Source organism: Dyadobacter alkalitolerans DSM 23607 (genome assembly GCF_000428845.1).
Taxonomy (GTDB): Bacteria; Bacteroidota; Bacteroidia; order Cytophagales; family Spirosomataceae; genus Dyadobacter; species Dyadobacter alkalitolerans.
In genome coordinates this window covers 288,357-346,027 of sequence record NZ_AUAS01000005.1, presented here as the reverse complement: position 1 = coordinate 346,027, position 57,671 = coordinate 288,357, and the positions used below count along the sequence as shown (strand labels likewise).

At 45.6% G+C, this 57,671-nt stretch carries 49 protein-coding genes (2 of these 49 cut by a window edge); 23 read left to right on the top strand and 26 right to left on the bottom strand.

Going from position 1 to position 57,671, the window contains the following annotated elements; translation table 11 throughout:
- The 4 genes in view from G395_RS0112595 to G395_RS0112580 are tightly spaced (at most 30 nt apart) and all read right to left on the bottom strand, a layout consistent with a single transcriptional unit that may run on beyond the window.
- Positions 1-595, bottom strand: the 5' portion of a protein-coding gene (locus tag G395_RS0112595) for an SDR family NAD(P)-dependent oxidoreductase (RefSeq protein WP_026630367.1). 203 nt of this gene lie to the left of the window's left edge; the window shows 595 of its 798 coding nt (coding positions 1-595); its start codon is at positions 593-595; the stop codon falls past the left edge of the window.
- A 30-nt stretch (positions 596-625) separates the two neighbouring features.
- Complete coding sequence (gene glgB, locus G395_RS0112590; RefSeq protein WP_026630366.1) at positions 626-2,557, bottom strand: 1,4-alpha-glucan branching protein GlgB; 1,932 nt, start codon at positions 2,555-2,557, stop codon at positions 626-628.
- Positions 2,558-2,567: 10 nt separating this feature from the next.
- A complete protein-coding gene (treS, locus tag G395_RS0112585; RefSeq protein WP_374754381.1) occupies positions 2,568-5,921 on the bottom strand; it encodes a maltose alpha-D-glucosyltransferase in 3,354 nt (1,117 codons plus the stop codon).
- Positions 5,914-7,875, bottom strand: coding sequence for an alpha-1,4-glucan--maltose-1-phosphate maltosyltransferase (locus G395_RS0112580; RefSeq protein ID WP_026630364.1), 1,962 nt, complete (start codon positions 7,873-7,875; stop codon positions 5,914-5,916). Before G395_RS0112580 ends, treS begins: the two co-directional genes overlap by 8 nt.
- A gap of 321 nt (positions 7,876-8,196) precedes the next feature.
- Here G395_RS0112580 and G395_RS0112575 point away from each other — a divergent pair, with 321 nt between their 5' ends.
- The 4 genes from G395_RS0112575 (at position 8,197) to G395_RS0112560 (ending at position 14,016) form a co-directional block, all read left to right on the top strand.
- Positions 8,197-8,574 carry a response regulator gene (locus tag G395_RS0112575; RefSeq protein WP_026630363.1) on the top strand — a complete coding sequence of 126 codons (378 nt, stop codon included), beginning with the start codon at positions 8,197-8,199 and terminating at the stop codon, positions 8,572-8,574.
- Between the two features lie 74 nt (positions 8,575-8,648).
- The gene (gene treY / locus G395_RS0112570; RefSeq protein WP_026630362.1) at positions 8,649-12,860 is read left to right on the top strand and encodes a malto-oligosyltrehalose synthase; all 4,212 of its coding nucleotides are present in this window, start codon (positions 8,649-8,651) and stop codon (positions 12,858-12,860) included.
- Between the two features lie 70 nt (positions 12,861-12,930).
- On the top strand, positions 12,931-13,404 hold the full coding sequence (locus G395_RS0112565; protein WP_026630361.1) for a hypothetical protein: 474 nt from the start codon (positions 12,931-12,933) through the stop codon (positions 13,402-13,404).
- A gap of 27 nt (positions 13,405-13,431) precedes the next feature.
- Positions 13,432-14,016: a DUF4202 domain-containing protein gene (locus tag G395_RS0112560; protein ID WP_026630360.1), complete on the top strand. Its 585-nt coding sequence runs from the start codon at positions 13,432-13,434 to the stop codon at positions 14,014-14,016.
- Positions 14,017-14,029: 13 nt separating this feature from the next.
- Here G395_RS0112560 and G395_RS0112555 read toward each other — a convergent pair whose 3' ends face one another.
- Complete coding sequence (locus G395_RS0112555) at positions 14,030-15,883, bottom strand: YfbK domain-containing protein (protein WP_026630359.1); 1,854 nt, start codon at positions 15,881-15,883, stop codon at positions 14,030-14,032.
- Between the two features lie 138 nt (positions 15,884-16,021).
- On the opposite strand from G395_RS0112555, the gene G395_RS0112550 reads away from it, so the two are divergent.
- The 4 genes from G395_RS0112550 to G395_RS0112535 all read left to right on the top strand — a co-directional run bounded on the left by G395_RS0112550 (position 16,022) and on the right by G395_RS0112535 (position 19,660).
- Entirely contained in the window at positions 16,022-16,612 is a 591-nt protein-coding gene (locus tag G395_RS0112550) for an RNA polymerase sigma factor (RefSeq protein ID WP_026630358.1), read from the top strand.
- On the top strand, positions 16,599-17,621 hold the full coding sequence (locus G395_RS0112545) for an energy transducer TonB (RefSeq protein ID WP_026630357.1): 1,023 nt from the start codon (positions 16,599-16,601) through the stop codon (positions 17,619-17,621). Before G395_RS0112550 ends, G395_RS0112545 begins: the two co-directional genes overlap by 14 nt.
- 418 nt (positions 17,622-18,039) lie before the next feature.
- Complete coding sequence (locus tag G395_RS0112540) at positions 18,040-18,429, top strand: response regulator transcription factor (protein ID WP_026630356.1); 390 nt, start codon at positions 18,040-18,042, stop codon at positions 18,427-18,429.
- Between the two features lie 13 nt (positions 18,430-18,442).
- Positions 18,443-19,660 carry a sugar transferase gene (locus G395_RS0112535; RefSeq protein ID WP_035361175.1) on the top strand — a complete coding sequence of 406 codons (1,218 nt, stop codon included), beginning with the start codon at positions 18,443-18,445 and terminating at the stop codon, positions 19,658-19,660.
- 45 nt (positions 19,661-19,705) lie between these two features.
- Here G395_RS0112535 and G395_RS0112530 read toward each other — a convergent pair whose 3' ends face one another.
- Positions 19,706-20,323: an acyltransferase gene (locus tag G395_RS0112530; RefSeq protein WP_026630354.1), complete on the bottom strand. Its 618-nt coding sequence runs from the start codon at positions 20,321-20,323 to the stop codon at positions 19,706-19,708.
- 109 nt (positions 20,324-20,432) lie between these two features.
- Between G395_RS0112530 and G395_RS0112525 the strand changes: the two genes are divergently transcribed.
- The 5 genes from G395_RS0112525 (at position 20,433) to G395_RS0112500 (ending at position 27,307) form a co-directional block, all read left to right on the top strand.
- The gene (locus G395_RS0112525; protein ID WP_229204151.1) at positions 20,433-21,101 is read left to right on the top strand and encodes a TolC family protein; all 669 of its coding nucleotides are present in this window, start codon (positions 20,433-20,435) and stop codon (positions 21,099-21,101) included.
- Positions 21,098-23,278, top strand: coding sequence for an LPS biosynthesis protein (locus tag G395_RS0112520; protein ID WP_026630352.1), 2,181 nt, complete (start codon positions 21,098-21,100; stop codon positions 23,276-23,278). Before G395_RS0112525 ends, G395_RS0112520 begins: the two co-directional genes overlap by 4 nt.
- A complete protein-coding gene (locus G395_RS0112515; protein ID WP_026630351.1) occupies positions 23,275-24,456 on the top strand; it encodes a glycosyltransferase in 1,182 nt (393 codons plus the stop codon). The genes G395_RS0112520 and G395_RS0112515 overlap by 4 nt, the downstream gene beginning before the upstream one ends.
- Positions 24,457-24,598: 142 nt before the next feature.
- Complete coding sequence (locus tag G395_RS29325; protein WP_051350140.1) at positions 24,599-26,098, top strand: O-antigen ligase family protein; 1,500 nt, start codon at positions 24,599-24,601, stop codon at positions 26,096-26,098.
- Between the two features lie 33 nt (positions 26,099-26,131).
- Positions 26,132-27,307 (top strand): glycosyltransferase, encoded by a 1,176-nt coding sequence (locus G395_RS0112500; RefSeq protein WP_026630350.1) that lies wholly within the window; start codon positions 26,132-26,134, stop codon positions 27,305-27,307.
- On the opposite strand, the gene G395_RS0112495 is transcribed toward G395_RS0112500, so the two are convergent.
- Together G395_RS0112495 and G395_RS0112490 are read right to left on the bottom strand one after the other, a co-directional pair.
- On the bottom strand, positions 27,302-29,908 hold the full coding sequence (locus G395_RS0112495) for an ATP-binding protein (protein ID WP_026630349.1): 2,607 nt from the start codon (positions 29,906-29,908) through the stop codon (positions 27,302-27,304). The two genes, G395_RS0112500 and G395_RS0112495, sit on opposite strands and share 6 nt — an antisense overlap.
- A gap of 35 nt (positions 29,909-29,943) precedes the next feature.
- Positions 29,944-30,720, bottom strand: coding sequence for a glycosyltransferase (locus G395_RS0112490; protein WP_026630348.1), 777 nt, complete (start codon positions 30,718-30,720; stop codon positions 29,944-29,946).
- 160 nt (positions 30,721-30,880) lie between these two features.
- Here G395_RS0112490 and G395_RS0112485 point away from each other — a divergent pair, with 160 nt between their 5' ends.
- The gene (locus tag G395_RS0112485) at positions 30,881-32,221 is read left to right on the top strand and encodes a lipopolysaccharide biosynthesis protein (protein WP_026630347.1); all 1,341 of its coding nucleotides are present in this window, start codon (positions 30,881-30,883) and stop codon (positions 32,219-32,221) included.
- Between the two features lie 18 nt (positions 32,222-32,239).
- On the top strand, positions 32,240-33,103 hold the full coding sequence (locus G395_RS0112480; protein ID WP_026630346.1) for a glycosyltransferase family 2 protein: 864 nt from the start codon (positions 32,240-32,242) through the stop codon (positions 33,101-33,103).
- 5 nt (positions 33,104-33,108) lie between these two features.
- On the opposite strand, the gene G395_RS0112475 is transcribed toward G395_RS0112480, so the two are convergent.
- Complete coding sequence (locus G395_RS0112475; RefSeq protein WP_229204150.1) at positions 33,109-33,915, bottom strand: glycosyltransferase; 807 nt, start codon at positions 33,913-33,915, stop codon at positions 33,109-33,111.
- Positions 33,916-34,091: 176 nt separating this feature from the next.
- Here G395_RS0112475 and G395_RS0112470 point away from each other — a divergent pair, with 176 nt between their 5' ends.
- From G395_RS0112470 to G395_RS0112455, 4 genes are all read left to right on the top strand, one after another.
- Positions 34,092-35,048, top strand: coding sequence for a hypothetical protein (locus tag G395_RS0112470; protein WP_026630344.1), 957 nt, complete (start codon positions 34,092-34,094; stop codon positions 35,046-35,048).
- On the top strand, positions 35,048-36,400 hold the full coding sequence (locus G395_RS0112465) for a flippase (RefSeq protein ID WP_035361174.1): 1,353 nt from the start codon (positions 35,048-35,050) through the stop codon (positions 36,398-36,400). Before G395_RS0112470 ends, G395_RS0112465 begins: the two co-directional genes overlap by 1 nt.
- A 27-nt stretch (positions 36,401-36,427) precedes the next feature.
- Positions 36,428-37,243 carry an alpha-1,2-fucosyltransferase gene (locus G395_RS0112460; RefSeq protein WP_026630342.1) on the top strand — a complete coding sequence of 272 codons (816 nt, stop codon included), beginning with the start codon at positions 36,428-36,430 and terminating at the stop codon, positions 37,241-37,243.
- Positions 37,244-37,334: 91 nt separating this feature from the next.
- Complete coding sequence (locus G395_RS0112455) at positions 37,335-38,540, top strand: glycosyltransferase family protein (RefSeq protein ID WP_026630341.1); 1,206 nt, start codon at positions 37,335-37,337, stop codon at positions 38,538-38,540.
- Here G395_RS0112455 and G395_RS0112450 read toward each other — a convergent pair.
- Genes G395_RS0112450 through G395_RS0112435 form a run of 4 tightly spaced genes read right to left on the bottom strand, consistent with a single transcriptional unit; the run spans position 38,537 to position 41,157 of the window.
- On the bottom strand, positions 38,537-39,109 hold the full coding sequence (locus tag G395_RS0112450; protein WP_026630340.1) for a hypothetical protein: 573 nt from the start codon (positions 39,107-39,109) through the stop codon (positions 38,537-38,539). The two genes, G395_RS0112455 and G395_RS0112450, sit on opposite strands and share 4 nt — an antisense overlap.
- A gap of 3 nt (positions 39,110-39,112) precedes the next feature.
- A complete protein-coding gene (locus tag G395_RS0112445; RefSeq protein ID WP_026630339.1) occupies positions 39,113-39,451 on the bottom strand; it encodes an STAS domain-containing protein in 339 nt (112 codons plus the stop codon).
- Between the two features lie 6 nt (positions 39,452-39,457).
- A complete protein-coding gene (locus tag G395_RS0112440; protein WP_026630338.1) occupies positions 39,458-40,615 on the bottom strand; it encodes a SpoIIE family protein phosphatase in 1,158 nt (385 codons plus the stop codon).
- On the bottom strand, positions 40,612-41,157 hold the full coding sequence (locus G395_RS0112435; protein WP_026630337.1) for a hypothetical protein: 546 nt from the start codon (positions 41,155-41,157) through the stop codon (positions 40,612-40,614). Before G395_RS0112435 ends, G395_RS0112440 begins: the two co-directional genes overlap by 4 nt.
- A gap of 186 nt (positions 41,158-41,343) precedes the next feature.
- On the opposite strand from G395_RS0112435, the gene G395_RS0112430 reads away from it, so the two are divergent.
- Together G395_RS0112430 and G395_RS0112425 are read left to right on the top strand one after the other, a co-directional pair.
- Positions 41,344-42,252, top strand: coding sequence for a glycosyltransferase family 2 protein (locus tag G395_RS0112430; RefSeq protein WP_026630336.1), 909 nt, complete (start codon positions 41,344-41,346; stop codon positions 42,250-42,252).
- A gap of 11 nt (positions 42,253-42,263) precedes the next feature.
- Positions 42,264-43,436: a glycosyltransferase family 2 protein gene (locus G395_RS0112425; protein ID WP_026630335.1), complete on the top strand. Its 1,173-nt coding sequence runs from the start codon at positions 42,264-42,266 to the stop codon at positions 43,434-43,436.
- 41 nt (positions 43,437-43,477) lie between these two features.
- Here the strand turns inward: G395_RS0112425 and G395_RS0112420 are convergent, their stop codons facing one another.
- The 12 genes from G395_RS0112420 to apaG all read right to left on the bottom strand — a co-directional run bounded on the left by G395_RS0112420 (position 43,478) and on the right by apaG (position 55,187).
- Positions 43,478-43,849, bottom strand: a complete 372-nt coding sequence (locus tag G395_RS0112420; RefSeq protein ID WP_026630334.1) for an Hpt domain-containing protein — start codon at positions 43,847-43,849, stop codon at positions 43,478-43,480.
- Positions 43,850-43,919: 70 nt separating this feature from the next.
- Complete coding sequence (locus G395_RS0112415; RefSeq protein ID WP_229204149.1) at positions 43,920-44,837, bottom strand: MlaD family protein; 918 nt, start codon at positions 44,835-44,837, stop codon at positions 43,920-43,922.
- 95 nt (positions 44,838-44,932) lie between these two features.
- Positions 44,933-45,697 (bottom strand): ABC transporter ATP-binding protein, encoded by a 765-nt coding sequence (locus G395_RS0112410; RefSeq protein WP_026630332.1) that lies wholly within the window; start codon positions 45,695-45,697, stop codon positions 44,933-44,935.
- A gap of 1 nt (position 45,698) precedes the next feature.
- A complete protein-coding gene (locus G395_RS0112405; RefSeq protein ID WP_026630331.1) occupies positions 45,699-46,487 on the bottom strand; it encodes an MlaE family ABC transporter permease in 789 nt (262 codons plus the stop codon).
- A gap of 48 nt (positions 46,488-46,535) precedes the next feature.
- On the bottom strand, positions 46,536-47,318 hold the full coding sequence (locus G395_RS29320) for an EcsC family protein (RefSeq protein ID WP_035361173.1): 783 nt from the start codon (positions 47,316-47,318) through the stop codon (positions 46,536-46,538).
- Positions 47,319-47,446: 128 nt separating this feature from the next.
- Positions 47,447-48,508 carry an endonuclease/exonuclease/phosphatase family protein gene (locus G395_RS0112395; RefSeq protein ID WP_026630330.1) on the bottom strand — a complete coding sequence of 354 codons (1,062 nt, stop codon included), beginning with the start codon at positions 48,506-48,508 and terminating at the stop codon, positions 47,447-47,449.
- 87 nt (positions 48,509-48,595) lie between these two features.
- Positions 48,596-50,644, bottom strand: coding sequence for a T9SS type A sorting domain-containing protein (locus tag G395_RS0112390; RefSeq protein WP_169720033.1), 2,049 nt, complete (start codon positions 50,642-50,644; stop codon positions 48,596-48,598).
- Between the two features lie 86 nt (positions 50,645-50,730).
- Complete coding sequence (locus tag G395_RS0112385) at positions 50,731-51,708, bottom strand: glycoside hydrolase family 43 protein (RefSeq protein WP_026630328.1); 978 nt, start codon at positions 51,706-51,708, stop codon at positions 50,731-50,733.
- Positions 51,709-51,760: 52 nt separating this feature from the next.
- Positions 51,761-52,906: a hypothetical protein gene (locus tag G395_RS0112380; protein ID WP_026630327.1), complete on the bottom strand. Its 1,146-nt coding sequence runs from the start codon at positions 52,904-52,906 to the stop codon at positions 51,761-51,763.
- The gene (locus tag G395_RS0112375) at positions 52,903-53,874 is read right to left on the bottom strand and encodes a DUF2157 domain-containing protein (RefSeq protein WP_026630326.1); all 972 of its coding nucleotides are present in this window, start codon (positions 53,872-53,874) and stop codon (positions 52,903-52,905) included. Before G395_RS0112375 ends, G395_RS0112380 begins: the two co-directional genes overlap by 4 nt.
- A gap of 106 nt (positions 53,875-53,980) precedes the next feature.
- Positions 53,981-54,757 carry an O-methyltransferase gene (locus G395_RS0112370; RefSeq protein ID WP_026630325.1) on the bottom strand — a complete coding sequence of 259 codons (777 nt, stop codon included), beginning with the start codon at positions 54,755-54,757 and terminating at the stop codon, positions 53,981-53,983.
- 43 nt (positions 54,758-54,800) lie between these two features.
- Entirely contained in the window at positions 54,801-55,187 is a 387-nt protein-coding gene (gene apaG, locus G395_RS0112365) for a Co2+/Mg2+ efflux facilitator ApaG/CorD (RefSeq protein ID WP_026630324.1), read from the bottom strand.
- A 151-nt stretch (positions 55,188-55,338) separates the two neighbouring features.
- On the opposite strand from apaG, the gene ung reads away from it, so the two are divergent.
- Positions 55,339-56,004: a uracil-DNA glycosylase gene (ung, locus tag G395_RS0112360; protein WP_026630323.1), complete on the top strand. Its 666-nt coding sequence runs from the start codon at positions 55,339-55,341 to the stop codon at positions 56,002-56,004.
- Positions 56,005-56,069: 65 nt separating this feature from the next.
- Here the strand turns inward: ung and G395_RS0112355 are convergent, their stop codons facing one another.
- Positions 56,070-56,474, bottom strand: a complete 405-nt coding sequence (locus G395_RS0112355; RefSeq protein WP_026630322.1) for a Dabb family protein — start codon at positions 56,472-56,474, stop codon at positions 56,070-56,072.
- Positions 56,475-56,815: 341 nt separating this feature from the next.
- Here G395_RS0112355 and G395_RS29315 point away from each other — a divergent pair, with 341 nt between their 5' ends.
- Positions 56,816-57,671: the 5' portion of a zinc dependent phospholipase C family protein gene (locus G395_RS29315; protein ID WP_035361170.1), read on the top strand. Its footprint extends 176 nt past the window's final position; only the first 856 of its 1,032 coding nucleotides appear in the window; it begins with the start codon at positions 56,816-56,818; the stop codon falls past the right edge of the window.

Here is a 57,671-nt window from a genome sequence, read left to right as displayed (position 1 = left end):
TGTTCATGTCTGCCTTGTTGAAGAAATCGGTGTCGGTAACGCCTGGTAATAATGCAGTTACGATTATATCCGTTTCGCTCAATTCTTCACGCAGCCCCTGGCTGAATGACAACACAAATGCTTTCGTGCCGTGATAAACTGCTTGCCATGGGCCCGGGGTTTTACTGGCAATAGAGGCCAGGTTAAGTATTTTGCCGGAATTCACTGCAAGCATATCTTTCAGGAAAAGCTTGGTAAGGATCACCACAGCTGAAATGTTCAGCTCGATAATGTCCAGTTCGCGGTCCAGCTCATTGTCCTGGAATAATCCGTAAACTCCCTGACCGGCATCGTTAACCAGCACATCAATGGTAATTCCTTTGCTTTTCACTTCTTCGTAAACCGACAAGGTTTCCTCCCGGTTGAAAAAGTCCTTCGCAATTGTGATCACTTCCACACCATGCTGTCTGAATTCCTGCGCCTTCACTTCCAGCTGCTGCTCGTCCCGTGAAACGATCACCAGATTATACTGGTCTTTTGCAAACAGCAGGGCCAACTCGTAGCCTATGCCGCTTGTTGCGCCTGTGATCAGCGCATATTTTCCATTAGATGACATAATTATTTAGTTTATTGATGAAGATTAAAATTACAACCAGTCAAAACCCCGCACATATTTTAATACAATAATGCCCAGGGGAGGTAAAACAAGCGGTAGTGAGTGGATTTTTCCGTGTTTCGGAACAGGATAACTTTCCTGTTCTTCCCGGTTAACCACATCAGATCCGCCATATTTCAAGTCATCTGTATTAAAGATTTCCTGATAGTATCCAGGCTTCGAAACGCCGATCCGGTAGTTGCTCTTAACAATCGGCGTGAAGTTTCCGACAAAAATCAGATCGTCCTCTTCATTCTTTCCTTTCCGGATCCAGCTCATGATGCTGTTTACGCCATCCTGGTTATCGATCCATTCGAAACCCTCCTGTGAAAAATTATTTTCGTAAAGAGCCGGTTGCAATTTATAGAAACCATTGAGATCTTTTAACAAGAGCTGAATGCCTGTATGGGACGGATTGTTGTTTTCGTTCCAATCCAGGCTGAAATCGTGGCGCCATTCGTGCCGTTGCGCAAAATCCGCGCCCATGAAAAGCAGCTTCGCACCCGGATGTCCGAACATGTAGCCATAAAGCAAACGCAGGTTGGCAAACTGCTGCCAATGGTCGCCAGGCATTTTATTGATCATCGAATTTTTACCATAAACCACCTCATCGTGTGAAAGCGGCAAAGTAAATTTCTCAGAAAATGCATAATGCATGCTGAATGCAAGTTGCCCCTGATGATGGGAGCGGTAAATCGGGTCCAGTTGGAAGTAAGACAATGTATCGTGCATCCAGCCCATCATCCACTTCATGTCAAAGCCCAGGCCACCATTGTTTGTCGGGCTGGTAACGCCCGGCCAGGCGGTAGATTCTTCGGCAATGGTGAGAACATCGGGGAAATTGGTATGCAACGCATTGTTGAATTCTCTTAAAAAATCCAGCGCTTCCAGGTTCTCGCGTCCGCCATACTGGTTAGGGATCCATTCTCCTTCATTTCTGGAATAATCCAGGTAAAGCATAGATGCTACGGCATCAACCCGTAAACCATCGATATGGAATTTGTCCAGCCAGTAAATTGCATTTGAAATCAAGAATGCCTTCACTTCATTCCGTCCGTAGTTGAAGATAAAACTCTTCCAATCCGGATGAAAGCCCTTTTTAGGATCGGCATGCTCGTAAAGATGCGTTCCGTCGAAGTAGCCCAGCCCGTGCTCATCGGTTGGGAAGTGGGAAGGCACCCAGTCCAGGATCACACCGATGCCAGCCTGGTGCAGCGAGTCAACAAGGAACATGAAATCCTGAGGCGTTCCGAATCGGCTGCTGGGAGCGAAGTAACCAGTCAGCTGGTAACCCCACGATCCGTAGAACGGGTGTTCCATCACCGGCATAAATTCCACATGTGTGAAATTCATGTAATTGCAATATTCCGGTAACTCGGCTGCCAGCTCGCGGTAGGTCAGGAAACGGCCCTCTTCTTCATCCACTCTGCGCCATGAGCCAATATGCATTTCGTAAACTGAAATAGGTTGGCTGAGCGGAGGTGCGCCACGGCGTTTTTCCAGCCATTGTGCGTCATTCCATTGGTAATCAAGGTCCCATACCACGGTGGCAGTGTGGGGTGGTGTTTCCCAGTGAAATGCGTAAGGGTCTCCTTTTTCTACTTCGTAACCATTATTGGAGCGGATAAAATATTTGTAATATTCTCCGCGGCCAATTTCCGGCAAAAAGCCCTCCCAAATGCCGGAACCGTCCGTTCTGACATTTAAGGGATGTGATTCCCTGTTCCAGCCATTGAAATTTCCAACCACTGAAACCTGCTGCGCATTAGGTGCCCAAACGGCAAAATGCGTCCCTTTGACCCCGTCCCGTTCGATAATGTGGGAGCCAAGTTTATTATAAATATGATAATGTGTTCCGGACTTGAACAAGTCAATGTCAAATCCGGAAAGCATTGGCAATGCATCGCTGCGCTGATCTGTCATGGTCAAAATTTTAAGCTGTTACCTGAGGTTCGGATTTGTGCATGAGTGACTTTATGCCACTTAACGGCACCATCACCCATGTAGGCCTGTTATTGACCTCATAATTAAGTTCGTAAATGGCCTTCTGCAACAGGAATGTCTGCAACAGCACTTCCAGGTCCTCCTTTTTCTGCGGGATGATCGGGCTGTCCTTCACCGTTTCCAGATATGCTTTCATGAAAAACCCGCTCATGTAATGGTACCATTGTTCCACAAAAGGAAGCAGTTTCGTAATGTCTTCCTTACGCACCTGATTGTCCAGATGCAAACTGCCATAAGCCGCATAATGGAACGAACGCAACATGCCCGCAACGTCTCTCAATGCGGAGCGTTTCAGCCTTCTTTCACTGTAACTACGCGCAGGCTCACCCTCAAAATCGAGGATAATGAAGTCTTTTCCGGTGAACAAAACCTGGCCTAAGTGATAGTCGCCATGAATCCGGATTTTATCCGTGTCAATTTTGCGGCTATATACTTTTTTCAGTTCCGTCAGGATTTCGTCTTTCATTTGTAACACGTCCGCAGCTTCCTGCTGTGCTTCCGGAGTCAGTTTCTTGGTGTTGCGGTTCAGACTCTGGAATGCAACGCGGACAAGTGATTGCAGCGAAGAATAAACCGAGCGCTGATAATGCAGCGAAAATTCTTCTGGCTTGAAATCTGGATTATTTTTGCCTGATGCCAGCGCCAGGTGCATTTCTGCTGTTCTGGTTCCCAGGAGTGCAACCTGTTCTGCAACGGGAACATCCAGCAAGTCCTTTAATGCATCTGGAATGTCTTCGTAACCCACCGGGTTTGTCAATGTGCCCACAAGTTCTGTAGGCAGCTGTATTTCGCTGGTCGAAAGGATTTTTTCGTTGAAGCTATCCAGTCTGTCTAGCATGTTGGCCCAGGCGTCGGTGCTGTTGATAACCATTTCCTGCATCATACCCAGCACCATGCTGTCGTTCTTGTGTTTCCACTCCACTGCGCCTACAAATGCCGGGATATTTTTGAACTGCGCTTCATGCGTAAGGAAATGCGTGATTTCCATATCGGGATTGATCGCCCGGTCCACTTTTCTGTACAGTTTGAAGAAATACTTGCCGTCGAACGTGATGGAAGTATTGCTCTGCTCTCCTGAAAGCACACGCGGCTTAAATTTGTCGGTTTCCTTAATATGCGCAGCCAGATCTGCATTTCCTGTGAAATGTATCTCACTGTTTTTGGCTTTCAGCTTTACATTTTCCCCCATATTAACAAGCAGGGCCTGCTGCATTTCAAATCCGTAAATGGCGTCGAACAGCACGCCTTCCTCCTCACCACCGATCTTGATCCTGGCGATTACAGCTTGCGGACAGTCCTCCTTCACACGGTTCGAGAATTGTTCTTTGCCATATGCAACAGGAAGCTGATACATTTCAGGCAGATCGTTTTGATAAGCCATTTCGAGCAACAGAATGTAAGCAGGCGGATTTTGTCCCAGCGGGATTGTTGCCTGCGAAACAACCTTAATGCTGTCCAGACCTTTTCCTTTTCCACCAAACCACCTCATTTTCATCAGGTAAGAAGGCAGGAATTTGTTTTCCAGCTTTTCGAGAACCTCCGGTTTAAGCAAATCACTCCAGTCTTTCAATTCAAGCAGCGGAAGCTCCTCGTTCTGATCAATTTCCGGATGCGTTTTTTGCATTACAAAAGATTGGCAAGCATATGCCTCCAATGTGAAGAAATATGGGGTGTTATCCTTAACCGAAGGAAACTTGTTTTTACTATAAATCTCAACCGGCTGGAAACCTTTATATGCGTCCAGATCTAACTCCACGGGTTGCGGGAAGCGTGACAAGTTCGCAATCACCAGCATGGTTTCATCTTTGAAAGTCCTGGTAAAAGCCAGCACTTTTGAGTTCTCCGAGTTAAGAAACTTGATATCGCCGCGGCTGAATGCATCGTACTTCTTCCGGGTAGCGATGGCCCTTTTCATCCACCACAATAATGAGGATGAATTACGCTCCTGTAACTCCACATTCACCGATTCATAATGATATTGCGGATCCAGGATCAATGGTAAGTAAAGTCGTTGCGGATTGGCCTGTGAAAAGCCTGCATTACGGTCTGGGTTCCATTGCATAGGCGTTCTTACTCCATCGCGGTCGCCGAGATAGAAGTTATCACCCATACCAATTTCATCTCCATAGTAAATGATCGGTGTGCCCGGGAATGTGAAAAGCAGTGAGTTAAGCAGCTCGATCTTCTTCCGGCTGTTCTCCATCAAAGGAGCAAGTCTGTGCCTGATTCCCAGGTTGATTCTTGCCTTCGGATCTTTGACATATACTTTATACATATAGTCACGTTCCTCATCGGTCACCATTTCCAGCGTCAGCTCATCATGGTTCCGCAGGAATATTCCCCACTGGCAGTTTTCAGGAATTTCGGGTGTTTGGTCAAAAATGTCGGTGATAGGATAGCGGTCTTCCATTTGCAGCGACATGAACATGCGCGGCATGATTGGAAAGTGGTAGTTCATCTGACATTCATCACCGTCGCCAAAATACGCAGCAGAATCTTCCGGCCACATATTGGCTTCCGCCAACAGCAATGTGCCCGGATAGCGTTCGTCCACATATGCTCTCAGTTTTTTGAGATACTCATGCGTTTCCGGAAGGTTTTCACAGTTTGTTCCATCCCGTTCAAACAGGTAAGGAACAGCGTCCAGACGGAAACCGTCCACACCCATTTCACACCAGAATTCAAGTATTTTCAGGATTTCTTCCTGTACCAGGGGACTGTCGTAGTTCAAATCCGGTTGGTGATGGAAGAAGCGGTGCCAGTAATATTGTTCTGCTTCGCTATCCCAGGTCCAGTTTGATTTTTCGTAATCCTGGAAAATGATCCGGGCATCCTTGAATTGCTTCGGATCGTCTGTCCAAACATAGAACTCGCGTTCCGGCGAACCTTTCGGCGCTTTTCTTGCACGCTGAAACCAGGGATGCTGATCAGAAGTGTGGTTGATAACCAACTCAGTAATCACCTTCAAGCCACGCTGATGCGCTTCTTTCAGGAAATCCTGGAACTCTGTCAGATCGCCATAAGATGGGTTGATCGAGTAATAGTCAGCAATATCGTAACCATCGTCGCGGAGCGGTGATGGATAAAAAGGCAATAACCAGATGGCCGTTACGCCCAGGTCCTGCAAATAATCAAGTTGCTCCATAAGCCCCTTGAAATCTCCGATCCCGTCGCAGTTGCCGTCTTTAAATGCTTTAATGTGCAATTCATATATAATGGCATCTTTATACCAGTGCAGGTTCTTATCAAGTATTCCGTTTTTGTCTTCCATTATTTTATCCATTGAGCGTTTCAATTTTAAATATGTGTGCAGGCATTTCGTATGGGTTCAGTTGAACAAAGTTGTATTCACCCCGCCAGTAATATTTTTCACCGCTAAGCATATCGCTGACCAGGTAAGTCTGATCGGGATGAATGCCGAAGCGGTGTATAGGCACCTTGACGTGGGCGCCTTGCGTGTTGAAGACGTCCAGATTTACGGATATCAGCAATGCATTGTTCGATTCTTCATCCTGCTTAATATAGCTGATCACCATATCATTGGTGGTCTCCGCAAAGTCAATGTTCCAGGTGGATTGCAATGCCGGGTTTTCCTTGCGGATCCTGTTAACACGCGTTATGATCTCGCGCGTGCGGCTGTATTGTTTCCAGTCCCACTGTTTAATCTCGTATTTTTCATTGTCGGTATATTCTTCCTTTCCCGGATGCGGCTTGTTAACCCCATACTCATACACAGGTCCGTATAATCCGTAATTGGAGGATAATGTAGCAGCCAGAATCAGACGCATAATGTGTGCATTCTCGCCACCTTCCGCCAGATGATGCGGTAGAATGTCCGGTGTATTCGGCCAGAAATTTGGACGGAAATAATATTGTTGGTCGGTTTTGGTAAGTTCTTCCATATACTTTTCTATTTCCCATTTGCTATTGCGCCATGTGAAATAGGTGTATGACTGGTTAAAACCGATTTTTGCCAACCGTTCCATCACACGCGGCCTGGTGAATGCCTCAGCAAGGAAAATGATTTCGGGGTTTACTTTCCGCACTTCCCCGATCATCCATTCCCAGAATGCAAATGCTTTTGTATGTGGATTATCGATCCTGAAAACTTTAACGCCCTTACCGATCCAGAAGTCGATAACACTTTTCAACTCTTCCCAAAGGTTTTGCCAATCCTGTGTTTCGAAGTCGAAAGGCAGGATATCTTCATATCGTTTGGGCGGATTTTCGGCATACTGGACCGTTCCGTCCGGGCGCCATTTGAACCATTGGGGATGTTCTTTCACATAAGGATGATCAGGGGCACATTGATAAGCAATGTCCATAGCGACCTCGATGTCCAGGTTTTTTGCCTCCGAAACCAGCTCCACAAAATCTTCGATTGTGCCCAGCTCCGGATGGATCGCCTTGTGCCCGCCGAGCCGGTTACCGATTGCCCAGGGCGAACCCGGATCCGTTTCGGATGGTGTAAGTGAATTGTTTTTCCCTTTCCTTTTCATTTCACCTATGGGGTGAACCGGCGGGAAATAAAGCGTATCAAAACCCATCTTCGAAACCAGCGGCAACAAGTTGATTACGTCCTTGAATGTTCCATGGGTGTCCGGCAATGCAGAGGCGGATCTTGGGAAAAGCTCATACCAGCTGCTGAAAGCGGCTTTTTTGCGCTCCACTTCCAGTTTGTAAGTATGCTCATACACCGTAATCCGATCCGTATAACGGATCTTTTTCATGGCATTGGCCACTTCATCACTGACTGACAAATTTACCGCAGCTTCGGGGTTCTGGCCTGTTTTGAGCGCTTCGATCCAGTTTTTGAATGCAGGTTTGTCCTTTTCGTCAGCTAGTTGCATCGCTTCTTCAAGCAGTTCTGCGCCTATCAGTATTTCAACCGAAATGTCCTGGTTTGCATCGTATTTTTTGACCAGACCATTTTTCCATGTTGTAAAATGGTCAATCCAGCCAGTAAAACGATATTCGTAGAAACCCGTTTTCTCTGGTTTCCAGGTCGCTTCCCATTGATCGTTGATAATGTATTTCATGGGAACCTCGTCCCATACTGTTGCTGATTCGTGTTTGTAAATTACGCTTGCCGCTACCACGTCATGGCCATCCCCGATAATGTCAGCCGTCAGAACCACTTTTTCTCCTATGGCTCTTTTAGCAGGAAATCTGCCACTTTCAATCTGGGGAGTAACGTTGGAAATCACGACCCGCTTTCTGCCGTCCTGAATATGCATCGATCCGATTTTTAGTTTTCCGTTCCTGAATGCCTGTTGAATCAATCAAAACCATGCCTGGAGAAATGTCCAGAAGCTTATAATTGAGGTCAATAGCCGCTAATATTGTAGTTATTTTCTAGTTTCCGGTTTGGATTAATTTTTGTAATCGCGTAAATTTCAGCGACTTCTCAATTTATACCGCCACAAATTTATCAAATCAAGTTCCGGCCCGACGCAATCTGGCCGTCAATGCTGATTGTATTTGGTTATTTTTTTTTGAGTTTTACACGAATTAGTGTTTATAGCTTATTCAGATCCATAATTTTCTCAGCCGGACCGATGGAGTTTATTTTGATAGACGACAGTGCTTTTGACTTGTTTACGCAAGAAAAGCTGCTTTTAAAGAGTGGTCTTGCGCATGCCGTTAAAGCATTCAGTTCTGCCCAATCTGCCATGGATTTTCTCGAAAATCAAACAGAGCATTTTCCCGAAACCATCATTTTGCTCGACATTCAGATGCCGGGCCTGAACGGATTCGAGTTTACCAGGCAATATGCCCATCTTCCCGAAAACCTGAGACGCCGGATCAGGATCTACATGATTTCTTCAACCGTGGATACAGACGACATTGCCAGAGTCCGTTCCAATCCTTACGTGATGCATCTGCTTTCCAAACCGCTGGAAATTCCTGTTTTGAGGGCGCTGCTGGGGCAGTAAGTTGGGTTGATAGCCCGTAAGTAATTTGGGTGGCACAATATTTAATGCGGATGGAAAAATAACATTCAGCCATTATGAAGAATCCAACAGCTACTTATCGGTTACAATTTCATAAAGATTTTTCCTTTTCAGACTTCGAGAACCAGATATCTTATTTACAGAAACTGGGCGTCCGGACGATCTACGCTTCTCCTATTTTGGCTGCGACAAAAGGCAGCACGCACGGTTACGACGGCATCAGCCCCGAGATCGTTAACCCGGAAATAGGAACTATCGAGCAATTAAAAAAAATAAGCGAAACATTGAAGCAACTGGATATAGACTGGTTGCAGGACATTGTTCCCAATCACATGGCATTCCATTCGGAAAACGAATGGTTAATGGATGTGCTCGAAAAAGGGCAACAGTCGGAATTTGCTTCGTTTTTTGACATTGCCTGGAATAGCAAGTTATTTCAGGGTAAGTTAATGGTCCCTTTTCTGGGCGCTACGCTCGAAGAAGTGATTGAAAATGAGCAGCTAAAACTGGAATATGCCGGGAACAAGCTGGTTATCAATTACGAAGGGGCGACATTTCCTTTGAATATCCGTTCTTACATGAACCTGCTGGGCACAGATCAGGAGAATGCTCCTGAAACCATCCAGCAACTGGTCACCCAGCTGAACGAAATTCACGAGGCCGAAGATGCCAAAGTATTTTCGCAGCGTTGGAGCGAGTTTTTGCTTCAACTTTCTTCTCTGATGAAAAACGAAAAGATCAAAGGCTGGATCGATCAGGTCATAGCCTCGGTCAATGCGGATAAGGAAAAATTGACTGCGATGGCCAAAGGGCAGGAATACTTACTTTGCTTCTGGCAGGAAACCGATTCGAAAATTAATTTCCGGAGATTTTTTACTGTAAACGCCCTGATATGCCTTAATATGCAGCGGGATGACGTTTTTGAAAAATATCACCAATTTATCAAGCAACTTGTAGACGAAGGTATTTTCCAGGGCTTGCGTGTAGACCATATCGACGGACTTTACGACCCCGCGGGCTATATGGATAAGCTCCGGGAGCTGGCAGGTCAGGACACCTATCTTATTGTTGAAAAAATTCTTGAAAAAGATGAGTCCATGCCTGTGCAGTGGCCTATCCAGGGCACATCGGGCTATGAGTTTCTGGCCGATGTGAACAATGTTCTCACCAATGCCGGTGCGGAAGAGCTCTTCTCTGATTTTTACCACGAACTTACCGAAACGGATGACACCATCAGGGAGCAACTTTTAGAGAAAAAGTCAGGAATACTGAACAACCACATGGGCGGGGAGCTGGATAATCTTTACCAGCTGTTTACGGATCTTGAATTGGTTGATTTGCAGGAACTGGAAACTGTTGGTAAGGACAATGTTAAAGCAGCCATTGGCGAATTTCTGATCCAATGCCCTATTTACCGTTATTATGGTAAGGAAATGCCTTTGTCACAGACTGAAACCGAAGCAGTAAGGGCTGTTTTGACCGAGGTTAAGGAGCGTCATCCTGATCTGGCTGACGCGGCAGAAATGCTTGATGAGGCTATTTTGAAGAGAACGGTTGACAATGATGAAGCCTATAATGCCAAGGCGCTGGAATTTTATCAGCGCTGGATGCAGTTCACCGGGCCGCTGATGGCCAAAGGGGGAGAGGATACATTAATGTATACTTATAACCGCTTCATCGGACATAATGATGTGGGAGATTTTCCAGACCGCTTTGGAATGCCGGTAAAGGATTTCCATCACAAAATGCGGGTGCGCCGGAAGGAATGGCCATTATCAATGAACACCACTTCCACGCACGATACGAAGCGAGGTGAGGATGTAAGAGCAAGGCTTAATGTGCTCACCGACCTGCCCGAAGAGTGGATCGCAAAGGTCAATGAATGGCGGAAACTGAATGCGCCGTTGAGAAAGGCGGATGGACCAACGGATAATGACGAATATCTGATCTATCAGACATTGGTGGGGGCTTATCCAATGCCGGGTGAGGATGCAAGCGACTTTGCCGAACGGTTGGGTGATTATCTAAAAAAAGCACTTCGCGAAGCCAAAACAGATACAACCTGGGCTGAGCCAAACGAGGCCTATGAGAAAAGTACGGAGGAATTTGCGCTTGCACTGCTCGATCCGCAGTCACAGTTCTTTCAGGATTTCCAGGAGTATTTAAAAACGATTACCGATGCAGGAATCGTGAATTCCTTATCGCAGGTGCTGCTGAAATTTACATGTCCGGGTATTCCGGATGTTTACCAGGGAACCGAACTCTGGGATTTGAGTCTTGTGGATCCTGACAATCGCAGGCCGTTTGACTATGAAATCCGCAAAACCTGGTTGAAGGATTTTGAGGATTATGATACCGAAAGACTGCTGGAAAAGCTGTGGGAAACGAGGAATTCGGGGCAGATCAAACTATGGCTTACGCACCAGCTTTACAATCTTAGGAAAACCAATCCTGTCCTTTTTTCAGAAGGGGAATATGTGCCGCTGAAAATCCGCGGTGCCTATAAAGAGCATATTTTGGCTTTTGCCCGGAAACATAAAAAAGAATTCCTGGTCGTAGCCATTCCGCTGCACAGTGCAATGCTATGCAAAGAGCAGGGAAAGGCATTTTTTGACCTCGACTGGAAGGATACTTCCATTGTACTGCCGGATAATATGGAAGCCGCCTGGACCGAAATGCTAACCGGAAAGGAAGCCAACTATGAAGGGAAACTAACCCCAGCAGAAATATTCAATGGTCTGCCTATCGCGGTTTTGAAAGGAAAAAAACCTGATAATGAGCGCAAGGCAGGTGTTTTGCTACACATTACTTCCCTTGCTTCCCCATTCGGAATTGGAGACCTTGGTTCTGAGGCTTATGCATTCGCCGATTTTCTGGCGAAAAGCGGACAGAAGTTATGGCAGATTTTGCCTCTTAATCCGGTTGAAGCAGCGCAATCCAATTCGCCATACAGCGCACTTTCCAGCCGTGCGGGAAATCCTTTACTGGTCAGCCCGGAAATGCTTGCTAACGAAGGACTTCTGGAATTGGATAGTCTGACTGAATTCGTGCTTCCGCAGAATGGCAGAGCCGATTACGAACAGGCGGGAAAATTAAAACATGATTTCTTATCAAAAGCTTATGAGAAATTCCTGTCGCTGGATATTGCTGAGGCGAAGGAAGCATTTCATGCTTTTTGTGGAAAAAATGAAGAGTGGCTGGAAGATTTTGCCATTTATATTGCCCTCAAACAAAAACACGATGGCAAGCCCTGGTATACGTGGCCGGAAGAATTCAGAAAGCGTGACGTTAATGCGCTGGCTGGAATTGACCGGGAGGAAATTGAATTTATCAAATGGCAGCAATACATTTTTGACAAGCAGTGGAAAGAGCTGAAATCTTACTGTAACGAACAGGATATCAAACTCTTGGGTGACATTCCATTCTATGTAAGCTATGATTCGGCGGATGTTTGGGCCAACCCTGAGCTTTTTTGCGTGGACGAAGAGGGTAAGATCACCGGCATTGCAGGCGTGCCGCCGGACGCGTTCTCAGATGACGGTCAGCTGTGGGGAATGCCTGTATTCAACTGGGGTGCGGTGAAAAAACAGGATTATAAATGGTGGGTGGACCGCCTGGCCAAAAACATTGAAATGTTTGACATTGTACGACTGGATCATTTCCGGGCATTTGCCGACTATTGGGAAGTTCCGGGTGATGAAAAAACAGCCGTAAATGGAGAATGGAAGCTAGGTCCTGATGAGGAATTTTTCAAAAAAATAGAATCGGCACTTGGCGATTTGCCTTTTGTTGCGGAGGATCTGGGAGAAATTAGTCCGGAGGTTTATAAGCTGCGAGACAAATTCAAGCTGCCGGGGATGAAAGTGCTGCAATTTGCTTTTGGTGAAAACATGGCGCAGTCGGATCACATTCCGCACAATTTCAATGCTAACTTTTATGCATATACCGGCACGCATGATAACAACACCACATTAGGCTGGTTTAAGGCGGCGAAGGACGATGACATCAAAGAGTTGATCGGGCAATACGTTGGCTATGAGGTGACAGAAGAAAACATTTGTGATGTATTGGCGCGCCTTACCTATTCCTCAGTGGCAAAAGCGGCCATACTGCCTTTGCAGGACGTGCTGCGCCTGGATGAGACGGCAATTATGAACATTCCCGGCTCCAACGAGAATAACTGGTCGTGGCGGCTTACACCAGGCCAGATCACAGACGAGCACCAGCAGTATCTGCTGAACCTTACAACCATGTATAACCGCGACTAGGTCTCAGGAAAATGATTGTGAATGTTGTGTTGTGGCTATATTTGTGAAATACAGCAACCCGGGTGTTTCTATGTATTTAAAAAAAGCCGTTTTCTTAATCCTTGTTGGGTTTTGTTTAAACATTTTCAGCAGCTGCAACAGCGGAGCGGACAGTCCTGCGGATGCAGCTGCATTGCTCACGGAGGTGCAGCAGTGGCAAATCGATGAGATCGCCGTCAATGACGCGGTTACTTTCAAAGACGGAAAAATGACCAAGCAATTTGGCGGGATTGATTTCGAGCGCTATATGGAAACGGTTGAGCTTCGTAAGGACGGCACATTTTCGGGTGTATTTAAGGGTGATGCAAAACCATTTATCCTGAAATGGAGGCAAACCGATAAAAACCTAACAGTAGGAGCCCGTGATGGAGCTGCAAAGGGTGGCGAATGGACCATTGATCCGAAAGATGTAAGCAATGAATTCTTTACCATGAAAACGCAGAGCACCGCTTACGATTACCCAAGAATGACCCGGATCTCATTAAAATTCAAAGCTGTAAAGTAGACCCCCACTTTTGAAACACATTTCTAAATGACAAACCAGGAAAAAGCATTCGCGCTTTTTGACGATTATAACCGTAAGGCCCCCGAACATCTGACGTATGACGGAACTGATTATCCGTCAGAATATTTTTATGCGCTGAAATTGCATGATTGGGTTACGAAACTTGACCCCGAAGCGAGCGAAAGCCTGTTACTGGCATCTCGCGCACAGCATATCGGGCGCTGGGAAATCGCACGCAGCAGTTATCCGGAGGGTAGGGTAGGCTATCTCAAATGGCGCACTGATTTGTCTAAGTTTCACGCCACAAAGGCAGCAGAAATAATGGAATCTGTCGGTTATGAGGATGAAACCATCCAGCGCGTGCAGCAGATCATCCGCAAGCAGCGCATCAAAGACGATGAGGAAGTGCAAACCATAGAGAATGCACTTTGCCTTGTTTTCCTGCAATTCCAATACGACGACCTGATCGCCAAAACGAGCGAAGAGAAAATGGTTAATATTTTACAGAAAACCTGGGCAAAAATGAGTGATCAGGGAAGAAACGTGGCGCTTTCTCTCCAGTATAGCGATGAAGGAAAGCGCCTTATAGGCCTTGCATTAGGCGCCGCCTGATGCAAGGTCATAATTAATCCTGCCTGACAACCTCTTTCCCGGCGTCCAGTGCTTCCGCAGTTTTTACCAGTTGGATAAATTCCGCGCGATAGCCTTCCTCATCCTTTCCAAGGGCCGTTTTCGCACGGGTAATCACATCTTTATATGCAGCCTTCCCCTTAAATTCAGAGTTGCGCATTAACAAGCCAAACTCGGCGACTGCACTGGCAAACCGGAGATTTTCAGAACAGGAAGCAAAGGGTTTGGAACCACTTTTGACAGGCAGGTCGAACAGTGTGCTTACTTCCGAATCAGGCTTTTTGTAGCGGATCTTTAACGTTAGCATTTCATCCGTTTTGCCTATCTCCGAAGCATCCGTTTTCTGATATTTCAAAGGGTCATTTTTAGCCAGATATTGGCTTTCAGAGCCTTCTGGGACGATTTCATACAATGCTGTTACCGTGTGTCCCGAACCCATTTCGCCTGCGTCCTTTTTGTCGTCATGAAACTCCTCGTTTTTAAGCGCGCGATTTTCGTAGCCAATCAGCCGGTAAGCTTTTACATGCCTTGGATTAAATTCAATCTGGATTTTGACGTCCTTGGCAACGGTGAAAAGCGTCCCACCAAATTCCTGCACAAATTCTTTCCTGGCTTCCTGAATGTTATCAATGTAAGCGTAGTTTCCGTTGCCCTCATCAGCCAGTGTTTCAATGTGGCTGTCTTTATAATTTCCCATTCCAAATCCCATAATGCTTAGAAAAATGCCCTCTTTGCGTTTCTCTTCAATGAGGCGTTGCAATGCTGCTTCACTGGAAATGCCCACATTAAAATCGCCATCCGTTGCCAGGATAACCCGGTTATTGCCATTTTTCAAGAAGTTGTCTTTTGCAAGTTTGTAGGCGAGTTCAATGCCTTCGCCGCCAGCCGTTGATCCTCCCGCTTCAAGTCCGTCGAGCGCTTCCTTGATGGTCTTTTTCTCGCTTCCGGATGTAGGTTTCAAAATCTCACCGGCCGCGCCAGCATATACTACAATCGAAACTTTATCCTGCGGCCGCAGCTGGTCAACGAGTAACTTGAAAGCTTGTTTCAAAAGGGGAAGCTTGTTCTGGTCCGACATGGAACCGGACACATCGATAAGAAAAACGAGGTTAGACGCAGACAGCTCTTTCATGGGAATATGCTTCGCCTGCAAGCCAATATGCAGCAGTTTAAGACCCGGATTCCACGGCGACTCTGTCATTTCGGTCGAAACAGCGATCGGATGAGCTCCGGATGGCCCCACATAATCGTAATCAAAATAGTTGATCATTTCTTCGATCCGCACCGCGTCCGCAGGAGGCATCTGGCCCGAATTCAGGAACCGGCGTGTGTTACTGTATGAAGCCCTGTCCACATCAACCGAGAATGTGGTCACCGGCGTTTGCGATGCAATCTGGAAACCGTTTTCATTAACAGGATTGTAATTTTCTGTTTCCAGAGGCTGGTGGCGCTGGGCAGGCACTGCAAAGGTGGCCGTGCTCATTTCCATATTGGCAACAATGCCGGTAACCTTATGCTTAGGATAACGGGTTTTGGTCAGAACATCCGTCAAGTCCGTTTTGCCCGTTGCAAAGGTTACATTCACAACATTCGAAGTCCCTAATGTTACTTTTTTGGATGTATAGCCGGGCATTACGAACGTGAGCGAAACAGCATAAGCCGGAACCTGAATTTCATATCGTCCAAGAGAGTCGGTTTTGCTGTGAGCCAATGTTTTTTCAACCATAACCATGACATCTGCCAGTGGTATTCCGTTTTCGTTCGTTACAACTCCTGAGATCTTCCTGGTCTGGAGCATTGAAAATGCACTCAGGGCGGCAATGAGGAGCAATAAAATTTTGATTTTCATGGCTAATAGATTTTGTTTATCAGCTGGATGCACGCACCAGGACGATTCCATAAAAGGTTTCCTGTTTTTTTTATGGAATTTTAAAAAAGCTGCATCTAAGGGTTAACAAACGGAGGTCATTCTATTTTTTCGACTCATGTGAAGTTTTTAAAGATATTCAGAAAAGACATCGTAGCACCGCTTTCAGAAGCTCAGCAACTCGCTGCTTACCGCAGCTCGGGGGATGCTGGCTTATTGGGCAAGCTTTACGAGCCTTATATGGATATGGTTTTTGCATTGTGTTACAAGTATTTGCAGGACGAAGATGCAAGCAAGGATGCGGTTATGCAGATATTTGAAAAGCTTCTGTTTGAATTAAAAAGTCATGAAGTCGAACATTTCAAAAGCTGGCTTCACAGCGTATCCCGGAATTTTTGTCTGATGCAGCTGCGGGCTAGAAGGACATTTGTAACGGCAGATCAGTCTGATAGCGAGGATGTTGAATCCATATTTGTTTCTTATGAACAGGAGGAGCCACTTTTTGGGGAAAGGAAATTCGAGGCACTGGAAACGTGTCTGGGCACATTACCGGCCGCTCAGCGGCAGGCAATCCAGCTGTTTTATATAGAAGAAAAATGTTACAGGGAAATCAGTGAGGAAACTGGTTTCGAAGCCAGCAAGGTGAAGAGTTATATTCAAAATGGTAAGCGGAACCTGAAAATTTGCATTGAAAAAAATGAAAGCAAATAGGTCAGATACATCAGGATTCGAAGATTTTCGCCGCTATCAGAACGGCGAGATGTCCGCCCGTGAGCGGCATTTGCTGGAAAAGGAAATGCTTGAAAATCGCTTGCTTGCGGATGCCTATGAGGGATTTCTCTTGCTGCAAAATGATCAGATCGATTTAGCCAACATTAACAAAGAGCTCCGCGACAGGTTAGAAAACAGAACTTCTGCCAGCCGCAAAACGACAGTGCCGCTCTGGGCCTATGGCGCGGCTGCATCGCTGATCATTACACTGGGCGCCTGCTGGCTTGTATTTGTTTCAAACCCAAAACAAGAAACAATCCGCGAAATCAGTCAAAAGCCGGTGGGAAAGCCGATGGGAAAGCCGATGACCACACTCACTCCGGAAGCTCAACCGGCATTGTCCAATACACCCGAGGTTGCTGTTTCAGCTGCGAAACCCGCACCGAAGGCTGAGTCCAAACCGAGACGTGTCAAAGACCCGGAACCTGCTGTTGCTGAGGTTGAACATAGTTTTAATGAGGAAATCAGGATTGCAGAGCATTCGGATCAGGTGAGCGTTCCCGCATCGGCTTCGCCGGAGGGGCAGGCATTCAGCTATTCGGCCCGCGATCCGCTCATGTCACCTGCGGCTAATAGCCTGAGTGACAAGCGGAAGTATAAAAAGAGCGATAACGTTGTTCCCGAAACTGCATCCACGCTGCGAACGGCACCATCAGTAGCAACATTCAAATCAATTTATCCGGCGAAGGCCCGTCCGCTGATGGGCTGGGATGCCTACAATGCTTACCTGGACGAGCAAACCAGCGCCGCCCGGCGCAATGGTGAAGTGATCGTTAGTTTCAAGATAAATGCGGATGGCTCGTTAACCGACTTTACAGCCCGAGGGAAAAAACATTTACAACCTGAGGCTATTCGCATTATCAGCGGAGGGCCGCTATGGGTTCCTGCCAAACAAAATGATTCCGCCGTCAGCACTGCTGCAACGCTCCGGTTAGAGTTCAAAAAATAGGTAAAATTGCAAATTTGATTTGTAAATCCGTGGTCATATAGCGGTTACAAGCCTATCGTAGAACTACTTTGCGATATTTCCTAATTTAGAATCTTTATTTTTTGTGAATTCGATTGTAGTACTTAATTTTACTATCAGCATCATCACGCCCCTTCATACATCTACCCTTACAATAATTTCTGAAAATCGATTGATAACGCCAAAATTTGATGCTTTTATTATGATTTGATGCGCAGAAATAAGGGTCTCCTCATAATATTTCCGGATAGATTTTGCAATGGAGAGTATTATTATTAATTCTACGGAATAATTAGCTATTATTTTATAGGTTTAGGAGGCAACCACCCTATCCCAGGCGAAAGCCATAATCCAAAACACCTTAACAGGCCTTGATAATTTGAATAATTTGTACCCACCTATGAGCAGTAGAAGAAATCTTTTGATTTTAGATGACGAACCCAGTATTACCAAGATATTGGAGCATTTTTTAAAAAAGGACTTTAATGTTGTAATTAAAAATGACGGGTCCGAAGGGATGCTGTGGCTGGAAGAGGGAAATCAGGCCGATTTGATCATCGCGGACCTGCATATGCCGAATCTGAGCGGGAAAGAGTTTCTGAAGGTCGCGAAAGCCAGCAATTTATATGCCGATATCCCTGTGATCATCCTTTCCGGATCTGATGAAAGCAGCGAACGTATCCAGTGCCTCAACCTGGGTGCCGACGACTTTATGTTAAAGCCATTCAATCCCATGGAGGTTCATGCCAAGATCAACGCGATCCTCCGCCGAAGTAAACGCTACTCTTAATCAATAATATAATATGGAATTGGCAAGCACGTCCGAAGGAATGGTTGTTGAGTCAAAATCCTATGTTGCTTTGTTCCGGGTAATTTATCTGAACAAGGATCTGGAACAGTATCTGAAATTTTCCGAACAATATTCGGATACGCTGCAGGTTGAATATTTCGATTCAAAAGAGGGTGTTCTGCATGCCCTGGAAGAAAATTATCCTGCGGATATCATCCTCGCCCACAGCGAAAGCGGTGGCCTCGAACTGCTGGACACGATCCGGAACACGGCCGGTTTCGGCAACATTCCTTTTGTGCTGATGGTGGATAAGCTCAGCAGCGAGGCAATCGAAATGGCCCGCAAGCATCACGCCGACGACATTTTCTCTGTCCGGTTTGATGATGGCGACCTCATTACCCGCATCCGTTATTTCAAAAAACGGCAATGGTATGTGGCCAGCAAAGCTTCTCAAAAAATCAGCGCGGAAAACACACGCACACCATTGTGGAAAAGATCGATCGATGTTATTTCGACCGGTGGTGCGGTGCTCCTACTACTTCCCGTATTCCTGTTAATTGCACTTCTGATTCGTTTGGATTCAAAAGGCCCTGTTTTTTACAAATCAAAAAGAGTAGGGAGCGGCTACAAGATCTTTGACCTTTACAAATTCCGCACCATGCGTACCGATGCCGACCAGCTCATCAGGAAGATGGCTGCATTAAGTATGTACAATAAGGTCGCCGAGCCAGCTGCCAATCAGGTAGAAAGCAATGGGTTATGCGACGAATGCATAGCTGGTAATCAATGCAAAAGCTTGTTGTTCCATGATGGGAGAGAAATCTGTGAAAAGCTTTATCACTTCCAGAAAGATCAGAAAGCAGCATTTATGAAGTTCCAGAATGATCCGCGGATCACCCGTTTCGGACAGTTCCTGCGAAACAGCAGTCTGGATGAGCTTCCGCAGTTGATCAACATTCTGAAAGGCGATATGTCGCTGGTGGGTAACCGGCCGCTGCCGCTTTACGAAGCGGAAAAAATGACGACCGATGACAAAATCCTTCGCTTTGCCGGCCCGGCAGGTCTTACCGGCTTATGGCAGGTGACCAAGCGCGGAAAAGGAAAGGCGGACATGTCGGAAGAAGAAAGGACCCAGCTGGACATTACCTATGCCAAGGAATTTTCCTTTAAAATGGATATGCAGATTATCTTGAAAACATTCCCGGCCCTCTTGCAATCAGAAAACGTATAACCCTCCCTATCATAACATTATTGAAATTACTTTTACACGCTTATGTTAAATGGTCTTGATCCATTCATCGCTGGACGCGTCGTACTGCTTGATAACCCGCGCAGGGTTGCCCACAGCCACAGAGTAGGGAGGGATATTTTTAGTGACAACGGCCCCGGCGGCAATTACACAGTGTTTTCCTATCCTTACCCCGGCCGTGATAACGGTGTTGGCGCCGATCCAGCAATCGTCTTCAATCACAATCGGGGCTACGCTAACGCCTTGCTGGTGAATAGGTTGCTTAATGTCGGCATAGTTGTGGTTCAATCCGCTGGCGACAATGTTCTGCGCGAGGATCACATTGTTTCCAACCGTAATAGGGCCGATGATCACATTGCCCAGCCCAATCAGCGAGTTATTGCCGATCCTTACTTCTCCCACACCATTATTGATCGTCGTAAAGTCTTCAACCATAGAATTGTCTCCGATTGAGAAGGGATTGAATGGCAACACATCCATTCTTACCCAGCTCCTGATGATGACATTTTTGCCTTTTTGATGATAAAACCGGTTCAGTATCACTCTCACCCAAAGCCTTGGACGAGCCTGATTAGTAGGGATAAGAAGCCAGTGAAAGAACTTTTTTAGACGGGGGTTGCTCTTGATTCGGTCAGAAAAGGCCATTTGTTAAGGCAGGGGAAAGTAGAAGTAATTTTAGTCAAATGTATTTTTTATAACTACATAATCAAGCAATATTCATTTTAAATAAATTATTTTTTAAAAATTGATGTCAATGAGATACGCAGTGTTTTTAATTCCTTTGTTTTTGATTACCCTCACAACGCACGCACAGGAGTCTTTGAGCAAAGATGTGGACTATGCTTATCTCGAAAAGTTAATCGCCGCCTGCAAGACAAATTATCCGCGGGTCAAAATGTACGAAGCGCGGGTCAACATTGCTGAAAACGGCATCAAGAAGGCCAAGCTTTCCTATTTTGACATCTTTTCATTTTCATATCTGTACAGTCCTAATAATAATAACCGCGCCGTTTCACCGGATTTATTGAGCGGTTACCAGTTTGGTTTTTTTGCCAACATTGGTTCCATCCTGCAAAAGCCTAATCAGGTAAAACAAGCCAAAAGTGAATTCAAAGCGGCCGAATACGACAAACAGGCTTTTGATCTCAACATGGAGGCAGAAGTAAAAAAGCGCTATTTCACTTATATGCAGAAGGTTGCCGTGCTGCGGATAAGGTCATCGTCTATTTTGGATATCAATGATGCGGTTACCAATGCCAGACACCGGTTTGAAAAAGGTGAAGAAACATTACAGAACTACAACCAGGCATTGATCGTACAATCGGATTACAGTCAGAACATTGTTAATGCGGAGGGCGAGGTCCTGGTGGCGAAAAGTAGTTTGGAAGAAATCGTTGGACAAAAACTGGAAGATATCAAATGAGCGAAGTGCTGCAATTTTTACGATTACTACAACGGAATAAGATTACCCTCATCCTGGTTCCGCTGATTACGGTTATTATTTGTTATTTCCTGGTCCAGAAGCTGCCCGACACTTTCGAGTCGCGTGCGCGGATTGCAACGGGCCTTGTTGATAAAACCGATCAGGTCGTTACGAAGGAAAAGGACGAGCAGGAGTCACAGATCAACCGCAAGTTTGAGAGCCTTATCCAGATGATGACATTGAAACGCAATCTGGATCTGGTTTCTTACCGGTTGATGATCAACGATTTGAAAGATTTGAAAGACTCGACATGGCGGGAGCCCGTTGACCAGCTTGAAAGCATGAGTAAGGCGGATAAGGCGAAGGCTATCAATTTCCTGACCAAAAAATACAAAGCGCGCGAAGGCCTTGATCTCTCTAAACCTTATGAAAACAGCCTTAACACCATCATTACAGACATGGGTTATGATGCTGCCGCGATCCGTGAGAAGCTGGTCGTTTACCGCGCAGGCAACAGTGACTATATCGATATTGAATACGAAGCAGAACATCCGGATCTTGCTGCGTATGTGGTGAATGCATTGAGCCAGGAGTCCATTGGTTTCAATTCGTCACGCGTGGTTGAAAACAACAAGAAAACGATTGATTTCCTGCAAAGCTTTATGCTTCAAAAGCAGGTCGCGCTGAATGAAAGGATGAACAAGCTCCGGGATTTCAAGATCAAGAACCGGGTGATGAACCTGAATGAGCAGGCCAGAAGCATTTACGGTCAAATGGCAGATTATGAAACCAGAAGAGAAGTTGCCCAGAAGGAAATTATCGCCTACGATGCTGCTATCAAGAACATTGACAACAAATTTAATCCTGCGGACAGAAAATACTTTGAAAGTGCGTTAACGAGCATTAATCAAAGCATTGTGAGCGACAAACGGGCGCTGAGAGACCTGAATGAACGATATATCGCGAGCAATTTCAACCCGAAGCTGAAAGCCAGCATGGACTCGGTCAGGAACATTCTTTCGGCTGAGATAGATGCCGCCTCGGACAAGTACATTTACAACCCGATGGTGACCAAGCAGGATCTTGTGGGGAAGAAGCTGACCATGGAAATTTCTCTGGAAATGGCTAAAAACAGTGTGGCTTCCATCCAGGGCGAGCTGAACCGGCTGAACAAAAAGTTTGACGGGCTCGTGCCAAACGAAGCAACCATCCAGGAATACGAAACCAGCATCGACATTGCGAGCAAAGAATACATTGAGGCTTTGCAGCGCTATAATGATGCGAGTCTGGAATTCAGTTTTCCTGTTTATTTAAGACTTATCGAGAAAGCGATGCCGGGAAAGGTTCAGGCTTCTAAAAAGATGGTGCTGATCGTGCTTTCCGGCGTTATCAGCTTCACATTCTGTGTGTTTGTGTTCTTTATCCTTTTTTATCTCGACAAATCCATCAGATATCCGCTTCAACTGGCGAACACGACGGACCGGCCTGTATTGGGTTATCTTAATTCGCTGGGTAAGGACTCCGGCCTGAGCTTTTCGGGCATGAACTCTTCCGACGGCAAGGCGATCCGGTTGTATAAAAACCTGGTGCGTTCTATCCGCTACGAGCTGGACAGCGAGCTGAGCGATCCGAAAATCATTGCAGTAACAAGCCTTTCTAATGATGTTGGTAAAACGTCCTTCGTGGTCGCACTGGCCTGGGCGTTTTCCAAGATCAACAAGACGGTCCTGATCATTGATGGCAATTTTAACCAGCCTGACATTACCAAGCTGAATCCCGAATCGAGGCTTTTTGAAAATTATCTGAAACAAAATGACCTACTGGAAGCGGTCCCGGGACAAATCAGCATTCTGGGAAATAAAGGCGGAGACGTCTCATTACTTGAACTTTCGGACGAGAAGATGATCGCGCAACGCATCCAGGTTTTGAAAACACAATTTGACATTGTCCTCATTGAAACTGACGCGCTTACTTCTATGAATAAGGCGAAGGAGTGGATCAGCTTTACGGATCGTGTGGTTGCTGTATTCTCGGCTGGTGAAACGATTTCAGGAGAAGATCAGTCTAAAATCCAGTATCTGAACAGCCTCGACGAGCGGTTCTCAGGATGGGTTTTGACGAATACAGAAAACATTCCGGAGCAGGCCGGCAAAATTGACAAACCCGTAGAAGTATGATGATCATTGGATACATATGGCTGCTTATCCAATTTGTCATTGGCTTCAACCTGGTCTTTCCGGTCATATTGCTGCTGATTTACACGGTGCGCAGATCGGTTAAAGGGCGTTCGAAAAACACGGTGACCACCAGCCCCGACTACGCTGTGATTGTGACGGCTTATGAGCAAACGCAACAGCTGCCGGCAGTTGTGAGCGCATTTTTAAAGGTCCGTTATCCCAATTTCCATATTTATGTGGTTGCTGATAAATGCGATATCAGCGATCTGCATTTTGGCTCGGACAAGGTTTCGCTGCTGCGGCCGGAAACGGTTCTGGGCAGCAACACCCGTTCCCATTTTTATGCGATCCGAAATTTCATCCGGCCGCATTCTCACCTGACCATTATCGACAGCGATAACCTGACCGACCCGGGGTATCTGGACGAATTGAATGTTTATTTCAGTCGGGGTTTCCATGCAGTGCAGGGTGTTCGGGATGCTAAGAACCTGGATAGCACTTACGCGTGTTTGGATGCTGCCAGGGATATTTACTATCATTTTTATGATGGAAAAGTGCTTTTTGGGGCAGGCTCTTCGGCAACGCTGGCAGGTTCAGGAATGGCATTTACGGTTCCGCTTTACAGGGAATGTCTGGAACATCTGGATGTTACCGGGGCTGGTTTTGATAAAGTGCTGCAAGAGGCGATTGTACGAAGGAAATACCGGATTGCATTTGCTGAACGTGCCGTTGTATACGATGAGAAAACGACGGGCACGGACCAGCTGGTGAAGCAACGGGCAAGGTGGATCAACACCTGGTTCAAGTATTTCGCGCTGGGCTTCGGGGTGTTTTTCAGAGGGTTGGTGAATTTCAACTGGGACCAGACCCTGTTTGGCCTGGTACTGCTGCGGCCGCCTTTATTTATTTTCCTGTTGCTTTCCGTGCTTTTTATGCTGATCAATTTGTTTATAGCGCCCGGCATTGCATTAGCCTGGTTTGTCGCGCTTTGCACATTTGTGATTGGGTTTTACATCTCGCTGAAAAGCTCAGCAACTGATCCGCGGATCTACCAGTCGCTGGTGAACATTCCGAAGTTCATCTCTTTTCAGATACTCGCGCTATTGAAAGCAGGTAAGGCCAATCAGATTTCTGTTGCCACAAAACATGGTTCGGGATCGCAAGAGCGAACATTATGAAAATTTATCCATCTAAGTTCGGCAAGAAAAGAAAGGAAAGTTTCGATGAGCTGCCCCCTTTTGAACAAAAAGTACGGCAGGCCGCATTGGTTCTGGCGTTCGTGAGCGTGTTCATTTTCTTGTTTAAAATAGTCTTCTTTTAGTGGAAATTTATCAAATATCAACACCTTCCAGCCCCGATTCTGCCGGTCCTGTTAAAAGATATCTGCGCCGGATCTTTTGGGACGAAAAGTTGCAGAACATTCCCGGAATGCTCTTTTTGCTGCTTTTCTCCGTGGGTTTTGGTTGGGCAAATGCAGTGTTCGGGCTTAAAGTTGATGTGCTGATCATTGCCGCGCTTGTTGGCGTGCTCGTGCTGTACGGAATTGTGGCATATCCCAAATTTGGCATCATTATCCTGCTCATGCTCGCCATTTTTGTCTTTTCAATTATCCGGCTGGGCATTAATTTTCCGTGGGGAACGGCTGTTGACGGCGTCGAAATTCTGTTAATGCTTGGTTTTTTTATCTCCCAAAAGAAAAACCCTGACTGGAAGATCCTGAAAGGACCTGTAAGCACCATCATTATCATCTGGGTGTTCTATAACTTCCTTCAAGTGGGCAATCCTACGGCCGAATCGCGCCTTGCGTGGGTGTATACGATCCGGTCGGTTGCTATTGTCATGCTTACGTATTTCGTCTTCGTGTATCAGATCAATACGATCCAGTTTCTGAGGTTGATCCTGAAACTCTGGCTCGGATTGTCGGTTATAGGGGCGTTATATGGTTTCAAACAAGAATTCATCGGCTTTTCGGATGCGGAAAATGAGTATTTATATTCTGATCCCCTGATTTCCGATCTGCTCTTTATTAACGGACATTGGCGTAAGTTCTCCATCTTTTCGGATCCGGTTGCGTTTTCCTATCACATGGTGGTGAGCACATTGCTATGCGTCGGCCTGATTTCGGGGAATCTTAAAATCTGGAAAAAAGTGTTGTTAGGTGTGATGGCTGTCATTTTCGTAATGGCTATGCTTTATTCCGGCACACGTGGTGCTTATGTGCTACTTCCCGGAGGGCTTATCATGTTTTGTATTCTTAAATTCAGCAAGAAGATTCTTGTATTTGCGGTCTTCGCATTTTCGCTTACGGTGGTGCTTGTGCTCATGCCCACGTCGGATCCGACTTTGTTTCGCTTTCAGTCGGCGTTCAAGCCTTCGGACGATGCTTCATTCAATACACGGGCAATCAATCAGAAACGCATTCAGCCCTTTATTCAATCGCATCCGTTTGGCGGCGGGCTGGGGGCGACGGGTGTCTGGGGCGTTCGGTTTGCTCCCCACTCTTATCTGGCCAAATTCCCGCCGGATAGCGGTTACGTCCGCGTTGCCGTGGAGCTGGGTTGGGTAGGACTCTTCATATTCTGTTGCCTGATGTTTACCGTCTTGAAGGCCGGGATTGATAATTATTTCCACATCCGTAACCCGGAACTAAAAACCTACTGCTTGTGCATGCTTCTGATTGTATTTGCGTATAACTTAGGGAATTATCCGCAGGAAGCACTCGTGCAATTTCCTGCCAACATTTATTTTTCGTTAACCATTGCCATTATTTCGGTGACCAGGATTTTGGATAAGCGGGAGAGAAAAAAGCTCACATCCTAACCAGATCCTTTAACTCACTCACTACGATCAGATATGGATATCGTTATCACGGGACAGCAGGCATGGGATGTTGAGATTGGCAGTAACTGTAAAAATATCGCACTGGAATTCAGTAAGTCGCACCGGGTTTTATATGTCAATGCGCCGCTGGACCGCATTACTGCCATGCGGCATAGTGCCGATCCGAAAATCGCAAGGCGCCTGCGCGTGCTTCATAAGCAGGAGAATGGCCTGGAAGAAGTAGAAAAAAACCTCTGGGTGCTATATCCCGATCGTATGATCGAGTCAATAAATTGGATCTCTTTCGACGATATCTTTAAAATGTTCAATGCAAGGAACAACCGGATTTTTGTTGATTCGATTGCCAGGGCGCTCAAAAAGCTTGGATTTGAGAATGTCATACATTTTAATGACAATGATATTTTCCGCAGTTTTTACATAAAGGATTATCTAAAACCACGGCTGTCCGTATATTACTCGCGTGATTACATGATAGGGGTGGAGTATTGGGCCAAGCACGGCGCTAAGCTGGAACCGGAGCTGATCGCGAAAAGCGACATCTGTGTTGCTAACTCCACGTATCTGGCCGCTTACTGCAAACAATATAATCCCAATACTTTTTACGTAGGGCAGGGCTGTGACCTGGCACTTTTCAGCTCCGGCATAGGCGCCGCGGAGCCAGCAGACATTGCATCTATTCCAGGGCCAAGGATCGGTTATGTGGGCGCTTTGCAAAATTTACGGCTGGACCTGGAACTGCTGCATTATATCGCTGTTTCACGCCCGGCGTGGCAGCTTGTGCTGGTAGGTCCGGAGGATGATGTGTTTAAGGAAAGCACGCTGCACCAACTTGACAATGTGATTTTTACGGGCTCAAAAAATGGCGACACACTCCCGGCTTACATCAATTCATTTGACGTATGCCTTAATCCCCAGCTCCTCAACCAGCTTACGATAGGCAATTATCCCAGGAAAATAGATGAGTATCTTGCTCTCGGTAAGCCTGTTGTCGCCACAAGAACCAATGCGATGGATGTTTTCAGCGACTATGTTTACCTGGCTGAAAACAAGGAGGAATATATTATAATGATAGAAAAAGCTTTGGCCGAAAATTCGGACGCCAAAACGGAAGAGAGGCAGGCCTTTGCCCATTCACATAGCTGGGAAAACAGCGTTGCTGAAATTTATAAGGCGATCAACGCATTATAACATTTTCAGTTCCACAAGGCCTTGCGTAGAATCGGCCTCCAGTTGCAATAATTTGCGGTTGTCCTCTTCGTCCCAGATCCCCTGTTTTAACTTCGCTTCGTAATCTTTGTACTGATTGGCAGTGGTAAGCAGCCCCACAGAAAACAGTGACGACCGGAATTTGTGAATAGCCTGTCTCATTTGTTCCAGATCACGCGTTTTTGACGCCTCCCGGATAGCGGTCAGTTGTATTTTACTGTCATTTTCGAACATGCTGATCAGTTCGTCGCGCAGTTCGCGGTCACCTCCGGTTATTTCGGCTAGATATTCAAGATTTAGGATACTGTTGGTCATTGTGTTATTAGTAAGAGGCTGGTCGTGAGCAGGTGCCGTTTTTTTATTATTTTCTTTATTTCCCAACTGGGCAATCGTGTACAATAGTTCGCTTTCTTTAAAAGGCTTCGAAATATAGCTGTTTGCGCCGATGCTGAGGCATTCTTCCTTTTCACCAATCATGGCATGGGCGGTCATGGTGATTATCGGAATCGTCTTAGAAATGGACTGCCGGATTTGCTTAATCGCCGTATATCCGTCCATTACGGGCATTTGAATGTCCATCAGCACAATGTCGAAACCGCCCTTTTCCAGGCGTTGAATCGCTTCCAGGCCATTGTTGACAATGGTCAGCGGGATTTTCATTCTTTCAAATATAGCGGAAAGCAATTTTTGGTTCAATAAGTTATCTTCGGCCGCCAGTATATGTAACGATGACACCGTCTTGCTGATGTCATCCACATTTTCGATCTCAGTTTCAGGAGCGGCGTGCTCCGCTATTCTAAGTGGGATTTCAATGGTAAAAACAGAGCCTTTTCCTACCTCACTTTGCAGCGTCAATTTGCCATCAAACAGCTCAACGAGTGATTTTACAATGCTTAAACCAAGCCCCGTTCCTCCAAAAATCCGGGTCGTGCTTTCCGTAGCCTGTACAAACCGATTAAAAACGCTTGCCAGCTTATCCTTTTCAATCCCTATGCCCGTGTCCTCCACCTGGAACCAGATCGTCTGAACGCCATTAACCAGATCGCTCACAGGGGTTACGCGTAATTTTACACTGCCGGTTTCCGTGAACTTGATTGCATTTCCACAAACATTCAACAAGATCTGCGTGAGTCTGAGCTTGTCCGTTTCAATGAATTCTGGCACATTATCGGCCAGGATTGCTTCATAGGAAATGCCCTTTTCACCGGCCCGTTGCCTCATAATGGCTGATATGGACTTTATCAAATCCCTGATGGAGGCAGACCCTTTTTCAAGATGCACCTGTCCGGCCTCAATTTTGGAAAAGTCGAGAATGTCATTGATCAGTTCCAGCAGGTTTTTATTGGCATACTGAATGTAACCCAGAAATTCTAGGCTCTTGGGATCGGTAAGCTCGCTAACCAGCAGGTTCGTGAACCCGGTTATCGCATTAAGCGGGGTCCGGATCTCATGGCTCACATTGGAAAGGAATATATCCTTCACCCTGACCGATTTTTCCGCAAGTATCCTCGCTTTTTCAAGCGTAGCTTCGTAATTGGCGCGTTCGGTAATGTCACGAAACACGGTAATGGCACTTGTTATCTCACCATCAATGCCTACCACCGGCTGCACATTGCTTTCGAGGTGGTAAATGGTGTTTGCTTTGATAAGGTCAATCTTGTTGCCGGTCAGCTTTTCTCCGGCCAGGCCTCTTGCTACGGGTAAGGTTTCAGCAGTAAACTGAACGTGGTAATTGGTTGGGTCACGCAGCACGAGCTGCTGCACTTCCTCCTCGAGGGTCTCAATCTTGCGCGATTTGATCCCTAATATTTCCATCCCCGACTGGTTGAGCAGCACAATTTCCTTTTGCTGGTTCACCACCATTACGCCATCGGGAATCGCTTCAAGATATTGGTTCAAAAGGCGCTCCTTTTCATTAAGTTCCTTTTGCAAAAGATGCTGCTTGCGCTTGTCTCTGTTCAGGAAAAAAATGGCAAACAATGTCAGCAAAAATCCGACACCGCTGGTCGTGAAAATGAAAAATTCTGAATTCTTCTGCGTAGTGGAAACGAGCTGGCGGCGCTTGTTCAGGTTGTAATGTTCGTGCTGTTCAATCTGCCTGATTTGATTATTCAGCAAGCTGTTAAGCCGGATTCCTTCCCCTTTTTTGATCTCGCTGAATGCCGAATCTGCGCTGACGGTCCTGTAAATGGTGATAATGTTCTGGGTATAGGCGACAATATCACCCGAAATCTTTAATAATTCCTGAACCCGCTGCGTCTGAACCGGATTGGTTTTGACGAGATTAAAAAGCGTGTCGCTGATCTCTACCAGCTGCACTTTTTTATTATAATTGTCTGCCAGCAGATCCTTGTTTTCCGTGATCAGAAAACCCCGCATATTGGACTGAAAATCCTTGGTAACCAGCCCAAAATTCGCCGTCTGGTTCAAAACGCCGATTGTGACATTGAGCCTTTCATTGTTCAGGGACAAGTCCTTGACATTCCGGTAAGTGAAGTATTGAGAGCCGAATATCAGGGCTAGTCCAAGATAAATGCCTGCGTAATACAATCTAAAATACTTTGTAGCCGGACTGGTTAACATAAATTGGATTATTGCCTCCTCGATCGATTCCTAAGTTACTTTTTCAACGCAAGATCCAGGCTATTTTTCAGCCAGCGATAACGCAGATAAAAAAAGCGCGTAAGCAGCACCAGCGGATTTTCACTTAGCTTCCAGCTCCTCCGGTCCAGCGTACTGGGCTCCTGCGCAGTGTTTTTTTGTTCAAAAATGGTCGCAAACTCGTTGTAGAACAGCCCTCTGCCTTTCTTATGCAAGAAATTGATGGCCATGGTATATTCGCTGAGATTGATATTCACCTTGTCGGGATAGCGTCCGAATTTTTCAAGGAAATTGCTGCGTCTCAGGTGCGGGTGGTCGCTGTAAATGTAAAATTTGAGGTGGCTCGGGTCCCAGTAAGAAAATATCATTTCCGAAAATCCTTTTTTGAAAGGTTTCAGTTTGGGATGGGCAAAATATGCGTAGAACCGGACAATGTCGAGCCCTTTGTCCTCATTCATAAATTGCAGCGCGTCTTTGAAAGTCGCCGGAAATTTCTCCGTCGGGTCAAAATCCTCCTGCACGTAAAGGGTGTAAGGTGTCTTCACTGCATCCTGACCCTTGTTAATGTTATCACCGAGGCCTTTGTTTACCGGCGTGGTAACCAGTTCAAAGGTGAAACGGTCCTTTAATGCAACAAGTTTGTTGAGATGTTCGGGCTTGCTTCCGTCATCAGACACTACTATGGAGGCGAACTGACAACCCAGGTTCTGGAATGTTGTTAACAATCGCTCTAATGAACCGCTTCTGTTGTAATGGGTTATCAGCAAAGTAGTCTCTGGAAAATTATGTTGCATAAAAGATGTGTATTACGTTGTCACATGCGGTCCTAACAAGTTGGAAAATTAGTTAATTTATCTGTAAAATTAATTCGCTAAATCAACAATATATTATTAAATAAATTCCATATTTGTGTCTACACAACCCGGCCATACCGATTTCCTCAGTCATTATTAAATGGGATTCGAACTTTTACAAAAAGTACAAAACAAGCACTTTCTATCGTTGGCAGGAAACGGCATTATGTCCGTTCTGGGTATGCTGAATATGATTATCCTGTACAGGACGCTTTCGGTGGCCAGCATAGGGATGTGGGTTTTCTTTCTCTCTGTTTTACTGCTTGTTGACACTTTCCGTTCGGGTTTTATCACCACCGCATTTATTAAGTTTTACGCGGGCGCAACACCGGAAAGAAAAGCCGAAGTGGTGGGTTCAACCTGGTTTATCGCCGGCGCGATCACAGCCATCCTGGTCGTCCTGAATGTTCCTGCTTATTTCTTTTCGCCTTATCTTAAAAATCCTTCGCTGATCCTGTTTGTAGAATGGTTTGGCGTTATTTATGTCGCTTCACTTCCGTACTTTATAGCCACCTGTGTGGTCCAGGCAGAGCAGCGCTTTGATCATTTATTATATATCCGGTTTGTAAATCAGGGTGTTTTTATCCTGCTGGTCATCATTATGGCGGTTACCAAAACGGCCAGTCTGCAAAACATTATCTACGCTTACCTCACCGCAGCCATCGCAACGAGCCTGTTTTCCATCTTTATGGGCTGGTCACGCATTGCTGCATTGGGCTCCCGTACAAAGGCAGGGATCAGTGAGCTGTTTCATTTTGGCAAATACAGCGTGGGCACCACGCTCAGCTCCAACCTGTTTGGCACGTCCAACACGATGATCATCAACTTCACGCTCGGGCCTGCGGCACTCGCCGTGTATAATCTGGGCCAGCGCCTGATGGAAATCATTGAAATTCCCCTGCGCAGCTTTGCGGCAACCGGGATGCCCGAACTTTCTGCGGCATACAACGCAGGCAACAGAGAGCGGGTGATCGAGATCATGAAACGATATACGGGCTTGCTTACCTGCGCGCTTGTGCCGGTGTGCATTGGTGCATTGCTGCTGGCGGATGTGGCGATCGGCATTATCGGCGGAAAAAAATACATGGATACCGAAGCTGCCAACATCATGCGGTTGTTCATGACCTTCGCCCTTTTGTATCCCATGGACAGGTTTTTTGCGCTTACCCTGGACGTAATCCATCAGCCGAAGATCAATTTTATCAAAGTGGTCGTCATGCTCATTGCGAGCGTTTGCTCGTCTTTTCTGGGCATTGCCATTACGCATAATGTGTACGGGGTTGCCATTGCAGGCATTATACCCACATTAATAGGCGTCGGCGTGGGTTACTGGGGATTGAACCGGTTTCATCCTTTCTCGATCGGCAGTGTGATCACAACGGGTTACGCGGAAGTGGCCGGCATTGTCAAAACGTATTGGCTCAAATTCGCCGCAAGGTGAATCATAACTTATAACTGTATGAATCTTAGCGAAAACCCGGAGTGGCTGACCGATTATAGCAAAAGCTATAAAAAGTTTGAAGAAATACCCCAGCATGTGTTCGATTCCATTAATAAGGACCTTAAAAAGATCATTAGCGACGAGCCGGTAGTAACTGTGCTCATCGCGGCCTGGAATGAAGAGATCAACATTCTGAACTGTATTTCAAGCCTTTCCAAAACAGTTTGCGATTACCCGTTGGAGATCATTGTCGTGAACAACAATTCCAAGGACCGGACCCAGGATACGATCGACAAACTGGCCGTTAAGGGACTTTTTGAGCAAAAACAGGGGTGCGGCCCGGCACGGCAGCACGGCCAGCTGAATGCGAAGGGGAAGTATGTGCTCCTGGCTGACGCCGATTGTTTTTACCCATCCTGCTGGGTGCAGGAAATGATCCGAGTACTGAGCAAACCCGATGTTGTTTGTGTTTACGGGCGTTATTCGTTCATCAGCGAGCAGGGATTTCCGAGATGGAAACTTGGGCTGCTGGAAACGGGGAAAGACATTATCTCGGAGGTAAGGCAGATCAACCGCCCTTATTACAATGCTTACGGCATTAGCATGGGCTACATTCGCGAGCTGGGTTTAAAGGTGGGTTTTATCAATGACAATTTCTGGGGAGACGACGGACAGCTGTGCCTGGGCCTAATGAAATATGGCAAGATCAGGCAAGTAAGGTCCAATAAGGCCAGGGCCTGGACGGGAATCCGCACATTGCAGCGCGACGGTGACACATTTACCAAAGTGTTCATGGCGCGGATCAATAAGGAGAGAAAAAGGTTTTTTGCCAATTTCAACTCCCGCTTGCCGGAAGAAGGATCTTACAAAAAGCCGTCCTGATCGGCCTATCGGGGTCTTTTAAACCTCGTGTCGACGTGCAGGTCGTAATTGTATTTGATAACCCTGTAAACAGACCTGACCATGGCGACGAGTGGATTTGAGCTTTGACGCCAGTTTGCGCGTTTTACCGTGCTGGGTTCGGCAGATGAGTTTTCCTGGCTCAGTAAGCTGCTGAAATCATTATAAAACAGCCCTTTACCATTGTTTTGAATAAACGAAACACACATTTCATATTCCGTTTTGTCAGACTTGATGCCTTCGGTATATGTGCCAAAACGCTCTGCAAATGTGCTTCTGCGCAAATGCGGATGATCGCTGTACATGTAAATTTTCTGCGTTTCGAGATACCAGGGTTGATATAACATTTCAGAAAAGCCTTTTTGGAAAGGTTTTAGATATGGAAAAGAAGAGTAGGCGTAGAAACGGACAATGTCCAGTTCGGAGCGCTCACGCATGAATTGCAAGGCGTCTTTGAATGCACCGAGGAATTTGGGAAGCGGAACAAAATCTTCCTGGATATAAAGTAGAAAGGGTGTTTTGACAGCCGCCTGACCTTTGTTAATGTTGTTTCCCAGGCCCTTGTTGACAGGCGTGGTGATGAGGGTAAAGTCGAACTTATTGTGCAATGATTTAATGTAGTCCAAATGCAAAGGCTGGCTCGCATCATCAGAAACTATGATTTCACCGCAGCTGATCTGCTGGTCTTTCAGCGTTTGGAGCAGTCGTTCGAGGGAACTGCTTCTATTGTAATGGGTAATCAACAGGGAAACATCACTGAACAGGTTCGATTCTGCCATCTTTCTATCTAACATTAAGGTCGATGCAAATTAATTATTTTGGCAAGTTATATCTCTTTGAGGCGTGAATTTAGTGCAAAATTAATTCTACATTTGAAACGGTTAAATCTTTGTCCTGAAATATACCTCCACAAAGTGCTACTGCGCCGCTAGCATTCCTAAAGGAAGTTTCAAGTTGTTTTTGTAAACGAATGGTAAAAACACTACTTAACAAAATTCTCAGTTTTGTCGTCAGGGCCCGATATGGAGATTTAACCATTGACGTCAGATATTATTACAGGCACACCTATTATTGCCAGCTTAAACAACTGAAATATGTTGTGAAGGATTATGTAACAAAGGAAAAGTATAAACGCCTGTCCTTTCAGGGAGAGTTTGCGCCGGAACTCCAATTTGTGCTTCCCTTTGCCTATTGGCATTATAAAAATGGAACGCTTCTCAGCACCGAATCATCCAAATATACCAGGGAGCTTTACTTTTTTTCACCGGACCATAAAGAGTCTTTTGAGACAAGGTCCAATGAAGGGAACTTCAATTTTGAAATGCCACGGATCCTGTACAGCCAGGATTACGAGATTGAGAAATGGCTGCCCGTTCCGTTAAAAGAAACATACAGCAACCCGGTTTACCAGTTCGAAAAGCCGATCCTGATCATTGCCAACCGCTATAACATGGAGTGGGACGGACCGCCGGTAAGCTTTTACAGCATGGAATTGCTGGAATTCATCGTTGGTAAACTGAAAAACGATTATACCATAATCTACAATCGCCCTAAGCCGCACAATATCACGATGGACAACAGTGATATTTATGATATGGACGAATATGAATGGTTGGCGAGAGTGCATCCGGATGTGATCCTGATGGAAGATCTTTTCAAGGAAAACAAAGGTAAAGCCAACAATTTCAATCATTTGCAGCTGATGGTTTATGCCAATGCAAGCAGATTTATTTCGATTCATGGCGGCACCGCAACATTGGCAAGTTACTTCGGTGGCACCAATCTGGTTTTGTCTAAAAAAGGTCCGGAACATCACTTTCACTGCTTTGAAAACCTGTATCCGAAGTTTTCCGGTGCCAAAATCCTGCATGCAAAGACGGATGAGGATGTGAAAAATTTCGTGGAGGCATATTTTGTCGAAAAATAATGAATGACAAGCCGAAGGACCATTACTGGATCAAATCAGGTTTTATCAATATTCTCCAGAATTTCTCCGGGGTGTTTTTTGGCTTTGCTGGATTTTACGTGCTGGTCAGGTTGCTTTCCAAGCACGATTTTGGGGTGTGGACGCTTTTCCTTTCTACCACCACCATTCTGGAAGCCATTCGAAGTGGTTTGCTTCAGAATGCGCTGGTTAAGTTTATTTCTGCTTCGGACGAACGCGAGCATCCTGACATTATTACTGCTTCATTTGCCATAAGCGGGCTTGTATCCATCTTCTGCATCACCGCCATTCTGATCTTCGCGCCTTTTCTAAGCAGGCTCTGGGATTCTCCCGAGCTGGTTCAGATGCTGTATTTATATATCGCAATCTATTTTTTTTCAGGCTTGCAGGCACAATTCAACGGCATTGAACAGGCCAATCTGCGATTCAACGGCATATTTCTGACGACCATTATCAGGCAGGGATCGTTCTTCACATTTGTGGTTGTGTGCTACTTGTTTTCGGTAGAAGTGAAATTGATCTATCTGGTTTGGGTGCAGATCATAAGTGCCATTTTGGGCATGTCGGTGGCGTTCTATTATTGCCGCAGACATTTACGGATTTCCTATGAGATCAGTAAAATGTGGATTAATAAACTGTTTGGCTATGGCAAATACGCATTCGGAACGCTGATCAGCTCACTGCTTTCGGGGACCGTTGACCAGATGATGCTGGGTGCGCTCCTGTCTCCGGCTGCTTCCGGGGCCTTCAATATCGCAGTCCGGATCACGAACCTAATCGACATTCCGGGCAATGCGGTGGCAACGATCGTTTTTCCGCAAAGTGCGAAGCGGATGGAAACGGAAGGGAAGTCGGCCATTAAATATCTGTACGAAAAGTCGGTTGGCACAACACTCGCGCTCGTTGTTCCCGTGGTCGTGTTCCTGTATCTGTTTTCGGACATTGTAATCCACCTGATAGCAGGAGAAAAATACAATGATTCCATTCCGCTGCTGCAAATCACGCTTTTGTATTGTTTGCTGATTCCTTATGGCCGCCAGTTCGGCACGATCCTCGATTCCATTGGGAAAACGAAGGTCACTTTTTTTGTTGTGGTCGTCACAGCCATATTGAACCTTGTCCTTAACTATTTCTTTATCAAGTCTTTTGGCGTAATGGGCGCGGCTTATGCAACATTATGCTCCAATGTGGTCGGCTTCATTATAGCGCAGGTGATCCTGAAAAGAGAGATTGATGTGAGCATTGGTAACACATGGATGTACATGTTCCGGTTTTATCCCGAATTCCTGGAAAAGTACATAAAGCCTTTTTTGAAAAACAGGGCCTTGAAATAAGAAGAATCACTTTAATTACGGTGCATTATGGTTGGCGTAAAGTTTTCCGGCAGACTGGGTAATCAGCTTTTTCAGTACTTTTTTTTAATGTATCTCAAAAGCAGAAACAGCAAGCTGACCTATTTTTTCCCGAATCCGCACCACGCATATCTGGCCAGATATTTCGATCTAGGTGCATTTCATAATGTAACATTGCAGTCCAAATTCTATTCTGTGTTTACCAGAATGCTGCCCAAGGTTTTTAGTTTCAAGGACATTTATGTGCAAAATTTTTTCAGTCCCAAACAATTTACACCGCAGAATGGCACGATCTACAATGGCTATTTTCAGTCAGATTATTATATCAAACATTTACCCGAAACTTCAAAGCCACGTCTTCACAACGAATTCAAGGAGCAGTTTGAAAAGCAATTCGGAGACGTTTTCAAAAGGCATAAGACTATTGTACTGCACATTCGCCGCACCGATTACCTGGCTTACGGAAAAAGGGACATTTCCCTTCCAGTCGAATACTTTCAGCGACAGCTTTACGCCATTCAGAATCTGGATCAGTACCAGGTGTTTTTTGTGAGCGATGATATGGATTTTGTAAAAAAATCTTTTCCTCAAAAACCCAATTTTATTTTTTCTCAGAATTCTGAGATTGTTGATTTTCAGCTGATTATGAATGCTGACATTGCGATCATATCGAACAGCACATTTGCCTGGTGGGCGGCTTACCTGTGCGAAAAAGAGAATCGGGTGATTGCTCCAAAGAACTGGTTCGGCTTCCGGATCGGCCGCGAGCATCCCAAAGGCATTATGACGGACAAATTTGAATGGAAAGAGGTTATTACCGGCTGATTCCCATATATTTGAATAAGCAAGACAGTTACCCTCCTTTTATAAAACGAACCTCTATCGTAAGAGCAATACCAGCATTCTCATTTGATCAATGAAACTGAAAGGACACCAAATCATCGTCTTTGGCTTACCCCGATTTGATTCGACCATTGAATCTACAAATTACACCACGGCGAGGTTACTGGCCAGGGAAAATAAGGTGTACTACGTCGAAAATCCATTTACAGTAAGAGATTATTTTAAGCTTAGAAAAGGCCCTGAATTCAAAGTCCGAAAAAATCATTTGTCTGTTTGGAGCGGAAAGCTGATCGATACGGACACACCGAATCTTAAAATTATTATCCCGCCGCTTCTGTTATCCATTAATTTTTTACCCGAAAGCGGCTTGTTCCGGTCAATATTGAAGATCAATGAATCGATGATCCGGCGGAAGTTGCGGACCATCATTGAGGCGCATAACATTAAGGACTATATTTTTATTAATTCCTTCAACTTCCATTATCCCACATTAGTCAACGGGCTGTCGCCTGCTTTAACGGTTTACCATTGTCTTGATCCGATGATTCTGCCATTTAACCAGCGGCATGGCGTTGTATCCGAGGATATTCTCGTACGAAAAAGCGATGTGGTAATATGCAGCAGCCGTGCGCTGTATCTTGAAAAAAAGCAGTCCAATCCCAAGTCCTATTTTGTGCCGAACGCAGCCGATGTCACGCATAGCAGCAAGGCATTGAGGCCCGAGCTGCCTGTTTTCCCAAAATTATTGGAGATCAAAAAGCCGATCATAGGCTATCTGGGCGCTATTGAAAGGCGCATTGATTACGAACTGCTCAAAGAAGTGATTACTCACAATGCTGATAAGAGCTTCGTTTTTGTAGGGCCGGTGGCAAAGGAATTTGTTCCCGACTGGTTTTTTACGGCTCCCAATGTCTTCTTCCTGGGCGCCATCGACTATGCCGATATGCCTGCTGTTATCAAAGGATTCGACGTTGCATTGATCCCTTTCAAAAAAGATGAGGTGAGCAGCAGCATTTTCCCCCTCAAATTATTCGAATATCTAGGTGCAGGCAAGCCGGTTGTTGCCATTGACTTTAATCCTGACCTGAAAGAATTCACCGAAGATATTGTACCCTTCTGCACAGATGCACAAGGCTTTACGGCGGCGATCGAAGAAGCGCTGGCAACGGATAATGAAGCACTACAAGCACGGCGTCTGGCCATAGCCGCTGAAAATACATGGGAAAAAAGAGTGGACACCATTGCCGACATCATTTTCCAGAACCTCAAACCTGCTTAACCGGGTTTTTCAGCGAATAGAAAAACACTTGTAAACCTGTTAATTTGCGTTTCGGGCTCGTATTCGTAGTAAAATTCGTGAGAAGCTTTCGTCAGGATCAGCAAACCGAAATGTTCGCTGGTATCATTCAGCAGTCGCGGCATGTCCTGAGCCGTCACTTCATTTACATAAAATTTTGCTGAATGGGCATCGTCCGATCTCACGATCAGCGAATCGATGCCGTTGTGATAAATCTGAAATTCCAGCCTGTCGGTAAAACCCCGGATGGGCCAGGTAAATATTTTACCCGTTTCTTGCTCGGTAAGCGACAACGGATTTCCCCGATCTTCTTTTTCAAGAAAAAGGCGGTTGTTGTCTACCTTAATGTTCAATGTGCAATCCCTTGTTCCTGAATGCTTTACCGCATTGGTCAGTAACTCTGTAATAACCCATTTAATTTTTGAAAATGTATCTGGGGTCGGGGATGAGTTTTTTGTGTTTTGCACGACATGGTCCAGGCAGATCCTTAGTATGCCGGGAATTTCTTCCCGGTTGCTGGTAAAGTGAATTCTTATCCGATCGTGCTCCATAAATTATTGCGATGCTTCCATTGCTTCGTCGAAGTCTTTAAAGATTTTGAAAACTTTATCCATCCTGATGAGTGTCAGCAGGTCTTTTACATCCGATTTCAGGGAAACCAGGTATATATCGACGTTTCGGGGCATTGCGTATTTCAGCGCGACCACGAGGCTGCCGAGAAATGAACTGTCGATATAATTTACATTTTCGAAGTTCACTACAATTAGCCGTGCGCCATTGGCTACAAGGGTAATCATCTCTTCCTTGAACATTTCGGCGTTGGCAAGGCTTGCTTCCTGCGGCAAGATCGTTGCCTGTGCTACGTGGTTGATTTCGTTTACTTTTAGTATCATGAGGGATTATATTTTTTCAATAAAAATAATGCTTGCATCATCCATTTGATTGCTGTCGTTGATGCCTTCCAGGACATGGGTCTTGATCTGGTCGAAGCTGTCCTGCGCGCCGAGATAGGGTGTGATTTTGGAAACAAAAAACGGATAGTCGCTCTTTTTCGAGCCTGCAGACGGAATGTCGATCATGCCATCAGTGAAGATGACCAGCTGATCGCCCGTTTTCATTTCTATAATCTGCTTGTCATAAAATCCTTCTTCCATCAGGCCTAGCAGCAATCCGGAGGAAAGGACGGTTGTAGGTTTGCCTGTTTCCGGGCTGAAACTGATCAGCGGCAGATCGCCCGCGCCTGTATAATGCACCTCACCGGTCTCACTGTCCAGCAAGAGCAGCGAGAGGCTGGATAAGATATTTTGTAAACTTTCGTCCATACAGATCAGCTTATTTATCTTCTGAACAATGGTGTCTATCGTCAGGTCATTATCTAGTACGCAAAAGCGGATGGCGGCACGGATATAGCTCAGGAAGCCGAAAGTGAAGAACCATGCGGTCCACTTTTTTCCCATGATATCGCCTAAAAATGCAAAGCAAAATCGCTGATCTGCCTGCACAAAATCTATAAAATCACCGCCGGGGTAACCCAGATATCCTTTATGCCAAAAGTGGAGGCGGAAGCCGGGCAGGACAGGGCTGTGTGTGGGTATAGACTTAACATTAAGTGTTTCGGCTGCCACTCTCAACTCGCGAACGGACCTCACATGTTCATTTCGGAGTGATTTGATGATATTGCCCAACTTGGAAATGATCACCGGAATAGGTGTTTCCTTATTGATGAAATCAATGGCGTACATGCTTAAACCTTCCAGTATCAGTGAGTTATCGTTAAAGGAAGTGAGGAACACGAACGGAATGTCACTTATTTTGGGATTAAGCAGTATGGCCTGCCGGAAATCAAAACCGTTCATGACGGGCATATCATAATCGGAAAGGATCAGGTCCGGCGTTTCATCTGCCAGCAAAGCCAATGCTTCCGCGCCCGACTCGCAAGCCACGCAGCTGTATCCTGCTCTAATGAGGGACGCTTCGAACACCCTTCGAAACATGAGATTATCCTCTACCAGCAAGATTTTTTTTACATTGGTCGGCGGCTCCGAAAACGAGATCATTTTTTATTGAAGTTTAGCACAAATAAAAGCACTCCCCCAAAAATAATGAGTAATGACACCAGATCCATGATCGTAACACCGTCATTTGCATTGAAATAATAAACAGTGAAGATTTCAAAGCTAGGTGGTGCCGGCATAATGATCATAGCGAAGCCAACAACGATCAATAAAATAGCCAGAATGAACATTACTGCTTTTTGAGCCGCATTGCTGCGCTCTTTCGAGCTGCTGATCTTGCTGTCGATTTTGTTTTCGGAAAGTAATTTTTCCAACCCTTCCAGAAGCTCCTCACGCGAAAGGTTATTATCCTGGTCCAGTGCCCGGAAAGGGGCAGCTGCTTTCGCTTTAAGCGCTGAGCGCCTGAATGCTTCTTCAATTTCCTGCTGGTAGGCGCTCGCCTGTATGCTGTTAACAGCTGAATGTGAAATGATCTCAATGAGTTCATCCACTTTTTTTCTGATGAGGGGCATTTCGGGAGAAAGTTTGGCAGCGTCCGGGATGCGGGAAACTTTTTTAATATCTAGCAGACGCGGTATTTTCACTTTGTAAATATCGAATTAGATTTTAGTCAGATAGTAGAGGCTTTTAGCAGGGCTGCGAACATTTTATAACCGCAAAAACTACATTTTGTTTAAAGCTATATTTAAATTGTTAATTTTGAAATAGTTCTACAAGCGAATAAAAAAATTCCCTCATTTCAGACTTTCCCAGTGCCCAGCTCCGAACCGATGAAAAGTGTTTCCATTGTAACTGTCAATTTTAACCAGCCTAAGATTACAGAAGATTTATTGAGGTCACTGGACGAAGTCAACACATATCCGAACCTTGAAATTGTGGTGGTGGATAACGGAAGCAATCCCGATCCCGTGCCAGGCTGGGTAGAACGATATCCTGACATTAAATTCATCAGATCGGAGAAAAACACGGGTTTTGCAGGCGGCAACAACATTGGCCTGAAACATGCCACGGGTGACTATTTATTCCTGATCAACAACGACACCGAAGTAACCGCGGAGCTGATCGGCACATTGGTCGCCACAATGGATGCTAACCCGAAAATCGGGATGATTTCGCCTAAAATACATTATTACGACCAGCCGGGAATGTTGCAGTATACGGGTTATACGCCCATGAACTACTATACGGCACGCAATGCTTGTATCGGTCAGTTTGAGCAGGACAAAGGCCAATATGATTCACTGAGCGGCATTACGGGCTACGCTCATGGGGCCGCTATGATGATCCGCCGGGAAGCGTTGGAAAAGGCGGGCGTGATGGCAGAGAATTACTTTTTATATTATGAAGAACTGGATTGGTGTGAGCGGATCAGGAATGCAGGTTATGAAATCCACGTAGATCTTTCTGCTTTGATATACCATAAAGAATCCGTTGCGGTAGGCAAAAGATCCGCATTGAAGGAGTTTTTTATGAACCGCAACCGCATTTTATTTATCCGAAAAAATGGCTCCCCGATACAATTTCTGGTCTTCTGCTGCTATTTCCTGCTGGCAGTGGTGCCCAGAAATCTTATTCAATACATCAAAAATAAAGAATACAATTTCATCCCCGTCTTTCTGAAAGCAATCACCTGGCATTTTACTAATAAGGCGGATAGCAATAACCTCGGCTTCCCCTGACACGATAATTTATGGAAATACTCTTCTGGCTCAGTCTCTTCATCGTTTTTTATACATTCCTTGGTTATGGGATCATTCTGTACATTTTGGTCAGGATACGGCGTGCTGTAAAAGGAAAAAGGTCCGTTCCGTCGCTTGCTCAGGATATGCCAACATTAACGCTCATCATTGCTGCCTACAATGAGGAAAGCATCATCGAAGAAAAAATTCAGAACACGCTTGCGCTTTCCTATCCGCATGGCAAGCTCAGCCTGATTTTCGTTACCGACGGTTCCTCCGACCGCACGCCAGAGCTTGTGAGCGCTTACAGCCAGATCAAGTTGCTGCACACGCCAGTCCGAAGCGGAAAGATCCTGGCTATGCACCGCGCAATGCATGAGGTTAACACAGAAGTAGTTGTATTCACGGACGCCAACACCTACCTGAACCCGGATGCATTATTGCTCATAGCCAGGCATTACGCCGACCCAAAAGTGGGGGCAGTATCCGGAGAGAAACGGGTGATGCAGGATGCCGTGTCCGACGCCACGGCAGGGGAGGGCTTCTATTGGAAATACGAATCGACGCTAAAAAAGTGGGATTCGGAGCTTTACTCGGTGGTGGGCGCAGCGGGAGAGCTTTTCAGCGTCAGGCACTCACTTTACCGGCAGGTGGAGCCCGATACGATCCTCGACGATTTTATGATTTCCATGCTCATTGCGCAGCAAGGTTACCGCATTATTTATGAACCCGAGGCTTATGCATCGGAGCTTTCGTCGGAGAACATTAAGGAGGAACTGAAAAGGAAGGTGAGGATTGCAGCGGGCGGGATCCAGTCCATTTTACGGCTTAAAAAGCTCCTTAACCCGTTCAATTATCCGCTTTTATCATTTCAATACATCAGCCACCGGGTGTTGCGGTGGACGATTACGCCCTTTTTAATGATCCTGGCATTCCTGCTGAACATTATCATTGTGGTCAATAACGGGAATGCATTGTATGGGTTGATTCTTTTCGCGCAGGTTGCGTTTTACGGCGCCGCGCTCGCGGGATGGATTCTGGAAAAACGAAAGATCAAAGTGAAGGCATTGTTCGTTCCTTACTATTTTTGTGTGATGAACTATGCGGTAATGGCTGGGATTATTCGGTTTTACAAAGGAAATCAGAGTGCTGCCTGGGATAAATCCAAAAGAAAAAGCGTGTAGCTAATGCCACACGCTCGCTTCTTTTCATTTTTGTTATCTTCTTATTGAAGTAATTTCAATCGCTCCGATTCCTGTTCGATGATCGGCAACAATTCATTCAGTTCAGCTGAAATGCCCTGATACATGTGCATCAGCTGTTCCGGCGTTTCGTCATCTTTAATCGCTTTTTCAAGCACCTCCACTTTGGGCCTTATCCAGGTAAGTCCAGTCATGGTGAACGACGGTTTCAATCCGTGTACAATGCTAGCAGCTTCCTTCAAATCCTCGGTTTCCAATGCATTACGGAGCGAGTGCCAGCGTGGCACCGAATCGCTCATGAAAGCATCAAAGATCATGTAAAGAATTACCGGGTCATCTCCGTAAACTTGGTCAATGTAAGTAAGATCCAGAGCAGGGTTAAGTTGTAAATCCATTAATTAGAGGTTATAGCTGTTTCAGTTGAGCTGTGGTTTACGAAATATATTTACAAAAATATGAAATTATTTACTGGCTCACTGAATCTTTTACTGCCTCTTTCTCAGGTTGTTTTGCTTCTTCCTTGGCTTTTTTCTTAAAATACCTTCGGAATAGGAAATTGGAACGGAGTGCCTGCATGTTTTCATCAAGCTTTTCGGTGCTGCTTTCCAGGTTTTGCAATGTTCCTTTCAAATTGCTCGCCGTCGTTTCGTCGTGTAGTAAAACACCTAACGGGCTTGTCCTGTTGGAATTAAGGTTCTCACTCGCCGTTTTCAGGTTGTCGACCATTCCGTTTGCAGACGTTACTGTCTCGTTCAGTCTGCCTATGGTGGTTCTCAGATCCCGCATGATCACTGTATCGGTTGCAAAATCATTTGCCAGACCGCCTTTTTGATTTAATTTTTCTGTAAATCCGGATAATGAAGCTGTCATGGTCTGTGCATTCACAGATGCTTTTTTCAGCGCAGCGAGCGTTTGGTCTACGTCATTATATAGTCGCTCATCGTTCAGCAGCATTCCCACTGTCCCTTTTCCTTCAAGAATATTCTTGCTGATCGTTTTGAACGCGCTCGTAATTCCCAGCAGGTTTTTGTTGTTTTCAGACAAAACGGCAAGCATTTCTTCCGTGCTTTCCATTTTTTCAACCACCAGCTCGTCGCCATCTTCAATAGAAGGCACTTTTTGCGTTCCGCCGTAAATAACAATGATCTTGTTACCGATAAGTCCGTCTGTGCTAACCTTCGCCTTCGCATTTTTGCGGACAAATTCCTGCGACTTTTCCTCAATGTGAAGGATAACCTCGACTTTGGAATTAGACAAAAAGCGAATGGTCTTCACCGTCCCGATCTTTACCCCCGAATACCAGACATTGTTGCCTTGTTTCAGCCCGTTCACGTCATCAAACAACGTTTTGACGGCGATGGTTGAAGAAAATACCTTCTTCATACTTCCAATCGTAAGGATTCCGACTATGAAGATAATTAAGCCTATTATAACAAAAAGTCCGACTGTTATGGAGCGTTTTCTGGCTGATGTTTCCATTATTGAATAAAATTATAATCGTAAAAACTTTTGATTCTTTCTTCGTCTGTGGCAAATACTTCTTCAAATGTGCCCTGTCTCAGGAACTTGCCATCCAGCAGCATAGCAATGCGGTCACCTGTTTCTCTTGCGCAGGTCAGGTCGTGGGTAATGATGATAGAGCTTGTGTGATATTTTTCCTTCACCTCATTGATCAGCTCATTAATTTCGAGGCAGGTTATGGGGTCAAGTCCGGCGGTAGGCTCATCGTAAAGCATGATTTCGGGTTTCAGGATAAGTGTCCTGGCAATGCCGATCCGCTTCCTTTGCCCTCCCGATAATTCCGAGGGCACCTGGTTAATGGTCTGCAACAGGCCGACGGCCTCCAACACATATTCCACCTGTTCGTTGATTTCCGCTTTTGAAAGATTCTTCACGTGCCTTACCAGCGGAAATTCCAGGTTTTCACGCACCGTCATACTATCGTACAATGCGCTGTTCTGGAATGAAAAACCGATTTTCAGGCGAATGTCTGTCAGCTCCTTCTGATTTAATTCAGAAACTTCCCGGCCCAGCACATTGCAAACACCGCTATCCTGTTTCAATAACCCGGCAATGATTTTGATCAAAACCGACTTACCCGTTCCGGACCGGCCGAGGACTACAACATTCTCGCCTTTATCCACCGTCAAATTGACTCCTTGAAGCACGTGCAGATCACCAAATGATTTATAAAGATCTTTGATCTCAATGACCGGCTCTTCGTTCGGGTTGATTTCTGCCATTTTATATTCTGAAATAATTCGATACCTGCACAATAATGACCTCCTCAATGAAGATCAGGAACATGGAAATTACGACCGCCGAATTCGCAGCCTTACCCACGCCTTCCGTTCCTTTGCTCGCATTATATCCCTGGTAACAACCCACAATCCCGATAGTAAATCCATAAGCAATGGCTTTCACCAGCGAGGTTCCTACATCCAGGAAAGTGATCTGTTCAAAAGCATTTTCAAAAAACGCCCTGAAACTCGTGCCCTCGTTCAATGTAACGTTCAGAAAAGCACCCATAAGCGCTACGCCCGTACAATAAAACATAAGGATCGGAATCGTGATCGTAGATGCGAGCACGCGGGTTACAACCAAAAATTTGAAAGGATTAACAGCCGAAACCTCCATAGCGTCGATTTGCTCGGTCACCCGCATGGAACCCAGCTCGGCGCCAATGCTGGACCCAACCTTTCCCGCACTGATCAATGCAGTAACCAATGCGGCCAGGGCACGCACAATGGCTATCGCAACCAATGACGGCAGCCAGGAAACAGCGCCAAATTCAGCCAGTGACGGGCGGGATTGCTTGGTAAATACCATCCCGGTAATGAAGCCTGTAAGCCCGATCAGCAGCAATGATTTATTGCCGATTGCGTAACATTGTTTGACCAGTTCCTGAAATTCCATCCGGCCGCGAAAGGCTTCCCGGAAAAAACGCAGGAAAAACACGTAACCGTTGTAAACTGCCAGTAAAGCCGAATCCAGGCCTTTTGTATAAACTTTTTCCTTTTGATTGGCGCTCATTCAATTTTTATGCAAAGTGGATCAAAGGGTAACTCTTATTGGTATACTTTATTGGTTGTGAGCCGGTGACGGCAATTGTGCTTGTATTCTCGCGGCCGGTAATGTCCGCTCTTCAAACCAGCGCATGCGGTAAGCATTCATCGCTGTTTTGCCTAATTGATTCAGGAGCCGGTAGTTCACAATGACGCCCACAGCTGCACCGATTCCGGGAATCAGCTGCGCCATTTTCGCGAGGTCAATGTAATCCCTGTATTCCTGTTGAAATGTTTTCCAGTCGAACTGGTGAATGTCGGAAGGAAGCCCCTGGCTTTTCTCCTGCCATTGAATGATTTGCTCAAACACTTTCTGGCGCTGTTTCTGGCTGGAAAATGTCAGCTGAAAAATATGAAGGATAAAAAGTCGTTCCCGATAATCTTCCGCTGAATGCCCGTATAATGCGGAAATTTCAAACAGAAGCTTCATTTTAATAGCGATCAGGATCGGAAATTCTGCCAATGCAAGTACAAATCCGCCTGCGCCGATAATGCCACCTTCTGCGGCTCCTGCTTTTTTATAAAATTCAATGCGCCTGGAAACTTCTCTTTCAATTTCTTCCAGTGAGCTCTTGGGTGCCGGCAGCGCTGTAGTAAATTCTGCTCCGGTGAGCACGGCACGCGTCATTTGTTTGATCGTAGAAGTGATCACGGCATGAACCTTATCCGGAATAATATCATTGATTTTGTCCTGAACCGCTTTTGATGTCCTATCTACCAGATTTGGCCGCTTTTGCATCTTTTGCTGCCATTTATGCAATTCAGGCGTTATTGTTTCCTCATATGTCTGGTAATGCATATTTAAACAAAAGATTAAAGTGGGATAGAAGGGAATCAATACTTCATGTAATCATGAAGTGCTGTCACAAAAATCATTCCAATCCCACTGCCAGCAGGATTTACTTACTCCTGCAATGTACAGTCACTTTATTCGGTAACCTTATTAATCTTTTCTTCCGCGAGCTCTTTTTCTTCCTGATCTGCTTCCGGTTCTTCCTGTTGCAAATCCGCCAGTTCTTCATACTGCAATGCAATGAGGATAGGGAAGTGATCGGAATTAAAGTTTTCGAGCCTTTTCAGGTGAAGCAGCTTAAAATCGGTGGAGCAAAAAACGTGGTCGAGGGGGAATCTCAGGAAAGGATATTTAGCATGAAAAGTATTGAAAAAGCCTCTTCCGCGTCTCGGATCCAGTAATCCGCTAATTTTTGTAAATAAATTCGTCGTATACGACCAAGCGACGTCATTCAGGTCGCCTACGACAATGATGGGGGCATTTTTGCCTTTCACTTCCTTGGCAACCAGCAGCAATTCTTTGTCCCTTTCTGTGGAATACATATTTTCTCCCGGCACTGGCGGAGTAGGGTGTACGCAGTACAATTGGATCAGTTTTCCGGAGGCAAGTTTTACCTGCGTTTTAATGGAAGGGATCTCTTCATCAACAAGATAGCGGACTTCCGCGCCCACCAGTTCCAGTTTGGAATAAAGGAGCATACCATAGGTATTTTCCAGAGGCACAAGCACTTGATGCGGATATTTCTCATTAAGCTCCTGCACGCCATCGTTCCAGTACTGGTCTGTCTCAAGCAGCAAAATAACATCGGGATCGTACCTTTTCAGCATTGCAATGCATCCGGCAGTGTTTTTATTATCCTGAAAAACATTGGATGAAATGATGCTGATCTGGTTATCCGGATCCTGATTGGAAACTTTTAAAAGCGCTTTTTTGGCTAGAAATGTGAATGGGAAGATCTGATACATCAGATAGAGCGCATTCGCAATGATGACAGCAGTAAAGATTTTTTCAAACGTGCCGCTCATCCCGAACAGCAAAATGTAAAGGATGACGATCAGCAGGTTGACGAATAATTTTTGAATCCTGGGATATTCAAAAACCCGGAACGCCCAGAAGTCATTGCGAATGAGCGGTATAACGGAAAACAAGACGATTATGGCGCCGAAGATTTCCAGTGCGTATTTAAAAGAGTGCATTTATAGGTGCAAAAAAATTTTCTAAATATCGTTTTTAATTTCCCACAAACAAATTGTTCGGCCTGTAATGCCCCTTTCTACGCCTTACTATCGCACATGCACTTTTTGGGACCAGATTTTGTCCCCGGCTTTCAATCTGACGATATGGTTGCCTGCTGCATTTTCGGGAATGCGGATGAATGCTTCATCACTTCGCAAGATACGCTCGTCGCTCAGTGACTGGCCATTAACATTGATTAATGACAATGTTCCATTGACCGGCTTTTTCATTCTAACCGTCACCTGTTCGCCTTTCCTGGCAGGGTTAGGAAACACTGTGAACACGGCTTCATCATCCTTTTCAACTCCGGTTATCAGTTCGTATTCCACTTCTGCATAACCATAATCCGCTGATTCAGAAGCATTACTTATGCCCTTTACCCTGTAATTTATTTTTTTTGACTCAGCAGAATTTTTATCAAGATAAGCATAAGTTGCGCTGTCCAGAGTTGCAATTGTCTTGTAGTCAGGCTCGTCTTCGCGTTTTCTTTCCAGCACGAATTGAGAAACTGCATTCACTTTCTTCCAGGAAAGTTTTACGCCGCCTCCGGTGGATTCAATCTCGGCTGCCAGCTCGGGTGTTGCCAGACTTTCACCAATCGGCACCTTGAAGAAAGTGAAAGCGCGCATGCCCAACTTATTTTTGATAAATGGACCATTCAGCGGATAGTAAGGGCCGTTTTCAGGCGTGTACATAGGCATCAGGTCCATTGTCGTGGCTTGCTGAGGAGCTTTTAATTCCAGAATAATGCGGTTACCATCTGCTTTTGCAGAGGCAACAGAACCGGATTCACCATTGAAATAGAAAAAATCCTTCATGTCCAGGGTGACCTGGCCATTGGGCTTGTAAGGCTCAGGATATACAAGCTCCTGACCTTCATCGAAGACCAGTATCACCTGTTTTCTTTCCGGCGTTTTATAAAATATCTTCCTGATATTGGGCGAGTTAATGTTCGCCGTATCCTTTAAGCCATAAAAATCGCGGGCTATCATTCTGGACAGTTCCAGGCCGCCCTGCTTGTTCCCTTCTTTTCCATAGTGCAATCCGTCAAATTGCTGCGTTCCTACTGTTGCCAGGGATCGGAGCTCCGGGTAAATGCTAGGCAACCTGCGCTGGTAATCCCTCACTTCCGCGCCAACAGATGATGCAAAATAGATCACATCGATCTGGAACACATAGATTTTGCCCAGGCTTGGCAGGTCTTTTTTTAAGTTATTTCGCAGCACGGCGAAATTGTCCGGCCAGTTGCCGCCTTCGTGGTAAGCCTCCGTTTCACCCTGGCGAAAAATGTACGCTTTCACAGCGCTGGCCATTCCGCCTTTTTGCAAGCGGTAGAGCATCCGGCCATAACCGTTACGGAGGTCGGCGGGATTGCTTTCAGTCCGTTGTGCCTGTGCGAAAGCTGATGACCAGTGAAAACCTGCGTTAATAAGGCAATTGGGAACGCCGGACTGCCGGATCAGTTGTTTCTGGATCTCCAGACCCATTGTGCCTACGCCGTAATCATAATGATCCTGATTGGAAAACGCCCATAATGTGTCGGCAGCATTGTAAGGTCCGGTGTTGAGGTCAGCCGTAATTTTGCCAAAAGTGCGGGAAAAAGTGCTGGTGTCGGTTTCGGTGAAAAAACCGGTTGAATTGGATTGCCCGGAAAGCACATACACATCCCCGCTGACAACATTCTTTCTCTCCACGACCATTGTGGAATCGTTGGTTTTGCAGAGATATACTTTAAAATGATAATTGGCAAGCTCGGCTTTGATCTTCGCTTCGGTAGTAAAAGAGCCAATACCCTTGTCATATACGAGGTTTGCCCGCAGGTATTTTTGCAAAGTTTCATTTCTGAAAACCTGGACAGAGATGTAATTATAGCCCGCCGTTTCTGTAAAACCGGAGATAGGGATTACGGCTTCGCTTTGTGCATTGCGCGGATATAACTGTAAATCCTGGGGGAGCTTGCTGAATACAACGGAAGAGAAGCGTTGCGCATTAACGATGTTGCCTGAAAATGCAGTTGCAGCAAAAAATAGAAAGAACTTGAAGCTAAAATGAGAAAGCGGTCTCAGAATTCTTAGAGGTAGAAAATTCAATTTCACAGGCAACTGACTTTTTATTGATAAGAAACAAATATAGTCAGTTGCGCTGTGCATTAGTATCTTGAATGAAGTTTAATCGGCTTTCATCACTTCAATGTGACCGGGCCGACACCTTCTTTGGTGATTTTGACGGGGTTAATTTCACCTTTATCATTGAATGTCATGACATCAATGCATGTTTCGCGGTGATTACCATCGGTTTCTGTCAACGGGCGTCTGTGGTATACAATGTAATATTGATCTTTGCCCGGAATCTGGATCACGGAATGGTGTCCCGCGCCTCTTGCCACTTGTGGGTCCTGCTTCAATATTGTTCCCACTCTTTTGAAAGGCCCGAAAGGAGAGTCCGCAATGGCATAGGCAACCGAATAATTAGGGCCTGTCCATCCGCCCTCGGACCACATGAAGTAATATTTTCCATTTTTAATAAACATAAATGGGCCTTCCACGTAGTTGTCGGGCGTTATTTCGCGGAAAATGGTGCCGTCTTCAAAAGGGACAAAGCCGGTAAAATCCTTATTAAGCTTCGCCACATTGCAATGCTTCCAGCCACCGTAAAACAAGTAATACTGACCGTCCTTGTCCTTGAACACAAATTGGTCGATGGGCTGTGCACCGTTGTGGAATTTGTCGATCAGCGGTTTTCCCAAATGATCTTTGAAAGGGCCTTCCGGGCTGTCCGAAACGGCCACGCCGATGCCGCCTTTCTCCTGATCATTCTGAATGTCATTGGCACCGAAAAAGAGATAATATTTTTTGTCTTTTTGTATGATGGAAGGAGCCCATACCGCGCGCTTGGCCCATTTGATGGCCGCTGTGTCCAGGATAGCAGGATGTTTTTTCCAGGTTACCAGGTCTTCGGACGAAAAGGCATCCAAGAAAACTTGCTGCTCGTACGGTGCAGAAAATGTGGGATAAATGTAAAACTTTTTGTTAAAGATAATCCCCTCAGGATCAGCATACCATCCCGGAAAGACGGGGTTGCCTGCGGTTTTTTGGATGGTTTGCGCAAAAGTGCTGATGCCGCATAAAAGCAGCGCAATGGACAAAATAGGTTTTTTCATTTTTAGGACTAAGCAAGAAAAGTACCTGGCTAAGTTCTGAATTTTTGCCCAATTAATAGGTCTCTCCCGAGCCGCCGCCGCCAAAATTTCCACCGCCAAATTCAACATTGCCATCCTCACCCGGCGTCTGACCAAGATGTTGCGCCACTAAAATGGCTTCCAGATTGGCCAGCTTACGTTTGCCTTCCTGCTCATCGGATAAGCCGTGTTTGGGCGTATGCAGATATTTAATTACAGCAGCAGACAGGATAATCATGGCCATTCCGGCTATCGCCAGTTCCTGTGCAGGCGTAAACGGGCTGAAATAATGTTTATAAGTGTAAACGGACAATGCCAGCGCAAGTAACCCGGTAATCAGCAGAACACGGTCGTATTTTTTCAATCCAAAAATTATGTACGCAACGGGGATGCCGATTGTGAAAAAATAGAAGATTGGAGCGAAAGGGATTTGAGGTGAGAAAGGCAAATTCAAGTCATTCAGCATGGCATTGCCTTCGCGGACAACCAGATAATTCCCGCCCAGGTAAAACGTAGCAAGTGCCAGAATTTCAGTCAGTTTTCGGCAGTCGTGGTAATAGCTGCTTTTGATTTTTCTCACGATCATATAAACCAGCGCGGAGAGGATCATTACGCCGAAAGGAAGGATCGCTTTGCCGATCGGAAACTTCATCATAATATCTCCCAACATTAAAATCAATACGAGGAAGGAGCCGGCAGCCGTCAGCAGATCTGCGTAACGGAGTGTGGCGGCAAATGTGATCGCAAAGAAAATGATGCAGAATTGCCAGACTTGGAGATCCTGAAAAAGCGATAAGATGGGGATTGCTGCAGCGCCCAGGGCAGCATAAAGCAGTGCATTGTCGGTTCCTGAATGGTATAAGCTCCTTTTTTTGATCAAAAATTCCAAAAAGAAAAGGAAGCCTGCCATGCAGAAAAGGCTGATGATGGAAATATTTTCCTGCCCGCCGTCGCCAATGATGAACATGGATATAAACCCCGAGGCAAAAGAACAGGCGATCAGTGTGAAAATGAACAGCCCTATTTTTACAAAAATGCCGGGCCGGTAAAATTGCTGGGGAAATGCTTTTTCTGCCTGGTCGAGCTGTTCTTTGGTCAGCAGCTTCTTAGCAGCCCAGTGTTCGGCTTTATTGAGAATGTGCAGATTTTCAATCCAGGTTTCGTTGTAGGCTTTTTTCATTTTTTGATCCCTAAGAATTTTTTAAAATTGAGCAGAAAGAAAACAACGCCTATGCTGGTGAATGTGAAGTAAAAAGTCCCGAAAACGAAAGAAGCGTCTTCTGAAACGATATTGGAGAAAATAAGATGTGTAAGGATTATGTAGCCATACACGACGCCCATGAGCAGGAAAATGAGTGATTGTGTGAGGCGGGCGCGCTGGACAAAGAATGCGGAAAGGGCCAGTCCGATGAGCATGTAGATGAATTCGGCGCGATCGCTGAAAATGCCGGTCATTGCTGCCAGAACGGCCAGATTACCTCCCAGGAAAATATAGGTAAATGCAAAGTGCTGTTTAATGTTCCGTTTCTCTGATGCCCAGCCGAATGCGCACAGAACCGTGCCGAGAATGACAGCCGTAGCGAGTAAGCGGTTATCCGTAAAGTCATTTTGTGAAAGCACAGCCAGCGGCGCCACAGTAAGACCAAGCCAAGATGCAAGTCCCGTAATGGCCATGGAAAGAGCTCCTTTGTGATCGAAACGGTAAGCGCAGAAAAAGAAAATCAGCGTCGGAATAATGATCGCGAGTCCGTAGCGCGTCCCGAAAATATTGTATTGAAATTGGAGGTAACCTTCCAGAACCAGGAACGTCGTGCAGCCGAGCAGCAGAATGTAATCGGCGAGTTTTTTGGGATTTCTGACTTTTTCGTTGCGGTAAGGAAGCGCATGCTTGTAAGTGTAATAAAAGCACCAGGCTGTAAATGCGGCAATCAAAGCGATAATCACCTGATGACCGATGGTGTCTATGTTCTCATAAATAATGACCCCGATGCCGGAGCTGAACAAAACAATGCCCAGGTAGAGGATCGAGCGCAGTTCCCAATGTAGAGAAAACGCCTTTTTTTGCTCGAAATCGGCTATGATTAAAGCTTGTTCTTCGGATATTACGGCCTTCTCGACGAAAGCTTTCAGGATGGCTTGTGTGTTCATTCCGTGGAAAAAAGAGGATGAGTAGAGCCGGCAATAATAAGAAGAATGCTTACAAGAACAGCGCTTATTTATTCAACGGAGAGGCCCGGTTATGTTACGGTTTTTATCAAAATCTCAATGTAAAATCCTCCTTCACCTGCTCCTGCCGAAAGAACACCAGCCCGATCCAGAACAAATCAACGGTTAATGTTACCCGGGGGTGTTTTTTGATGAATTCCCAGGCTTGCGTCATTTCGCCGGACCAGTAAATGTCGTCGAAAATAAAGACCGAATCGTTGTGCATGTAGGGGAGGCAATCCTGGAAATAGCGGACAGTGGGCTCGTAGCGGTGATTGGCGTCGAAATAGGCCAAATCCAAAGACGGATTCAGCTTTTTTAGTGTCTCGGGCAGCGTCTGGTCAATGTTGCCCAGCACGATGTCAATGTTTTCAGCATCCAGTTTCTCAAAGTTATGACGTGCAACCTGCGCTGTTGCCGGGCAGCCTTCGAAAGTCAGGATCATGGCATCCGGCTTTGCTTTTGATAAATATAATGTTGTCAGCCCCAGTGAAGTGCCCAGTTCAAGAATGGTTTTGGGTTGAAATCTTTGCACGAGGCGGTTGAAAAGCTTTCCGAATTTTTCGGGCTTCTCGGCATTCTTAGCAATCGTGCCAATTTTGCGGAGGTTGGATTTATTCACCCGCGAGCCGGCACCGAGATCCAGAATGTTAATTTGCTCGTTGGATGCCAGCAGTTCTTTGCGCAATTTTTTCAAAACCGCGTAATCGGGATTCTGATCCTTTTTTGCCGCAATAACCTGCGTGTAAAGTTCGAAGAGGAAAGGCGAATGAATGGAATGCTCGTTACCGGAGCGGAGCAAATACTTTAAATAGGCAGCAATCAATGGTAAGATATTTAGTAAACCAAAACCGAAGTCAGGCGGTTGATCAGTTCATTCTGTAAGGTGCGATCAGGGAGAATGCGGGAATGATCACGCGGAACTGGCGGCCGTCCAGCACACGTTCCATCAGATACGTTCCGGCCATTTTGCCCAGGTCTGTACGCAGGTTGCATCCCGACACGTAATCATGCACATCTCCCGGTTCCAGGATCGGTTGCAGTCCCACAATGCCGGCTCCTTCTACTTCGCGTACAGTTCCGTTCGCATCGTAAATGAGCCAGTGTCTTCTTAAAAGTTTAACAGTGTGCTCGCTGTGGTTCTCAATCAGGATCTTATAGGTAAATACAAAATGATCTTGTCCCGGGTTGGAATAATCGGGTTGATACTCAGTTAATACGGTGACTTTCACACCATCTGTCACTTTGGAAACCATATGGATGAGGGTGTTTGGGCGTTTTGCGTTGGTATGGGGAAGCAGCCGGAGCTGTATTTGCATTACTTCTGCTAAAACGAAAATAACAATCAATTACTGATAAAACCAAAACAAAATAATATAATTTGGGTTTGGAATTAAAAACGATGAGATGGACGTAAAAATAGAGCAATCGTGGAAAGAAAGGCTGGAACAGGAGTTTGCAAAGCCGTATTTCACTGAGCTTGTGAGCTTTGTAAAAGAGGAATACAGCACGAAACAGATATTTCCGCCGGCGAAACAAATTTTCAATGCATTCAATTATTGCAGCTTTGAAGACTGCAAAGTGGTGATACTCGGCCAGGATCCTTACCACGGTTTTGGACAGGCAAACGGACTTTGTTTTTCAGTAAATGATGGTGTGCGTATCCCGCCTTCGCTGGTTAATATTTTCAAGGAGATCAACAGCGACCTGGGTAAACCTATTCCTAATTCCGGTAATCTGGAAAGGTGGGCGAAGCAGGGTGTATTATTGCTTAATGCTACATTAACAGTGGAAAGCGGCAAAGCCGGGTCGCATCAGAACAAAGGCTGGGAGCGATTTACCGATGCCGTTATAAAATGCGTTTCCGACGAGAAAAAGAATGTGGTTTTTATGCTCTGGGGGCGTTATGCCCAGGATAAGGGAAGCATTATCCATGACAAAAATCACTTTGTGTTGAAATCAAAACATCCCTCGCCCATGTCGGCAAACGGGGGAGGTTGGTTCGGCAATCATCATTTCAGTCAGGCTAATGCTTATCTCGAAAGCAAAAGCTTGGAGCCGATCAATTGGTAGAAACGAAAAAAAGAGCCGGGATACCCGACTCTTTTTAAGATTTTCACTCCTATTACTATTGTAAATTACTTTTCAATGTTGGAATTCATTTCCAATACATTGTCCCAATTTCCTTCATTAGCCTTCACAAATTGTTTGCGGTCGGCATTGGCTGCATATTGTGCTGCACCTTCTTTGGTTCTGAATGTCAGGTAATGGATCACATCAAATTGCTCTTCGCTTCCTTCCAGTTTCTGAACATGTCCTGCTGAATAAGCAACTACATCTTTAACCGCGTTTTTCATTGAAGCAAAATCGCGCAAATGTTTCTCAACATCTTCGTTAGTAGTTCCTGGCTTGAACTTAATACAAACTACACGCTGGATTTCAGCTGGTGTGTGCGGAACATACGCGCCGTAGATCACAAGCATAAACACACACAATGCAAAAACGGGTATTAAATATCCTAATGTTTTATTTCTGGTTCTCATTATTTCAAAATCTGATAATCATCTAAATTTACTTGATACAAAGATAAAAGAATAATTAATAATTGTATTATTTGTATATAAAATATAACTTATTTGGATTTTAGTGTGATTGACAAAAGAAATAGTTACAAAATTGTTGGAGCGCAGAATATAATTCCGGGTGCGATTGCGAGGGTAGTTGTGTAATAAGTGCTAAACCGGGCGTGAATGAGACAAATTACTGGCTAAATTTTGCAAGACCTTGAAATTTGCGGTTTTCAATATGCCTGGTAATGTTACTTTTTTTTGCGAAGACCGTATAAAGAGGTGAAGAGTGCTAAAAATGCCCTTCAAAACTTTATATGGAAGCAAAGTCGGTTTGGGAGAAAAAATTTTTAGAAAAAAATAACCTTTGGTGGAAATTTTGGGTGAAAACCAGCTCAATTACCCTGCTTTTTCTCTCGATAGCGTCCGCTGGACCACATTGGGGATTCTGGGCGCATAAGCGAATTAACCGCTTGGCGGTGTTTAGACTGCCGCCCGAGATGCAGGTGTTTTATAAAAAGAACATTGATTTCATTACTGAAAATGCAGTCAATCCCGACAGGCGCAGATATGCCGTAGTAGGAGAGGCGGAGCGGCATTACATTGATCTGGATGTTTATGGTGACAGTGCTTATAAAGTATTACCAAAATTTTGGAACGAGGCGATCAAGCGGATTGGTGAGGACAGTTTGCGCAAGCATGGCATTGTCCCCTGGTACATTCAAACCGGCGCCTATCAGTTGACGGAGGCGTTCAAAGAAAAAGATGCGCGCCGGATTCTCAGGATATCAGCGGATCTCGGCCACTACATTGCCGATGCGCACGTGCCCTTGCACACAACCCGGAACTATAATGGACAGCTAACCGGTCAGGAAGGAATTCATGGCTTCTGGGAATCGCGGTTGCCCGAGTTATTTGCTGAAAACTACGACTTATGGATCGGTAAGGCCATATATCAGGACAATGTTGCTAATGCAGCCTGGCAAGCCGTCGCCGAATCGCATACCGCAACAGATTCGGTTTTTCTGTTTGAAAAACAGCTTAGTGCTTCGTTTCCAGCCGAAAAAAAATTTAGCTACGAACTTCGTAACAATGTCCTTACCCGGACTTACTCACTGGAATTTTCAACCCGATATCACGAAATGCTCGACCGGCAGGTTGAGCGGCGCATGA

Excerpts from the sequence above, each read along its gene's own strand:
- glgB (WP_026630366.1), bottom strand. The coding sequence starts at position 2,557 with ATGACAGATCAGCGCAGCGATGCATTGCCAATGCTTTCCGGATTTGAC.
- treS (WP_374754381.1), bottom strand. The coding sequence starts at position 5,921 with ATGGATAAAATAATGGAAGACAAAAACGGAATACTTGATAAGAACCTG.
- G395_RS0112580 (WP_026630364.1), bottom strand. The coding sequence starts at position 7,875 with ATGCATATTCAGGACGGCAGAAAGCGGGTCGTGATTTCCAACGTTACT.
- G395_RS0112575 (WP_026630363.1), top strand. The coding sequence starts at position 8,197 with ATGGAGTTTATTTTGATAGACGACAGTGCTTTTGACTTGTTTACGCAA.
- treY (WP_026630362.1), top strand. The coding sequence starts at position 8,649 with ATGAAGAATCCAACAGCTACTTATCGGTTACAATTTCATAAAGATTTT.
- G395_RS0112565 (WP_026630361.1), top strand. The coding sequence starts at position 12,931 with ATGTATTTAAAAAAAGCCGTTTTCTTAATCCTTGTTGGGTTTTGTTTA.
- G395_RS0112560 (WP_026630360.1), top strand. The coding sequence starts at position 13,432 with ATGACAAACCAGGAAAAAGCATTCGCGCTTTTTGACGATTATAACCGT.
- G395_RS0112555 (WP_026630359.1), bottom strand. The coding sequence starts at position 15,883 with ATGAAAATCAAAATTTTATTGCTCCTCATTGCCGCCCTGAGTGCATTT.
- G395_RS0112545 (WP_026630357.1), top strand. The coding sequence starts at position 16,599 with ATGAAAGCAAATAGGTCAGATACATCAGGATTCGAAGATTTTCGCCGC.
- G395_RS0112540 (WP_026630356.1), top strand. The coding sequence starts at position 18,040 with ATGAGCAGTAGAAGAAATCTTTTGATTTTAGATGACGAACCCAGTATT.
- G395_RS0112535 (WP_035361175.1), top strand. The coding sequence starts at position 18,443 with ATGGAATTGGCAAGCACGTCCGAAGGAATGGTTGTTGAGTCAAAATCC.
- G395_RS0112530 (WP_026630354.1), bottom strand. The coding sequence starts at position 20,323 with ATGGCCTTTTCTGACCGAATCAAGAGCAACCCCCGTCTAAAAAAGTTC.
- G395_RS0112525 (WP_229204151.1), top strand. The coding sequence starts at position 20,433 with ATGAGATACGCAGTGTTTTTAATTCCTTTGTTTTTGATTACCCTCACA.
- G395_RS0112520 (WP_026630352.1), top strand. The coding sequence starts at position 21,098 with ATGAGCGAAGTGCTGCAATTTTTACGATTACTACAACGGAATAAGATT.
- G395_RS0112515 (WP_026630351.1), top strand. The coding sequence starts at position 23,275 with ATGATGATCATTGGATACATATGGCTGCTTATCCAATTTGTCATTGGC.
- G395_RS0112500 (WP_026630350.1), top strand. The coding sequence starts at position 26,132 with ATGGATATCGTTATCACGGGACAGCAGGCATGGGATGTTGAGATTGGC.
- G395_RS0112495 (WP_026630349.1), bottom strand. The coding sequence starts at position 29,908 with ATGTTAACCAGTCCGGCTACAAAGTATTTTAGATTGTATTACGCAGGC.
- G395_RS0112490 (WP_026630348.1), bottom strand. The coding sequence starts at position 30,720 with ATGCAACATAATTTTCCAGAGACTACTTTGCTGATAACCCATTACAAC.
- G395_RS0112485 (WP_026630347.1), top strand. The coding sequence starts at position 30,881 with ATGGGATTCGAACTTTTACAAAAAGTACAAAACAAGCACTTTCTATCG.
- G395_RS0112480 (WP_026630346.1), top strand. The coding sequence starts at position 32,240 with ATGAATCTTAGCGAAAACCCGGAGTGGCTGACCGATTATAGCAAAAGC.
- G395_RS0112475 (WP_229204150.1), bottom strand. The coding sequence starts at position 33,915 with ATGTTAGATAGAAAGATGGCAGAATCGAACCTGTTCAGTGATGTTTCC.
- G395_RS0112470 (WP_026630344.1), top strand. The coding sequence starts at position 34,092 with ATGGTAAAAACACTACTTAACAAAATTCTCAGTTTTGTCGTCAGGGCC.
- G395_RS0112465 (WP_035361174.1), top strand. The coding sequence starts at position 35,048 with ATGAATGACAAGCCGAAGGACCATTACTGGATCAAATCAGGTTTTATC.
- G395_RS0112460 (WP_026630342.1), top strand. The coding sequence starts at position 36,428 with ATGGTTGGCGTAAAGTTTTCCGGCAGACTGGGTAATCAGCTTTTTCAG.
- G395_RS0112455 (WP_026630341.1), top strand. The coding sequence starts at position 37,335 with ATGAAACTGAAAGGACACCAAATCATCGTCTTTGGCTTACCCCGATTT.
- G395_RS0112450 (WP_026630340.1), bottom strand. The coding sequence starts at position 39,109 with ATGGAGCACGATCGGATAAGAATTCACTTTACCAGCAACCGGGAAGAA.
- G395_RS0112445 (WP_026630339.1), bottom strand. The coding sequence starts at position 39,451 with ATGATACTAAAAGTAAACGAAATCAACCACGTAGCACAGGCAACGATC.
- G395_RS0112440 (WP_026630338.1), bottom strand. The coding sequence starts at position 40,615 with ATGATCTCGTTTTCGGAGCCGCCGACCAATGTAAAAAAAATCTTGCTG.
- G395_RS0112430 (WP_026630336.1), top strand. The coding sequence starts at position 41,344 with ATGAAAAGTGTTTCCATTGTAACTGTCAATTTTAACCAGCCTAAGATT.
- G395_RS0112425 (WP_026630335.1), top strand. The coding sequence starts at position 42,264 with ATGGAAATACTCTTCTGGCTCAGTCTCTTCATCGTTTTTTATACATTC.
- G395_RS0112420 (WP_026630334.1), bottom strand. The coding sequence starts at position 43,849 with ATGGATTTACAACTTAACCCTGCTCTGGATCTTACTTACATTGACCAA.
- G395_RS0112415 (WP_229204149.1), bottom strand. The coding sequence starts at position 44,837 with ATGAAGAAGGTATTTTCTTCAACCATCGCCGTCAAAACGTTGTTTGAT.
- G395_RS0112410 (WP_026630332.1), bottom strand. The coding sequence starts at position 45,697 with ATGGCAGAAATCAACCCGAACGAAGAGCCGGTCATTGAGATCAAAGAT.
- G395_RS0112405 (WP_026630331.1), bottom strand. The coding sequence starts at position 46,487 with ATGAGCGCCAATCAAAAGGAAAAAGTTTATACAAAAGGCCTGGATTCG.
- G395_RS29320 (WP_035361173.1), bottom strand. The coding sequence starts at position 47,318 with ATGCATTACCAGACATATGAGGAAACAATAACGCCTGAATTGCATAAA.
- G395_RS0112395 (WP_026630330.1), bottom strand. The coding sequence starts at position 48,508 with ATGCACTCTTTTAAATACGCACTGGAAATCTTCGGCGCCATAATCGTC.
- G395_RS0112385 (WP_026630328.1), bottom strand. The coding sequence starts at position 51,708 with ATGAAAAAACCTATTTTGTCCATTGCGCTGCTTTTATGCGGCATCAGC.
- G395_RS0112380 (WP_026630327.1), bottom strand. The coding sequence starts at position 52,906 with ATGAAAAAAGCCTACAACGAAACCTGGATTGAAAATCTGCACATTCTC.
- G395_RS0112375 (WP_026630326.1), bottom strand. The coding sequence starts at position 53,874 with ATGAACACACAAGCCATCCTGAAAGCTTTCGTCGAGAAGGCCGTAATA.
- apaG (WP_026630324.1), bottom strand. The coding sequence starts at position 55,187 with ATGGTTTCCAAAGTGACAGATGGTGTGAAAGTCACCGTATTAACTGAG.
- ung (WP_026630323.1), top strand. The coding sequence starts at position 55,339 with ATGGACGTAAAAATAGAGCAATCGTGGAAAGAAAGGCTGGAACAGGAG.
- G395_RS0112355 (WP_026630322.1), bottom strand. The coding sequence starts at position 56,474 with ATGAGAACCAGAAATAAAACATTAGGATATTTAATACCCGTTTTTGCA.